55 protein-coding genes and 4 pseudogenes (1 of these 59 running past the window's edge) are annotated in these 57671 nt (G+C 40.7%); 36 read left to right on the top strand and 23 right to left on the bottom strand.

The genetic code is table 11. The annotated features are described in order from the left end of the window. Positions 1–24: 24 nt before the first annotated feature. On the top strand, positions 25–1194 hold the full coding sequence (locus R5R67_RS10910) for a KGG domain-containing protein (RefSeq protein ID WP_000024217.1): 1170 nt from the start codon (positions 25–27) through the stop codon (positions 1192–1194). Positions 1195–1254: 60 nt separating this feature from the next. On the opposite strand, the gene R5R67_RS10915 is transcribed toward R5R67_RS10910, so the two are convergent. Further along, positions 1255–1491, bottom strand: a complete 237-nt coding sequence (locus tag R5R67_RS10915) for a hypothetical protein (protein WP_000795915.1) — start codon at positions 1489–1491, stop codon at positions 1255–1257. 282 nt (positions 1492–1773) lie between these two features. Here R5R67_RS10915 and R5R67_RS10920 point away from each other — a divergent pair, with 282 nt between their 5' ends. Then, a complete protein-coding gene (locus R5R67_RS10920) occupies positions 1774–2385 on the top strand; it encodes a LexA family protein (RefSeq protein WP_001124839.1) in 612 nt (203 codons plus the stop codon). A 71-nt stretch (positions 2386–2456) separates the two neighbouring features. Here the strand turns inward: R5R67_RS10920 and R5R67_RS10925 are convergent, their stop codons facing one another. Next, positions 2457–3068 (bottom strand): LysE family translocator, encoded by a 612-nt coding sequence (locus R5R67_RS10925; protein ID WP_000885225.1) that lies wholly within the window; start codon positions 3066–3068, stop codon positions 2457–2459. A 156-nt stretch (positions 3069–3224) separates the two neighbouring features. Between R5R67_RS10925 and R5R67_RS10930 the strand changes: the two genes are divergently transcribed. Further along, positions 3225–3680 carry an Lrp/AsnC family transcriptional regulator gene (locus R5R67_RS10930; RefSeq protein ID WP_000376214.1) on the top strand — a complete coding sequence of 152 codons (456 nt, stop codon included), beginning with the start codon at positions 3225–3227 and terminating at the stop codon, positions 3678–3680. 65 nt (positions 3681–3745) lie between these two features. Here R5R67_RS10930 and R5R67_RS10935 read toward each other — a convergent pair whose 3' ends face one another. Then, positions 3746–5362 (bottom strand): purine-cytosine permease family protein, encoded by a 1617-nt coding sequence (locus tag R5R67_RS10935; RefSeq protein WP_000116423.1) that lies wholly within the window; start codon positions 5360–5362, stop codon positions 3746–3748. 195 nt (positions 5363–5557) lie between these two features. Here R5R67_RS10935 and R5R67_RS10940 point away from each other — a divergent pair, with 195 nt between their 5' ends. The 3 genes from R5R67_RS10940 (at position 5558) to R5R67_RS10950 (ending at position 10406) form a co-directional block, all read left to right on the top strand. Then, on the top strand, positions 5558–9022 hold the full coding sequence (locus tag R5R67_RS10940) for an ATP-binding protein (RefSeq protein WP_000115394.1): 3465 nt from the start codon (positions 5558–5560) through the stop codon (positions 9020–9022). Further along, entirely contained in the window at positions 9019–9978 is a 960-nt protein-coding gene (locus tag R5R67_RS10945) for a response regulator transcription factor (protein ID WP_000107132.1), read from the top strand. Before R5R67_RS10940 ends, R5R67_RS10945 begins: the two co-directional genes overlap by 4 nt. 143 nt (positions 9979–10121) lie before the next feature. Beyond that, positions 10122–10406: a GNAT family N-acetyltransferase gene (locus R5R67_RS10950; RefSeq protein WP_001025680.1), complete on the top strand. Its 285-nt coding sequence runs from the start codon at positions 10122–10124 to the stop codon at positions 10404–10406. 106 nt (positions 10407–10512) lie between these two features. On the opposite strand, the gene R5R67_RS10955 is transcribed toward R5R67_RS10950, so the two are convergent. Then, a complete protein-coding gene (locus tag R5R67_RS10955) occupies positions 10513–10626 on the bottom strand; it encodes a hypothetical protein (RefSeq protein WP_014206469.1) in 114 nt (37 codons plus the stop codon). 64 nt (positions 10627–10690) lie between these two features. Here R5R67_RS10955 and R5R67_RS10960 point away from each other — a divergent pair, with 64 nt between their 5' ends. The 5 genes from R5R67_RS10960 (at position 10691) to R5R67_RS10980 (ending at position 14579) form a co-directional block, all read left to right on the top strand. After that, the gene (locus R5R67_RS10960) at positions 10691–11350 is read left to right on the top strand and encodes an amino acid ABC transporter permease (protein ID WP_001104474.1); all 660 of its coding nucleotides are present in this window, start codon (positions 10691–10693) and stop codon (positions 11348–11350) included. Continuing rightward, positions 11340–12005 carry an amino acid ABC transporter permease gene (locus R5R67_RS10965; RefSeq protein WP_000418074.1) on the top strand — a complete coding sequence of 222 codons (666 nt, stop codon included), beginning with the start codon at positions 11340–11342 and terminating at the stop codon, positions 12003–12005. Before R5R67_RS10960 ends, R5R67_RS10965 begins: the two co-directional genes overlap by 11 nt. 2 nt (positions 12006–12007) lie before the next feature. After that, on the top strand, positions 12008–12739 hold the full coding sequence (locus R5R67_RS10970; RefSeq protein ID WP_001130354.1) for an amino acid ABC transporter ATP-binding protein: 732 nt from the start codon (positions 12008–12010) through the stop codon (positions 12737–12739). A 30-nt stretch (positions 12740–12769) separates the two neighbouring features. Further along, a complete protein-coding gene (locus R5R67_RS10975; RefSeq protein WP_000476799.1) occupies positions 12770–13630 on the top strand; it encodes a transporter substrate-binding domain-containing protein in 861 nt (286 codons plus the stop codon). Between the two features lie 82 nt (positions 13631–13712). Next, positions 13713–14579, top strand: a complete 867-nt coding sequence (locus R5R67_RS10980) for a cysteine ABC transporter substrate-binding protein (RefSeq protein ID WP_000209980.1) — start codon at positions 13713–13715, stop codon at positions 14577–14579. 48 nt (positions 14580–14627) lie between these two features. On the opposite strand, the gene R5R67_RS10985 is transcribed toward R5R67_RS10980, so the two are convergent. Next, the gene (locus tag R5R67_RS10985) at positions 14628–15557 is read right to left on the bottom strand and encodes a LysR family transcriptional regulator (protein ID WP_002040900.1); all 930 of its coding nucleotides are present in this window, start codon (positions 15555–15557) and stop codon (positions 14628–14630) included. Between the two features lie 91 nt (positions 15558–15648). Between R5R67_RS10985 and R5R67_RS10990 the strand changes: the two genes are divergently transcribed. Continuing rightward, on the top strand, positions 15649–16287 hold the full coding sequence (locus R5R67_RS10990; RefSeq protein WP_000267770.1) for a LysE family translocator: 639 nt from the start codon (positions 15649–15651) through the stop codon (positions 16285–16287). An 88-nt stretch (positions 16288–16375) separates the two neighbouring features. After that, a pseudogene (locus R5R67_RS10995) lies at positions 16376–16496 on the top strand (hypothetical protein). A gap of 253 nt (positions 16497–16749) precedes the next feature. On the opposite strand, the gene R5R67_RS11000 reads toward R5R67_RS10995, so the two are convergent. From R5R67_RS11000 to R5R67_RS11020, 5 genes are all read right to left on the bottom strand, one after another. After that, on the bottom strand, positions 16750–18711 hold the full coding sequence (locus R5R67_RS11000) for a family 2A encapsulin nanocompartment cargo protein cysteine desulfurase (protein ID WP_000211573.1): 1962 nt from the start codon (positions 18709–18711) through the stop codon (positions 16750–16752). Further along, positions 18686–19618, bottom strand: coding sequence for a family 2A encapsulin nanocompartment shell protein (locus R5R67_RS11005; RefSeq protein ID WP_001107594.1), 933 nt, complete (start codon positions 19616–19618; stop codon positions 18686–18688). The genes R5R67_RS11000 and R5R67_RS11005 overlap by 26 nt, the downstream gene beginning before the upstream one ends. 240 nt (positions 19619–19858) lie before the next feature. Further along, positions 19859–20800 carry a serine O-acetyltransferase EpsC gene (gene epsC / locus R5R67_RS11010; RefSeq protein ID WP_085943499.1) on the bottom strand — a complete coding sequence of 314 codons (942 nt, stop codon included), beginning with the start codon at positions 20798–20800 and terminating at the stop codon, positions 19859–19861. Positions 20801–20818: 18 nt separating this feature from the next. Then, complete coding sequence (locus R5R67_RS11015) at positions 20819–21328, bottom strand: rhodanese-like domain-containing protein (protein ID WP_000992243.1); 510 nt, start codon at positions 21326–21328, stop codon at positions 20819–20821. Between the two features lie 238 nt (positions 21329–21566). Then, on the bottom strand, positions 21567–22304 hold the full coding sequence (locus R5R67_RS11020; RefSeq protein WP_001027449.1) for an SDR family oxidoreductase: 738 nt from the start codon (positions 22302–22304) through the stop codon (positions 21567–21569). 125 nt (positions 22305–22429) lie between these two features. Here R5R67_RS11020 and R5R67_RS11025 point away from each other — a divergent pair. Beyond that, a pseudogene (locus R5R67_RS11025) lies at positions 22430–23349 on the top strand (LysR family transcriptional regulator). A gap of 37 nt (positions 23350–23386) precedes the next feature. On the opposite strand, the gene yghU reads toward R5R67_RS11025, so the two are convergent. The 3 genes from yghU to R5R67_RS11040 all read right to left on the bottom strand — a co-directional run bounded on the left by yghU (position 23387) and on the right by R5R67_RS11040 (position 25932). Beyond that, positions 23387–24247, bottom strand: coding sequence for a glutathione-dependent disulfide-bond oxidoreductase (gene yghU / locus R5R67_RS11030; RefSeq protein ID WP_000071894.1), 861 nt, complete (start codon positions 24245–24247; stop codon positions 23387–23389). Between the two features lie 33 nt (positions 24248–24280). Further along, positions 24281–24907 carry a glutathione transferase gene (yfcF, locus tag R5R67_RS11035; RefSeq protein ID WP_001058363.1) on the bottom strand — a complete coding sequence of 209 codons (627 nt, stop codon included), beginning with the start codon at positions 24905–24907 and terminating at the stop codon, positions 24281–24283. 119 nt (positions 24908–25026) lie between these two features. Next, positions 25027–25932: a LysR family transcriptional regulator gene (locus R5R67_RS11040; RefSeq protein ID WP_000949917.1), complete on the bottom strand. Its 906-nt coding sequence runs from the start codon at positions 25930–25932 to the stop codon at positions 25027–25029. Positions 25933–26042: 110 nt separating this feature from the next. Here R5R67_RS11040 and R5R67_RS11045 point away from each other — a divergent pair, with 110 nt between their 5' ends. Together R5R67_RS11045 and R5R67_RS11050 are read left to right on the top strand one after the other, a co-directional pair. Further along, positions 26043–26474, top strand: a complete 432-nt coding sequence (locus R5R67_RS11045; protein ID WP_000102771.1) for a CidA/LrgA family protein — start codon at positions 26043–26045, stop codon at positions 26472–26474. Between the two features lie 13 nt (positions 26475–26487). Further along, positions 26488–27177 (top strand): LrgB family protein, encoded by a 690-nt coding sequence (locus tag R5R67_RS11050; protein WP_001028714.1) that lies wholly within the window; start codon positions 26488–26490, stop codon positions 27175–27177. Here R5R67_RS11050 and R5R67_RS11055 read toward each other — a convergent pair. After that, positions 27137–28675, bottom strand: a complete 1539-nt coding sequence (locus R5R67_RS11055) for a PLP-dependent aminotransferase family protein (RefSeq protein ID WP_025467459.1) — start codon at positions 28673–28675, stop codon at positions 27137–27139. The two genes, R5R67_RS11050 and R5R67_RS11055, sit on opposite strands and share 41 nt — an antisense overlap. Positions 28676–28790: 115 nt before the next feature. Here R5R67_RS11055 and R5R67_RS11060 point away from each other — a divergent pair, with 115 nt between their 5' ends. After that, positions 28791–29426, top strand: coding sequence for an FMN-binding negative transcriptional regulator (locus R5R67_RS11060; RefSeq protein ID WP_000275746.1), 636 nt, complete (start codon positions 28791–28793; stop codon positions 29424–29426). Positions 29427–29468: 42 nt separating this feature from the next. Next, the gene (locus tag R5R67_RS11065) at positions 29469–30062 is read left to right on the top strand and encodes a GNAT family N-acetyltransferase (protein ID WP_000060344.1); all 594 of its coding nucleotides are present in this window, start codon (positions 29469–29471) and stop codon (positions 30060–30062) included. Between the two features lie 7 nt (positions 30063–30069). On the opposite strand, the gene R5R67_RS11070 is transcribed toward R5R67_RS11065, so the two are convergent. Next, complete coding sequence (locus R5R67_RS11070; RefSeq protein WP_000941187.1) at positions 30070–31257, bottom strand: MFS transporter; 1188 nt, start codon at positions 31255–31257, stop codon at positions 30070–30072. A gap of 9 nt (positions 31258–31266) precedes the next feature. Then, positions 31267–31941, bottom strand: coding sequence for a cupin domain-containing protein (locus R5R67_RS11075; RefSeq protein WP_000905128.1), 675 nt, complete (start codon positions 31939–31941; stop codon positions 31267–31269). A gap of 184 nt (positions 31942–32125) precedes the next feature. Here R5R67_RS11075 and gcvA point away from each other — a divergent pair, with 184 nt between their 5' ends. The 10 genes and pseudogenes from gcvA to madM all read left to right on the top strand — a co-directional run bounded on the left by gcvA (position 32126) and on the right by madM (position 40455). Beyond that, the gene (gene gcvA, locus R5R67_RS11080) at positions 32126–33040 is read left to right on the top strand and encodes a transcriptional regulator GcvA (RefSeq protein ID WP_001088001.1); all 915 of its coding nucleotides are present in this window, start codon (positions 32126–32128) and stop codon (positions 33038–33040) included. A gap of 109 nt (positions 33041–33149) precedes the next feature. Continuing rightward, positions 33150–34829, top strand: coding sequence for a malonate decarboxylase subunit alpha (mdcA, locus tag R5R67_RS11085; RefSeq protein ID WP_000399245.1), 1680 nt, complete (start codon positions 33150–33152; stop codon positions 34827–34829). Beyond that, positions 34829–35714: pseudogene (locus R5R67_RS11090) on the top strand (triphosphoribosyl-dephospho-CoA synthase). The gene mdcA and the pseudogene R5R67_RS11090 overlap by 1 nt, the downstream one beginning before the upstream one ends. Before the next feature lie 2 nt (positions 35715–35716). After that, a complete protein-coding gene (locus R5R67_RS11095) occupies positions 35717–36016 on the top strand; it encodes a malonate decarboxylase subunit delta (RefSeq protein WP_000448951.1) in 300 nt (99 codons plus the stop codon). Beyond that, a complete protein-coding gene (locus R5R67_RS11100) occupies positions 36009–36860 on the top strand; it encodes a biotin-independent malonate decarboxylase subunit beta (RefSeq protein ID WP_000129620.1) in 852 nt (283 codons plus the stop codon). The genes R5R67_RS11095 and R5R67_RS11100 overlap by 8 nt, the downstream gene beginning before the upstream one ends. Next, positions 36857–37684 (top strand): biotin-independent malonate decarboxylase subunit gamma, encoded by an 828-nt coding sequence (gene mdcE, locus R5R67_RS11105; RefSeq protein WP_001017587.1) that lies wholly within the window; start codon positions 36857–36859, stop codon positions 37682–37684. Before R5R67_RS11100 ends, mdcE begins: the two co-directional genes overlap by 4 nt. Continuing rightward, the gene (locus tag R5R67_RS11110) at positions 37675–38283 is read left to right on the top strand and encodes a malonate decarboxylase holo-ACP synthase (protein ID WP_000245149.1); all 609 of its coding nucleotides are present in this window, start codon (positions 37675–37677) and stop codon (positions 38281–38283) included. The genes mdcE and R5R67_RS11110 overlap by 10 nt, the downstream gene beginning before the upstream one ends. A gap of 11 nt (positions 38284–38294) precedes the next feature. Beyond that, on the top strand, positions 38295–39233 hold the full coding sequence (gene mdcH, locus R5R67_RS11115; RefSeq protein ID WP_002040913.1) for a malonate decarboxylase subunit epsilon: 939 nt from the start codon (positions 38295–38297) through the stop codon (positions 39231–39233). A gap of 48 nt (positions 39234–39281) precedes the next feature. Beyond that, a complete protein-coding gene (madL, locus tag R5R67_RS11120) occupies positions 39282–39698 on the top strand; it encodes a malonate transporter subunit MadL (RefSeq protein WP_000587904.1) in 417 nt (138 codons plus the stop codon). Further along, the gene (gene madM, locus R5R67_RS11125; protein WP_000229914.1) at positions 39691–40455 is read left to right on the top strand and encodes a malonate transporter subunit MadM; all 765 of its coding nucleotides are present in this window, start codon (positions 39691–39693) and stop codon (positions 40453–40455) included. Before madL ends, madM begins: the two co-directional genes overlap by 8 nt. A gap of 49 nt (positions 40456–40504) precedes the next feature. On the opposite strand, the gene R5R67_RS11130 is transcribed toward madM, so the two are convergent. The 5 genes from R5R67_RS11130 to R5R67_RS11150 form a co-directional block, all read right to left on the bottom strand. Next, positions 40505–41422, bottom strand: coding sequence for a LysR family transcriptional regulator (locus R5R67_RS11130; RefSeq protein WP_000401804.1), 918 nt, complete (start codon positions 41420–41422; stop codon positions 40505–40507). A gap of 97 nt (positions 41423–41519) precedes the next feature. Continuing rightward, positions 41520–42938 (bottom strand): PLP-dependent aminotransferase family protein, encoded by a 1419-nt coding sequence (locus R5R67_RS11135; protein WP_000278264.1) that lies wholly within the window; start codon positions 42936–42938, stop codon positions 41520–41522. A gap of 98 nt (positions 42939–43036) precedes the next feature. Beyond that, on the bottom strand, positions 43037–43171 hold the full coding sequence (locus R5R67_RS11140; protein WP_000749814.1) for a hypothetical protein: 135 nt from the start codon (positions 43169–43171) through the stop codon (positions 43037–43039). A gap of 14 nt (positions 43172–43185) precedes the next feature. After that, on the bottom strand, positions 43186–44190 hold the full coding sequence (gene cydB, locus R5R67_RS11145; RefSeq protein ID WP_000566431.1) for a cytochrome d ubiquinol oxidase subunit II: 1005 nt from the start codon (positions 44188–44190) through the stop codon (positions 43186–43188). Beyond that, on the bottom strand, positions 44183–45628 hold the full coding sequence (locus R5R67_RS11150) for a cytochrome ubiquinol oxidase subunit I (RefSeq protein WP_000052002.1): 1446 nt from the start codon (positions 45626–45628) through the stop codon (positions 44183–44185). Before R5R67_RS11150 ends, cydB begins: the two co-directional genes overlap by 8 nt. Positions 45629–46281: 653 nt before the next feature. On the opposite strand from R5R67_RS11150, the gene R5R67_RS11155 reads away from it, so the two are divergent. From R5R67_RS11155 to R5R67_RS11170, 4 genes and pseudogenes are all read left to right on the top strand, one after another. Beyond that, complete coding sequence (locus R5R67_RS11155) at positions 46282–47100, top strand: hypothetical protein (RefSeq protein WP_000471034.1); 819 nt, start codon at positions 46282–46284, stop codon at positions 47098–47100. Between the two features lie 118 nt (positions 47101–47218). Further along, a pseudogene (locus R5R67_RS11160) lies at positions 47219–48514 on the top strand (acyl-CoA dehydrogenase family protein). 178 nt (positions 48515–48692) lie between these two features. Continuing rightward, the gene (locus tag R5R67_RS11165) at positions 48693–50084 is read left to right on the top strand and encodes an LLM class flavin-dependent oxidoreductase (protein WP_002040903.1); all 1392 of its coding nucleotides are present in this window, start codon (positions 48693–48695) and stop codon (positions 50082–50084) included. Positions 50085–50278: 194 nt separating this feature from the next. Then, a complete protein-coding gene (locus tag R5R67_RS11170) occupies positions 50279–51745 on the top strand; it encodes an MFS transporter (protein ID WP_000107061.1) in 1467 nt (488 codons plus the stop codon). Positions 51746–51806: 61 nt separating this feature from the next. On the opposite strand, the gene R5R67_RS11175 is transcribed toward R5R67_RS11170, so the two are convergent. Beyond that, a complete protein-coding gene (locus tag R5R67_RS11175) occupies positions 51807–52991 on the bottom strand; it encodes a hypothetical protein (protein WP_000472482.1) in 1185 nt (394 codons plus the stop codon). A 441-nt stretch (positions 52992–53432) separates the two neighbouring features. Here R5R67_RS11175 and tauA point away from each other — a divergent pair, with 441 nt between their 5' ends. Genes tauA through tauD form a run of 4 tightly spaced genes read left to right on the top strand, consistent with a single transcriptional unit; the run spans position 53433 to position 57033 of the window. Continuing rightward, positions 53433–54473, top strand: a complete 1041-nt coding sequence (gene tauA / locus R5R67_RS11180) for a taurine ABC transporter substrate-binding protein (RefSeq protein WP_000651493.1) — start codon at positions 53433–53435, stop codon at positions 54471–54473. A 9-nt stretch (positions 54474–54482) separates the two neighbouring features. Continuing rightward, the gene (locus R5R67_RS11185; RefSeq protein WP_000114473.1) at positions 54483–55277 is read left to right on the top strand and encodes a taurine ABC transporter ATP-binding protein; all 795 of its coding nucleotides are present in this window, start codon (positions 54483–54485) and stop codon (positions 55275–55277) included. Further along, entirely contained in the window at positions 55274–56143 is an 870-nt protein-coding gene (gene tauC, locus R5R67_RS11190; protein ID WP_001092656.1) for a taurine ABC transporter permease TauC, read from the top strand. The genes R5R67_RS11185 and tauC overlap by 4 nt, the downstream gene beginning before the upstream one ends. Positions 56144–56151: 8 nt before the next feature. Further along, a complete protein-coding gene (gene tauD / locus R5R67_RS11195) occupies positions 56152–57033 on the top strand; it encodes a taurine dioxygenase (protein WP_001099249.1) in 882 nt (293 codons plus the stop codon). A 67-nt stretch (positions 57034–57100) separates the two neighbouring features. Here tauD and R5R67_RS11200 read toward each other — a convergent pair whose 3' ends face one another. Next, on the bottom strand, positions 57101–57671 hold the 3' portion of the coding sequence (locus tag R5R67_RS11200; protein ID WP_318754845.1) for an aspartate/glutamate racemase family protein. It continues 164 nt past the right edge of the window; 571 of the gene's 735 nt are visible here — the last part of the coding sequence; the start codon falls outside the window, past its right edge; it ends in the stop codon at positions 57101–57103.

Genomic DNA, 57671 nt, shown 5'->3' on the forward strand with positions numbered 1-57671 from the left:
ATTTTAATATAGGAAGATATAACTATGGCTAATACTAGATATGAAGATGATAACAATAGTTCAGGTACTTCAAATCGTGGATTTGCAAGTATGGATCCTGAAAGAGTCAGAGAAATAGCCAGTAAAGGTGGGCGAGCTGCACATGCCAGTGGCAATGCGCATGAATTTACTTCAGAAGAAGCTCGTGAAGCTGGCCGTGCTGCACATGCCAGTGGGAACGCACATGAATTTACCTCAGAAGAGGCTCGTGAAGCTGGTGCTTTAAGTCATAAAAACGATGATCGTAATGGTCGTGGTCGCAGCCGTTATGATGACGACGAAGATGATGACCGTGGCCGTTCAAGTGGTCGAGGCCGTGGCCGCAGTCGTTATGATGATGACGACGAAGATGATGATCGCGGTCGCTCAGGCGGTCGTGGTCGTGGTCGCGGTCGTGATGATGACGACGAAGATGATGATCGCGGTCGTTCAGGTGGCCGAGGCCGTGGCCGCAGTCGTGATGACGACGATGAAGATGATGATCGCGGTCGTTCAGGTGGCCGAGGTCGTGGTCGCAGCCGCCGTGATGATGACGATGAAGATGATGATCGCGGTCGTTCGGGCGGTCGAGGTCGTGGCCGCAGCCGCCGTGATGACGACGATGAAGATGATGATCGCGGTCGCTCAGGTGGCCGAGGCCGTGGTCGCAGCCGTTATGATGATGACGATGAAGATGATGATCGCGGTCGCTCGGGTGGCCGAGGCCGTGGCCGCAGCCGTCGTGATGATGATGACGAAGATGATGATCGCGGACGTTCGGGCGGTCGAGGTCGTGGTCGCAGCCGTCGTGACGATGACGACGAAGATGATGATCGTGGCCGTTCAGGTGGCCGAGGCCGTGGTCGCAGCCGTTATGATGACGACGATGAAGATGATGATCGTGGCCGTTCAGGTGGCCGAGGCCGTGGTCGCAGTCGTTATGATGACGACGAGGAAGATGATGACCGTGGCCGTTCAGGTGGCCGAGGCCGTGGTCGCAGCCGTCGTGATGATGATGACGAAGATGATGATCGCGGTCGTTCAGGTGGCCGAGGCCGTGGTCGCAGCCGTCGTGATGACGATGACGACGATGATGACCGCCGTGGCCGTTCAGATGGTCGTGGCCAGAACTCTCGTAATCAAAAACGCGATGCTTATGGACGCTTTACGTCTTAAGCAAACAGTTTTTGAGAATAAAGGAGGCATTATGCCTCCTTTATTTTTATTATTTTAAACTTATGAGTGGGTAAGGGGATGTAAGCCTTTTACAATATCTGTGAATTCTGAGCCATTTAACCAAAATGATTTCTTTAAAAATAGTGTCGTCATAATACTTTCGGCTGCTTCACTTTCCGGATTTTCACAGAAAATTCCATAGCTTTCGCCTAATACCGCATCATTTTCAATAAGACGGATATAGTAGGCATGTTGTTCATCTGCATAACCTAAAACTGCATCACGTTGATTTTTCATTTCGCATGTCTCCATACCAAAAACTGAATCTAACTCATATTTAAGTGTTCAGAATTTCATTGATAAAAATCAAAACAGTCAGTAATAAGAACTATTTCACAATAGGTTTTGATTCTCTTCAACTTACCATTTCCGTTTTAACATCCCTGTTAAAAGCAAAATGGATTAAAATCTGATCATGAAATTTATTGTTATGCAAAAAAAATATTTCGTCAACTTGAAAATGTAACTTTTTCAAGTTACATTGTTTGTGTAGGATTTGAACGGTGAAATGGAGGCGATATGCCAAAGAAGAAAGAATTCGAGCATGGCGGTGCACGGGAAAACGCCGGCCGTAAAGCACAGTTCAATGAACCCACCAAAGTGATTCGTGTTCCTGAATCTCAAGTCAACTTTATCAAAAATTGGTTACTGAATAATGTCAAAACCGATAACCAGACAGATTTCACTTCAAAACTAAAGATACAGCAGGTCCATCCGAACAACGATAAAATTTACCATATTCCTTTGGCGACAGAACGTGTTGCTGCGGGTTTCCCATCACCAGCGCAAGATGATATTGAGCAAGCACTCGATTTAAATGAATATTTAATTAGAAATGAAAATGCCACCTTTATTGTCAAAGCCAATTCGTTGTCCATGTTAGATGCCGGAATTGATATTGATGATCCGCTTATTGTGGACCGTAGTATTCCTGCTAAATCGGGCGATATTGTGATTGCACTTATCGATAATGATTTCACTGTTAAGCGCTTAATGATTGATACCCAATTTCAGCCCCCTAAAGTGTGGCTAAAAGCAGAAAATCCTGATTATCAAAATATTTATATTGAAGAGGGGCAAGAACTGGTGATTTGGGGAGTCGTGACCTATAACCTTAAACGTATGAGATAAATTTTTTCCCGTATTTATTATTTAAGTTACTGACCAGAAATGATGGTCAGTAACTTTTCGTTGAATGGCTTTTAAATTTGCCCAATCAATAAGCACGTCGCGATAACGACCATCAAGCCACCCGAAAAACGGCCAACTAATTGGGCTGCCTGTGGTCTGGTTTTCAAAATAGCCTCTGAACCATAACCCACCATTAAGTAAATAATCGCGCAGCTAATTATGTGGACAACACCAAAGGCAAGAATTTGTGTCGTTACTGACCATGAAGCAGTGGTGTCAATAAATTGAGGAAGCAGGGCTAAAAAGAGCAAAAAAACTTTCGGGTTTAAGCCACTTACGTAAACGCCTTTGGTTGCCCAGCTCAACCATGACTGAGCCTTTTCAGAACCAGACTCGTTCGGAGTTGGAGGGGTAAGTAATAAGTTTATTCCCATCCATAGCAAATAAGCAGAACCTGCAATTGTTAGGATCATGAGTGCAGTTGGATTATTTGCTACAAGCAGGCCAACACCAGCCGCTACCAATAAAATCGTAATAAAGTGCCCAAATAGCATACCTGCGACAGCCGGTACGACGACTTTGCCCTTAATTCCTGCCGAAATGGCATAGGCCCAGTCTGCCCCTGGCGTAATAATAAAAAGAATGGAGACACTCCAAAATGCAATAAAAATGTTAAAAGCCATAAGCTTATCTCGGCAAACTATTTTCCAAAGGTTTCGCTCGTGGTTTAGAAAAAATCCCTATTTATGCGAGCTTGTTGAAAATAATATGCTCATGTATTTAGAATGTGCTTTTAAATGTTTGCTCATATCACATACATTTGGGGTAAATTTTTCTAAATGGATCGCACGGATAAAAAGATTCTTGCTGAATTGCAATTAAATGGCCGATTATCTATCACTGAGTTGGCAGAAAAAGTTGGTTTGAGCATTTCACCTTGTCACAGACGAGTGAAGGCTTTAGAAGAGTCGGGAGCTATCAAAGGCTATCGGGCAGAACTTGACCCAAACTTAGTCGGTTTTGAGTTCTCAGCAATTGTTTTTATTACGCTTAAAGAAGGCGATAAACAGGCGGTTGAGAAGTTTGAAAATGCCGTGATTGAGATTCCGCAAATTATTCAGGCGCAGCGTTTGTTTGGTGAACCTGACTATTTACTCCATGTTGTTGCTAAAGATTTACCAGCTTTTCAGCGTTTATATGACGAAAAATTATCGGCTATTCCAAGTGTGCAACGGCTCATCTCAACCATTGTGATGAAAGATGTGGTGCCTGAGCGTTTATTTCCAATTAGCTAAATCATCAGATATAAAAAAAGAAGCTTTAAAGCTTCTTTTTTTAATTGGTAAAAGGGGGTAGGCATCTAGGCATCGAGTGTTTTACACAAAGAACAAATTGTACCGTTATGTTTGTGAGAGAACATAATATCTGGACGCTCATAGCCTTGCTCACATACGCGGCAGTGATAAACAGTTGCTACTGGTGTACCTTCAGCATCGTAACGTGGTTCTTTAACGCCGTCATCGTGTGACTTGATGTAGTATTTTCCTTTGGTTAATAGGCCCATGATTGGTGTTAATACGAAGGCAAGTACAAGTGCAATAATTGGAGAGTAAGGCGCTAGGAAACTACCCAATAATCCGAAGAATGCTGCAATCGATAAACCTGCTGATACAAGGAAAGCAACCATACCGACAGGGTTTACGTTGTAGAGCATGTCACGACGGTATTCCGGTTCTTTTGGTGAAAGTTTTAAAACATATTTGTTGATTGAAATGTCTGTTGCGACAACCACAACCCATGCAATCGCAAAGTTTGAATAGAATCCTAAGATTTTACCCAGTACCGCAAACATGTTGCCTTCCATTAAAGCAAGTGCAATTGCCAAGTTCACCATCACAAACACAATACGACCAGGATAATGTTTGCTAATACGAGTGTAGGCACTTGTCCATGCAAGGGAACCAGAGTAAGCATTGGTCACATTAATTTTAATTTGAGAAATAACCACCAAAATAACCGCAAGTGTTAAAGCCGCCCAGCCCGGAAGCATGTCATGAAACGCCGCATTAAACTGTTGAACAGGTTCGGTACTGTTTACGCCCGGTATTTTAGTGAGTAAATAGAAACCTAAAAATGCCCCAATAATTTGTTTAATCGCCCCTAAAATCACCCAGCCTGGCCCCGCTGAAATAACCGCTGCCCACCATGCTTTGCTATTTTCTTTTGTTTTTGCAGGCATGAAGCGTAGGTAGTCAATTTGCTCACCGATTTGCATAATTAGGGATAAGCATATACCTGCACCAAGCATAATCGCTGCCATATCTACAGGTGCAAAACCTTCATGACCTGTAAACGTTGCAAACTGGCTAACTAAGGTAGGTTCTTGGTAAATCAGATAAGCCACAGGACCAATCATTAGAACGAGCCAAAGTGGGGTAGTCCAGACTTGTAATTTACTTAAAGCTTTCATGCCGTAAATCACCAGCGGAATAACCATAACGGTTGAGATGAGGTAGCCAGCCCAAAGCGGAATGCCTAAACCGAGCAATAATCCTTGCGCCATGATTGAACCTTCAAGGGCAAAGAAAATAAATGTGAAACTGGCGAAAATGATACTGGTAAGAACCGAACCGATGTAACCGAAACCTGCACCGCGGGTAATCAAGTCAAGGTCGATGTTATAGCGAGCTGCGTAGTAGGCTAAAGGAATGCCGGTTAAGAAGATAATAATCGCTGCAAATAAAATGGAGAAAACAGCATTGGTTGTTCCATAAGACATACCAATACTGGCACCAATAGAAAAGTCAGCAAGATAGGCAATACCACCAAGTGCAGTAATAGCAACAACTTTGGGACTCCAGCGCCGAAAGCTGTGTGGAGCATAACGTAAAGTATAATCTTCTAAGGTTTCATTCACTGCTTTTTGTGAATCTGCACCTTGCACAGTGTCCAGATTTGGATGTTCAGATACACTCATAACATCAATCTCCCAATCATTTTCGGTCAATCAACACAAATATTGATCATTGTTTTTTGATGGTTTTGAGTGTGTGATTTTTGGGAAAAATTGAAAATACGTTATTTTGCGTATATGTGCGTATTAGAAAAAATCGCCATGATAAATGACTTTTGGCATAAGGATTGCTGGGTTTAATGCAGCCACATGCCAAACATGAGTGTTATGCCAGATTCTTCACGCCCCCAACAAGCGCCACAACGTGTGATCAAAACACGCCGTGAATATAATATTTGGGTGGCAGATGAAAGTATCGAAGATTATGCGCTCCGCTACGCACCCACCTCGGTACGTAAGTGGTCACCTTGGACGGTAACCAATACTGCAATTTCTACAGTTAGCTTTTTGGCTATGGAAGCCATTGGGGCAACCATGCTTTGGCAGTATGGCTTTAGCAATGCATTATGGGCAGCAATTGTCGTATGTACCATTATATTTTTAACCAGTTGGCCGATTAGTTACTACGCCGCAAAATATAATGTAGATGTTGATTTGCTTACTCGTGGTGCAGGTTTTGGCTACATTGGCTCGACCATTACATCTCTGATTTATGCCAGCTTTACCTTTATTTTGCTTGCGTTTGAAGCCGCAATTATGGCGATGGCACTTGAGCTGGCCTTAGGCATTCCGCAAGTTATTGGTTACTTAATTTCTGCCTTAGTGATTTTGCCTTTAGTGGTCAAAGGCATTGGTTTTATTAACAAAGTTCAGGCAGTCACTCAGCCAATCTGGCTCTTATTGCTGTTATTACCGTGGTTTTTTGTACTTTGGAAACAACCACAAATTTTAAGTAGTAGCTTGCATTTTGTTGGGGCGGTTTCAAACTCAACCGATTTTAACCTGTATTACTTTGGTGCGGCGTGCACTCTTATTTTTTCATTTGTGATCCAAATTGGTGAGCAAGCTGACTATTTACGTTTCTTACCACAAAAAGAAAAGAACAGAACTGCATGGCGTTTTGCCGTTTTTTTAGGTGGTCCATCTTGGATAATTTTTGGATTTTTAAAAGTTTTGATGGGCATGCTGCTGATGGTGTTGGCTTTTCAGCTGTTTATTCCTGTCTCTGAACTAGACAATCCGACTTATTTATATTGGGTTGCTTATCAGCAGTTTATTCCAAATCCTCAGCTAGCGTTAATATTGACTCTAGCACTGGTTTGCTTGGCGCAAATTAAAATTAATATGACCAATGCCTACGCTGGTTCATTGGCATGGTCTAACTTCTTTGCGCGCTTAACTCATAGCCATCCGGGACGAATTGTCTGGCTTCTTTTTAACGTTTTTATTGCCATTGTTTTGATGGAAATGGGAATTAGCCATGCGGTTGAACGTATTTTGGGACTATATAGCAATATCGCTTTGGCATGGATTGGTGCCGTCGTTGCCGATTTAATTATCTGTAAGCCTTTAGGTCTAAGTCCGAAGGGAATTGAATTTCGCCGTGCTTATTTATACGACATTAACCCCGTAGGTGTAGGTGCTTTACTGATTGCTTCAGTGCTATCGATGCTGAGTTATTTGGGCTTTTTTGGACTCATGGCGAAAGGTTTGGCGAGTTTTGTTGCGCTAGGAACTGCGTTGTTATGTGTACCTGTTATTGCTTACTTAACCAAAGGCAAATATTACATTGCACGCCAGCCTGAAAAAATTCAGGCGACTTCGGTTGCTAACTGCGTGGTATGTGAACGGGACTATGAGCTTGCTGATATGGCGGGTTGCCCAGCCTATAACGGTACGATTTGCTCTCTATGCTGTTCACTAGAAGCACGCTGCCACGATTTATGTAAACCTGATGCACGTTGGTCGGTACAGCTTAAAAAAGCCATTTGGCGCTATTTACCAGAACGTTGGGCTAGTCGTTTAAATAGCAGGGTCAGTTTGTATCTATTGTTGACTCTAGGATTGTCTATTGTTTTGGCAGTGAGTTTAAGTCTGGTTTATATCCAAGAAAAAACCTATTTAGAAACCATTAATGCGGCAGCCGTTCCACAGCTCTTTACACTGTTTGTGAAAATTTACACCATTTTATTTTTATTAATGAGTGTTGCTGCATGGTGGTTAGTACTAAACGATGAAAGCCGTCGTAATGCCGAAATCGAAACGCATCAGCAAACAGCATTATTGATTGATGAAATTGCTGCCCATGAAGTCACTTCAAAAGACTTACAAGATGCCAGAATAGCAGCAGAGCGGGCCAATGATGCAAAAAGCCGTTATGTCATTGGCATTAGCCACGAACTACGGACACCTCTAAATAGTATTTTGGGCTATAGCCAATTACTTCAAAAACAAGAACAACTCTCTGAACAAGGCAAAATGGCGCTCGGGGTGATTAGCCGTAGTGGGCAGCATTTGACTTCACTCATTGACGGTTTACTAGATTTAGCACGCATTGAAACAGGCAAGATTTCTTTAAATGTAGTGGATGTGCATTTCCCCAATTTTATTGAACAAATTATTCAAATGTTTCAACCACAGTTTGAACAGAAGAATTTACAGTTTGTTTATGAAATTGGAGATAACTTACCGCACTATGTCCGTACCGACAAAAAACGCTTAGAACAAGTGCTCATCAATTTGTTGGGCAATGCTTTAAAGTTTACAACGAGTGGCACAATTACTTTAAAAGTCGAGTACCGTTTTCAAACGGCTTATTTTGAAATTAGAGATACGGGCTGTGGTATTGCCGAGGCCGATTTAGAGCGAATCTTTAATCCGTTTGAACGGGGCAGCAATGTAGTGCAAGGCGGATTTACCGGAACAGGACTCGGGCTGCCGATTGTAAAATTATTGGTCGATTTACTTGGCGGACAGCTATCTGTGACTAGTCAGCTCAATCAGGGTTCACAATTTAAGATTAAGTTTTACTTACCTTCAAAAGAAGTGGTTCATCCGATTTCTAATGTTTACTCCAACCAGATTACGGGTTATCAAGGCGAGCGTAAACGAATTTTGGTTGTCGATAATGAAGCGGTAGACCGAGGTTTAGTTGCTAATTTTCTCAAACCTTTGGGATTTATGATTGAAGAAGCCGAGTCGGGCATTGACTGTTTAAGACGAGTACCTATTTTTCAACCTAACCTGATTTTGATGGATTTAAATATGCCTTTGATGGGCGGCTGGGAAACTGCGCGATTATTACGTCAGAATAATATTACCAATGTGCCGATCTTAATTATTTCAGCGAATGCAGGCGAGCGCGAAGTCAATCCACAAGACGCCGTCTTAAGTGAAGACTTTATGTTAAAACCAATCGATCTCAATTTGTTGCTGAGTAAAATTGGAGATAAGTTGGGCTTGGTGTGGATTGATTCTAAATCAGATGCAAACCTTGAAAATAATGAAGTTCAAACACTGGATGTAAAGGTGTTTAAGCAAGAGCAAGTTGCTGTTCATACATCAATTACACAACCTGAAAATAATGATCTGCTCGATTTACAGCAAAGCTTGCAGCAATTAAATGATTTAATTGGACAGGGTTATATTCGAGGAATTCAACAGACTTTAACGCAATGCCGTCAAAATTTTCCGGAGCATGATGAGTTATGGGAACAGCTTGAACAGGCTATTCAAAAGTTTGATTTAAAACACGCGCAACGATTGATTCAGGATAAGCAATGAGTACGCAACATGTTTCTTTTCAGCAAGCTTCGCCAAACGAGCAGGCTGTTATTCTGATTGTAGATGATGTGCCGGAAAATTTAGGCTTGCTACATGAAAGTCTGGATCAGGCAGGTTATCGCGTGCTTGTCACAACCGATGGGTTAAGTGCAATTGAAATTGCACACCGATGCTTACCGGATATGATTTTGCTTGATGGCAATATGCCGCATATGGACGGTTTTGAAAGTTGCATACAGCTTAAAGCGAGTCCAATTACGCAGTTTATTCCCGTTATTTTTATGACAGGTTTGTCTGAGACAGAGCATATTGTGCGTGGTTTTCAGGTCGGCGGGGTGGACTACGTAACTAAGCCACTGAATATTGAAGAAGTATTAGCAAGAGTAAAAACACATTTGGCACATGCCAAACTATTGCAACAACAGAAACAGGTGATTGATGCAACGGAAACAGCCATTCTTGCGCTAGATGTTCACGGTAAAATTGTGTGGAAAACCCAAAAGGCTAGTGATCTACTAAATCAATATTTACCCGAATTAGAAGGTTTTGAAGCAGGTTTAAAAGCTTGGTTTTCAGACTTAGAGCATGAAAAAGACTCCAAAAAATTAACCAGCTGTTTTTATTCAACACCATCTCAGCAATTACAGCTTTTATTGCTTACGCCGTGGGAAACTGAACCAAGTGTGGCAAAAAATTATCTTATCCAGATAAAAACTTCTACGCCAGCTTTGGAAATGGCTGATATTTTGAAATATTGCCCGCAGTTGACTCAACGTGAGGCAGAAGTCATGCACTGGTTGTTGTTAGGAAAAACCAATAAAGACATTGCAGAAATTTTGGAGCTGAGTCCACGGACAGTGAATAAACATTTAGAGCATGTTTTTGAAAAACTTTGCGTTGAAAACCGAACTGCTGCGGTGGCGCATATTAATAGTCTGGTGCAAGAGTTTCATTAATTTAAGTGAAGATTGTATTTAAAAAGCATACAGACTCACTGCTAAAAATAGGCTATTTTTTTACAGTTAAATTTGTTCTTATAGATAAAGATTATACAAAGTCATTTTTAAATAAATACGATTTGTAATATGAGGAATTCATTGTGAATATTCAACAAAAAGATGATACAAAACACGGCAGCTTTAGCTTACTTGATGGTGAAACCGTTGCAGGCGAAATGACTTATACATGGGCAGGCGAAAGCATGCTAATTATTGATGCCACAGATGTAAACGAAAATTATCGTGGACAAGGCGTAGGCCGCCAATTACTTGATGCTTTGGTTGCCTTTGTTCGTGAAAAAGACGTAAAAGTAATTCCGCTTTGCCCATATGCTAAATCGGTTTTTGATAAAGACCCAAGTATTGGTGATGTACTTAGAAAATAAGCAATAGATTAAAAATCATTTAATAAAAATCGGGCCTTGGTGTCCGATTTTTTATTGGCTTTATTATTCATCTTTGTTTTAGTGAATATGTTTTAAGCAGTTGTATTCAACTGATTTGAAGGTTTTCGATTGCCAAATCGAATTTATCAAACTTATAGAAAAGCTTATCTAATAAAAATAGTTTTAGACCAATTGGGAAAAAAATAAACTCGTTGCACAAATATTTAATAGCTGATGAAAGCTAAATATTTATAACGTTTTAATATTATTTGTTGGAATTTTCCTTGAACTGGCAGTATATCCATAGTGTGTTGCCGCAATTTTTCTCTGCAACTTTGACCACGCTGAAAATCTCAATTATCAGCATTATTTTGGCGATTATTGTAGGGCTGATTTGCAGCATTTTAATCACATATCGCGTGCGGGTGCTAAATAGAATTGCCCAGTTCTATATTGAGTTATCTCGAAATACCCCCTTATTAATTCAACTGTTCTTTTTGTATTACGGATTGCCAAAACTCGGTATCAAAATCGATGGTTTCACTTGCGGTGTGATCGGATTGACCTTTTTAGGTGGAAGCTATATGGCCGAAGCATTCCGAGCAGGTTTGCAGTCGGTGGCCAAAGGGCAGATTGACTCAGCAAAAAGTATTGGTCTACAACCGACTCAAATTTTTAGATATGTCATTTTCCCTCAAGCGCTTGCCATTTCAATTCCGGCAATAGGGGCAAATTGCCTATTTCTAATTAAAGAAAGTTCTGTGGTGAGCGCCATTGCTGTCGTTGAGCTGCTTTTTGTCACTAAAGACTTAATTGGCATGGACTATAAAACTACGGAAGCTTTGTTTTTACTCATCATGGCTTATCTGATTATTTTATTGCCCGTGTCTATTTTAACCAGTTATCTGGAGCACAGAAGTCGGAAGGTGAGCCATGGAACTTGATTATCTATTTCAAGCGAGTCACCTCGAACGTTTAATGTGGGGACTTTGGGCAACTGCAAAAATTGCATTTATTTCAGTGTTTTTCTCTGCAATTTTTGGCACAGTTTTCGGCGTCATTATGACTTCTAAAAACATAGTCGTTAAATCGCTGTGCCGCCTGTATCTAGAAGCCATTCGAATCATTCCAATTTTAGTTTTGCTGTTTGTGTTTTATTTCGGCTTTGCGACATGGTTTAACTGGCAGTTTTCAGCAATGTGGGTGTGTGTTGTTGTGTTTGTTTTATGGGGTACGGCAGAAATGGGCGATTTGGTTCGTGCAGCCATTACTTCAATTGATCAGCATCAACGCGATTCGGCCTATGCGCTCGGACTAACTCATGTTCAAGCCTTGGTCTATGTCATTTTTCCGCAAAGTCTAAAACGAGTAACACCAGGCGCGATTAACTTATTTACCCGAATGGTGAAAACCAGCTCTTTGGCAGTCCTGATTGGTGTGGTTGAAGTCATTAAAGTTGGCCAGCAAATTATTGAAAATTCGCTGTTGACCGTGCCGAGTGCTTCTCTTTGGATTTATGGCTTTATTTTTATTTTGTATTTTCTGATTTGCTATCCCTTATCTCGTTTGGCGGCACATTTAGAAAAGGTCTGGGAGTAATTATGCCTTTGTTATCGATACAACAATTACAGAAATCATTTGCACAAAGTCATATTTTACAGGGCATTGATCTGGATGTAGAACAAGGAGAGGTGGTTGTTATTTTAGGTCCATCGGGCTGCGGTAAAAGTACCTTACTGCGTTGTATTAATGGCTTAGAACCAATTCAGGGTGGCGAAATTCTTTTAACTGGCTCAGGTGTTTTGGGCAAAGATGTGGACTGGACTAATGCTCGTCAAAAAATTGGCATGGTTTTTCAAAACTATGAGCTGTTTGGGCATATGAACGTCATTGACAACATTTTGCTTGGGCCACTTAAAGTACAAAAACGCCACCGTGATGAAGCTGAACAAGTAGCAGATGTGTTGTTAAAGCGAGTGGGGCTATATGAGCGAAAACTTGATTATCCACGACAACTTTCTGGCGGACAAAAACAGCGTATAGCTATTGTCCGTTCACTGGTCATGCAACCTCAAGTGATTTTACTTGATGAAATTACTGCTGCGCTTGATCCAGAAATGGTTAGGGAAGTACTCGATGTAGTACTGAAATTGGCGAATGAAGGAATGACCATGTTGATTGTGACACATGAGATGTCCTTTGCGCGTAAGGTTGCCGACCGCATTATTTTTATGGATAAGGGCAAGATTATTGAACAGGCTTCACCAGAAGAATTTTTTGAACAGCCAAAAACAGAACGAGCGAAAGCTTTCTTAAATATTTTGTCGTACTAAATTTTTATTATTTGAATCATGAGGAAGTGAATGTTTAAACGTAATTCAATAAAAATATTAAGCAGTCTTGCTGTTGCTGGGGTTTTAGTAACTGCATGTAGTAAAACGCCATCAACTGAACAGGCAAGTAATGCTCAAGAAGACCATTCTTTAGAACAAGTCAAAAAAAATGGGGTTCTACGCGTTGCCGTTTTTGCTGATGATCCGCCGTTTGGTTATGTAGATAGTGCAGGTGATAATCAGGGCTTTGATGTGGCTTTAGCAAAACGAGTGACCAAAGACTTGCTCGGTGATGAAAAGAAAGTTGAGTTTATTGTGACTGAAGCTTCAAATCGGGTGGAGTTTTTAAAATCAAATCGTGCCGATGTGGTGTTCGCGACATTTACAGTAACCCCTGAACGAAAAGAGGTTGTCGATTTTGCCGAGCCTTATTTAAAAGGGGCTTTTGGGATTGTCTCGCCTAAAGCCAAGCCGATTACTAACATTGCTCAATTAGAAGGTAAAACCTTAATCGTAAATAAAGGCACAAGTTCGGATACTTACTTTACCAAGCATTATCCGAAAGTGAATTTACTCAAGTTTGAAAGAAACTCGGATGCCTTCAAAGCTTTAACCGACGGTCGTGGTGACGCAATTTCACAAGATAGTACGTATGCTTTGGCATGGGCCGCGAAGAACCCAAGTTATGTTGCGGGTATTCAGTCTATTGGTGATCAAGAGTTTATTGCACCGGCAGTTAAAAAGGGCAATACCCAACTATTGAATTGGCTCAATACTGAAATCAAGCAGCTCAGAACAAGCGGTGAAATTAAGAAAATTTATGATGAAACCTTGAAACCAATTTACGGTGACTCGGTTAATCCGAATGTGTTTTTAGACGTAGGCCAATAATTTTCGATATCGCTAGAGCAGTGCCTAAAAGTAGGCGCTGTGATTCTAAATAAGACTTTTACAAGAACGATAGGGTGAAATAATGACAACATTAACATTTCAAAACGTGAAGCATATTTTGGCTGCATCTTTACTGAGTTTGGGTTTGGTTGCATGTGATAAAGGAACTCAGTCTACTGAAAAATCGGCCGATACCACACAAACTACGTCAAGTATTGAACAGATCAAAAAGAATGGTGTGGTACGAATTGGCGTATTTAGTGATAAACCGCCGTTTGGATATTTAGATGCTCAAGGTAAAAACCAAGGCTTTGATGTAGAGATTGCCAAGCATGTCGCTAAAGATCTACTCGGTGATGAAAACAAAGTTGAGTTCGTTTTAACTGAAGCAGCTAACCGTGTCGAATATTTAAAAGCCAATAAAGTAGATATTATTTTTGCAAACTTTACTGTTACCCCAGAACGTAAAGAGGTGGTCGATTTTGCTAAGCCTTACCTAAAAGTGGCGCTCGGTGTGGTTTCTCCTAAAAGCCATCCAATTACCGATGTGGCTCAACTTAAAGATAAAACCTTGCTGGTAAACAAAGGTACAACGGCTGATTCATTCTTCACCAAGACTCATCCTGAGATTAAACTACAAAAGTATGAGCAAAACACTGAAACTTTTGATGCTTTAAAAGATGGTCGTGGTGCTGCGCTTGCACATGATAACTTGCTGGTTTTAGCTTGGGCCAAAGAAAATCCAAATTACACTGTTGGCATTACTAATTTAGGTGAGCAGGACTTAATTGCACCAGCAGTGAAAAAAGGCGATAAAGAGTTACTGGACTGGTTGAACCAAGACTTAGAGAAACTGGCAAAAGAAGGTGTGATTCATCAGGCTTATGAAAAAACGTTAAAACCAGTTTATGGCGATACGATTAATCCAAAAGATCTATTGGTTGAGTAATTCTAACAAAGAGGACTCTAGATAGGATTTGCTCGAGCTAGGAGTCGACTAGATTTTTAAAGTCGGCTCTGCTGCTAATTTATCTGCCAAATATTGAATCAATACACTCAATTTAGGTGGGACATGCCGTGTCGGTGGGTAAAGTAACCACAGCCCACCACTGTAATAGGTTTTAAAATCCCAGTCTGGTAAAACCTGAACTAAGGTGCCTTGTTGTAGAGCATGGCGTGCAACGAAGTACGGCAAGCTCGCAATACCTAAATGCTGTAATGCAGCACTCAAACGCACACCCGTATGATTTGCTGCATAACGACCACGTACGGCAACACTTATCGATTTATTTCCTTGCTGAAATTTCCATTTTGAGTCACTGGCTTGTTCACCTAAGTAAATACATTCATGCTGCTTTAAATCATGAGGGTGGCTCGGTATGCCATGCTTGGCCAAATACTCAGGCGTAGCGCAAACCAAGTGATCAATATCAATGAGTTTTCGACCCATAAGGCCGCCCGGTGGTTGCTCTGTAATTCGAAGTGCTAAATCGACTCCATCATCAATGAGATCTACATAGTGATCTTCTAAAAGCATTTGAATATCAATTTTCGGGTAGCGTTCTAAAAATTCGGGTAAATGCGGATGAATCATAAAATGTCCCACCGCTTTCGGAACACTCATACGAATAATACCTTCTGGCTCAACATGAAATTGACCCGAACTTTCCATGACTGCTTGTGCCGCATTCACCATATCTAAACAGCGTTGATAGACCTGTTGTCCACTTTCACTTAAACGAAGTTTCCGTGTGGTCCGATAGAGTAAGCGGGTGCCTAAAGCACGCTCTAAACGAGCAATCGCACGACTAACAGCAGAAGGTGTTGTACCAAGCTGGCGTGCAGTTTCAGAAAAGCTTTCCGACTCGACAACCTTAACGAAAGTCGCCATTTCATTTAACAGAACCAGACTTTGATTTGTGCTCATGAGGCAAAAGTTATTTGGATTTTGATTGGATTATCGCGTCTAAAAAATCGCAATACAATCTTTTAAGTGATTTTCAGGAAACTAAATTGTTATGTGGCAGTTGTATGGACATGAGTTTTTAACGCTAGCTCTTATTCACTTTATGGCGGTGATTTTACCAGGACCAGATTTTGTGATTACGGTAAGACAAAGTGTACGTTATGGTTATTTGATTGGATGTCTGACTGCAATTGGTATTGGTGTCGGAATTTCAGTACATGTGTTTTATACACTTGTTGGTATTGGCTTTTTGATTCAGCAAAGCGAATGGCTCATGTCACTGATCAGAACAGCGGGGGCAGCTTACTTAGTGTATTTAGGATGGCAGTGTTTACGTAGCCAGCCGAATACTAATATTGAAATTAATGGCCAAGCAGGTAGTGACACGCCAAGTTTATTTAAAGCTTTTACGATGGGTTTTCTTACCAATGCGTTAAATCCAAAAGCCACTATCTTTTTTCTGGCAATTTTTACGACGGTTGTAAGTACGACCACACCAATGAAAGTTCAGGTTTTTTATGGAGTGTGGATGTGTATGGTCAATGCCATTTGGTTTATGGTGGTGAGTGTACTGTTTGCACAGCCTATCGTACGTAAAAGATTTTTGGAGTTTGGGGTTTATTTTGAGAGGGTGATGGGAGTGTTATTAATTGGAATTGCATTGAGATTGATTTGGGGATTGTTTGATTAAGTTGGTTTTATTTTTAAGTGGATGGGGTAGCGAGACGGAGTCTTACCGTTTATACGTCACAATAAAGTAGCTAATTCTGTTACTTTTTTTGGAAAAAGTAACCAAAAAACTTTGTCATCTACAGAACCTGTTCACTGTTTTCATCTATCAGGAAATGTTGCAAAAACATTATTTTTATAAATTATGGGCAGGCTGTAGATGACTCTTAGCACGAGCCGAAGGCTAAGCTAGGAATCAAATTTCAAATCATAAGACTCCGCCGTGATAAGCACTTTAAATTTTTTAGATTATTAATGACTTTTAGCTCGAGCCGAAGGCTAACTTAGAAATCGAATTTCAAATCATAAGACTCCGCTGTGATAACCACTTTGACTTGTTCTCCTATATGTCTTTAGAGCTAAAGTAGCTTCAATAAAGAAACCATAAAAAAAGACTGCCCGTAAGCAGTCTTTTTTAATAAATTTAATTGCTACGCCTATTACGCGTCAGTTGATGTAACACCGACACCAATAAATCAATTTCTTCCGTTGTATTATAAAAAGCCAAAGACGGACGCACGGTCTGTTCTACACCAAAACGACGTAAAATTGGCTGTGCACAGTGGTGCCCAGAACGTACAGCAATACCATGTTGATTTAAAGCTTTACCGACTTGTTCAGTTGAATAGCCTTGTAAAGTAAAGGACATCACACTGGCTTTGTGATGCGCCGTTCCGATCAGGCGTAAACCAGACACACTACTCAGCGCATTTTGACCATATTCGAGTAGATCATGTTCATAGCGAGCAATGTTATGAATGCCTAGACTTTCTACATATTCAAGTGCAGCACCTAAACCAACAGCATCGGCAATGTTTCCAGTTCCAGCTTCAAACTTGTTTGGTGCAGGTTGGTAAACTACTTGTTCGAAGGTGACATCCTGAATCATGTTACCGCCGCCTTCCCATACAGGCATATTTTCTAGCAACTCTGGTTTTGCATAGACCGCACCAATGCCCGTCGGCCCAAATACTTTATGTCCAGAGAACACAAAAAAGTCTGCATCGAGAGCTTGTACATTGGTAGGGATGTGCGAAACAGATTGCGCGCCATCAACTAAAACGCGTACACCTTTGGCATGGGCAATTTTAATGACTTCAGCAACAGGTGTGACTGTACCTAAAGCATTCGAAACTTGAGTAATTGACAGCAGTTTAGTGCGTTCATTAATCAGTTTTGGTAACTCTTCTAAAATAATCTGGCCCGTGTCATCCACAGGAATGACTCTTAATTTCGCTCCAGTTTTTTTAGTGAGTTGATACCAAGGCACAATATTGGCATGGTGTTCTAAGTGAGAAACAATAATTTCATCACCTTCACCAATATTTTGCTCACCCCATGTTTTTGCAATCAGGTTAATGCCTTCGGTTGTTCCTCGAACAAAGATAATTTCTTTAGAAGAGGGGGCACCAATAAATCGGGCAACTACATTTCTTGCATGTTCATAGGCATCAGTTGCACGAGCCGCTAACTCATGGGCAGCACGGTGAATATTTGAGTTTTCATGCTGATAAAAATAAGCAATCCGGTCAATCACACGCTGCGGTTTTTGTGTGGTCGCTGCATTATCAAACCAGACCAAAGGTCGACCGTTGATGCGTTCCTGTAAAATTGGAAAATCGCGACGTATGGCATGTACATCGAGTGGTTGCGCACTGCTTGCCACAAAGATTGGTTGTGATGGTTGATAATGGCTATAACTTTGTCCACTTTGAGGCAAGTCTAAAAAATAAAATGCAGAGCTTGCTGAACTTTGGGTAGGCGTGTTCGTTGCAAAACGATCTTCCGTCAGTAAGGACTTTAGCTGGTCACCATGTGGCAATTGAAAAGACTGCGCAACCGAATAATTGTCTTCAACACCTTTAACAGATGGTTCTGTTGCATTGGGGGCAGAAAAATCATTTAAAAAATAATAAGGTGATTCACCAGCACCCGTTGGTAAGTTTGGTTCAATGCGTGGCACATTTGGTTCACTATGAGCAGCTTGTGGCAAATGTGGTTCAAATGGTGGGCGTGGTAAATTAGCTCCACCAACCACAGGCGCAGACGCTACAATTCGGCGTTCAGGGTAGTCGGGCAAATTTGGAATATGCTCAGGATATTCCGGATTGAGACTTTTCTGAAAGGCGATATTGGGCGCACGACCACTGAGTGCAGAAAATGGTTCACCCGGTTGTGGTGGGTGCGGTGGTGCTCCGACAGGTAAATCCAAGTTAAGCCCCGATGGAGAAGTCGAACTGCTTGAGCTTGGCACTGCTGAAAAAAACTCATTAGCAAGTCGAGCAATGGTGGACTCATCAGGGAAGTTGGCTGGTGGGTTAACACCAGTCACTTCAGGCCCCGTTGGACTACCTTGCAGATTACTTGTAGTTAACTGGGTAGTCATGATATTTGTCCACCTCCACATCATCTAACACTGCCAAAGCATCGTCTGTTAATACTGCAAGTGAGCAATATAACGAGATTAGATACGACGCAATCGCGTTACGGTTGATTCCCATAAAACGTACTGAAAGCCCCGGTGACTGTTCACCCGCAAGACCCGGTTGGAACAAACCAACAATCCCTTGACGCTTTTCACCAACACGAAGCAGCAAGATTTTAGTTTTGCCATCTTCTACAGGAATTTTATTTGATGGAATAAGTGGAATTCCGCGCCATGTAATGAACTGCGAACCAAACAGACTAACCGTTGGAGGCGGTACACCACGGCGTGTACATTCACGGCCAAATGCTGCAATCGCATCAGGGTGTGCTAGGAAAAATCCCGGTTCTTTCCAAACTTTACGTAGCAAATCATCAAGATCATCAGGAGTAGGTGGGCCATTTAAAGTCGAAATACGTTGGTCATCTGTCACACTTGCCAGTAAACCGTATTCCGGGTTATTGATAAGCTCACTTTCTTGACGTTCTTTAATGGTTTCAATGGTTAAGCGAAGCTGTTCTTTAATTTGGTCATGTGGGCTGCTGTAAAGGTCGGCAACACGTGTATGCACATCTAAAACAGTAGATACACCATTTAAAAAGTATTCGCGTGGCTCAGGGTCATAATCAACAAAAGTCTGAGGTAAAGTTGCTTCATCACGTTGTGTACAAGCCACCTGTATATCATCGGTATTATTGACACGGTTTAGGCGATAAATACCTGCTTCAACAGGAATCCACTGAAGTAAGTGAGTCAGCCAGCGGGGAGTAATTGTAGAAAGCTGGGGAGCTGTTTTGGTTGCATTGGCCAGTTGACGGGCTGCATGGTCCCCAAGTGCAAGTTGGGCTTTATCTGTATTTTTCGCCATGAATCATTTTTCCTTTTTACATTGGCTTTTTGAAAATAAAAATTCTAGGATGCATATAAACTAGAATTAGTTCTGGTTTTAAAATTAAAATCGCGTTATAAATTTTTTAAATACTGAGCTTATTAATGAGTTATCTATTTTCTAAATAAAAATATATTTAAACTAGAAATAAGCATTTTATTAATCTGCACGTTCTTTGTTTATTTATCTCCTTATCTATTTATTTCACATCTATAGTTTTTAACCGACAATATGATTTTTTTGATAAGACTCATTCGGTGACTGTAAAATCTGGCTACCTGCAGCAACACTATGGGTTAGCCAAACATTCCCCCCAATAATTGACCCTCGACCAATGGTAATACGGCCTAAAATAGTGGCGCCTGCATAAATCACGACATCATCTTCAACAATCGGATGGCGTATATAATCTTTTTTCAAACCACCATCATCATTGGTTTCAAAGCGTTTTGCTCCAAGGGTCACGGCCTGATAAATACGAACGCGTTCCCCAATCACACAAGTCTCGCCAATCACCACACCCGTACCATGATCAATGAAAAATCCTTTACCGATTTGCGCACCCGGATGAATATCAATACCTGTTGCAGAGTGAGCCAACTCCGAAATAATGCGAGACAATAAAGGCACTTGAGCATAGAGCTGATGGGCAATTCGGTGATAGATAATCGCAAATATGCCCGGATAGCAGAGTAATACTTCATCTACACTATGTGCTGCCGGATCACCTTCATAAGCCGCTCGCACATCGCCGTCTAAAAGGCGCCGTATAGAGGGCAAAGTGTTGGCAAAATCCTGCACAATAGTTTGAGCAAGTTCTTGTGGCTGCTGCACTGGGCTTGAATGACTCAAATGTCGTTTCGCTTCATAATTTAAAGCCAGTTGTACTTGAGCATGTAAAGCTGTTAGTACCCGATTTAAAGTAAAGGCAATATAAGAATCTTCAGTTTCCTGACGTAAGTCGGCAGGGCCTAAACGCATTGGAAATAAAATCCCGCACAGGTCATCTAAAATGGCCTTTAAAGCTTCTTTAGATGGAAGTTCACGGCCCCCAAATTCTTTGGTCCTGTGTTGCTGCTGACGCCAGTCATGCCTTGCTTGTTGTAAACCTTGTACAACCGCATTAATGTTCCATTGAGTCACAAGCTTTCCTTGATTCACTGAAAATTGATTGAAGTATTAGTCTTGTTGCCAAGGAAGTTGGTGGATGCGCCAGCCATTTTTCTGATTACGCTGTTGCTGTTCATTTAGATCACCTTCAAAGCCTTCAAGAACGTTATAAATGTGTTCAAAACCTGCATTAAATGCGGCTTCGGCAGCTTGTGCTGAACGGTTGCCACTACGGCATAACAAAAGAATGGTTTTGTCTTTACCAACTTTTGATTCAAGTTCTTTTAAAAAGCGTGGATTACGATTAAATGACGTGCCTGTTGCCCAAGCGACATGAATACTTTCAGGGACATAACCCACAAATTTACGTTCTTCATTAGTACGCACATCAACTAAAACAGCTTCTCCTTGTTGTACAAGCTGCCATGCATCAACAGGTGATAAACTGCCACTAAAATTTAATTCGTGTTCTTGTGCATATTGCTGCGCTTTAGCAAGAATATCTTCGGCCGAAAAGGATGTATTTGAACCATTTGAGATAAAACTTTGCGGAGTTTCAGTATTTAATTTAGCGTTCATTAAATATATCCTTATCTTTGATTCAGATTGTTAAGGTTCAATTTACGCGGTTTTAAATATAAGCAAAAATAAGGAATATCTATTTATATATATTATTTTGATAAATAAGAGCGGTGAATATTTTATATAAAAAAGTATTAGTTAATCTTATAAAGTTATTAAAATAAAATAGATTTAAGAAATTTTATTATTTAGTAAAAAACCGTACAGATTAAAATAATCCGCACGGTTTTTAAAATTAAGCAAATCCACCATTTACACGAATGACTTGAGAGTTTACCCAGCACCCATCTGGACCAGCCAGCATGGCAACTACGCCAGCAATTTCGTCAGGTGTCCCGATCCGTTCCAATGGAGCAAGTTTTGCAATAGCCGCTACTTGCTCGTCAGTTTTTCCATTGTAAAAAAGGTCAGTGCCTGTCGGGCCGGGCGCAACGGCGTTTACAGTGATATTGCGTCCACGTAACTCATTTGCTAACACATGTACCAAACCTTCGACACCTGCTTTTGACGCAATATAAGGACTATAAGCCGGAAAAGATTTGGCAATTACACTGGTTGAAAGCGCAATAATCCGGCCACCATCTGGCACCGTTTCGGCCGCATGCGCCAATATTAAAAACGCGCCACGTAAATTGGTATGAATCACTTTATCGAAATCTGGCAGGCTTTCAGGTGTAATTTTTGCCATAGGCATAATACCGGCACTATGAACTACCACATCTAACTGACCGTTAATCGCTTTAGCTTCTTGAAACAAACGACTCACCTCATGTTCATTTGCGACGTCCGCTTGAATAGCTGAGGCTTGACCACCTTGCTCAATAATATGTTCTACAGTGGCTTGGGCATGCGCTTTATTGCCAGCATAATTAATAATCACATAAAAACCATCTTGAGCTAAACGTTCTGCAACAGCACGGCCAATACCACGTGATGCACCAGTAACCAGAGCTGTTTTTCTTGAAATATTCATTTTTAGATTGCCTGTTTGAGTAGGTATGGCTTATTTTAATAATATAGAAATATGGGATAAATCCTTAGAATTGGATAAGATAATTCCATATACATTAATAATAGACAGGGTTAAAAGCGAGCACCATGGACAAATTTGATACCTTGCAACTTTTTACCCGTATCGTAGAGCTGGGTAGTTTTAGTCAGGCAGCCGATCAGCTAAATATCCCACGCGCTACAGCAAGTAATGCCATTAAGGAGTTAGAGAATAACTTACAGTGCCGTTTACTAGAGCGGACGACTCGGCATGTAAGGCCTCACTAGATGGACAGGCATTTTATGAGCGTTGTACACAAATATTATCGGAACTCGATGATGCCGAATCATCTTTACGTAATGTAATTGCTCAGCCCCGTGGTTTATTACGTGTCGATTTATCAGGCGCACATGCAACTAAAATTGTTTTACCGAATATAGATCAATTTCATCAGTTATACCCTGACATTGAACTGGTAATCAGTACGGGTGACCGCTTGGTTGATCTGTTCAGGGAAGGCATAGACTGCGTGGTGAGAGCGGGGCGTTTAGATGATTCCACTTTAATTGCTAGACATTTGGTCGATATGCCACAGGTCATTTGTGCAAGTCCTGACTATTTAAATAAACATGGAACGCCAGAGCAACCAGAAGATTTGTTATCACATTATTGTGTTAATTTCTTTTCGACATCAGGCGGACGGAATTATCCATTTGAATTGATGGTGAATGGCAAAAAACAAGATTATTTTTTGAAAAGCTGGATCGCGGTAAATGACGCTGAAAACTATGTATTATCTGCCTTACAAGGGGCTGGCTTAATTCAAGTACCGCGCTACCATGTGGCAAATGAATTAAAAAATGGGCAACTGGTTGAGGTTTTATCTGAATGGGAAAGCCCGAAGATGTCAGTTTCTGCTTTATATCCGCAGCATCGGCAGCTCTCGCCACGCGTACGAGTTTTTGTCGCTTGGCTGAGTGAGTTATATACGAGTTATTTTGCCAACTTTGAATACCCGCAAAAATGAAATATCTTGCGGGTAAGTCAAAAACTAAATGATATTTTTAAGACTGATTCTGCAATTTATCTTGAGTCTTGGTCTCAAAATCACTCGCATCATGGCGTTCATGCAACTGCGTAGTTAAATCACCAAAGGTACGATTGACCATACGGCCACGTTGTACCGCAGGGCGCGCTAAAATCGCATCTGCCCAACGTTGAACATTTTTATATTGATCGACACCTAAAAACTCCGCGCCGTTATACACCCAGTTTTTAACAAGACCGCCATACCAAGGGAACGCTGCAATATCAGCAATGCTATATTCAGAACCAGCCAAATATTCGTTTTTTGCCAGATGCTGATCTAATACATCAAGTAAGCGTTTTGTTTCCATTGCAAAGCGGTTAATCGCATATTCAATTTTAACAGGGGCATAAGCATAAAAATGTCCAAAACCACCACCTAAGTAAGGTGCACTGCCCATTTGCCAGAATAACCAATTGAGGCATTCAGTACGTGCAGCAATATCAGTCGGAATAAACGCTTTAAACTTTTCAGCCAAGTAAAGCAAAATTGAGCCAGATTCAAATACTCTTAATGGCGGGTTTTGGCTATGGTCAACCAATGCTGGAATTTTAGAGTTGGGATTAATGTCTACAAAGCCACTACCAAATTGCTGTCCTTCACCGATTTTAATCAGCCATGCATCATATTCAGCATCTTTATGTCCTAACGCTAAAAGCTCTTCTAGCAAAATAGTAACTTTTTGACCATTAGGCGTTGCTAAAGAGTAGAGTTGGAGCGGATGTTTTCCTACTGGAAGTGTATGCTCGTAACGCGCACCTGAGGTAGGTTGGTTTAAATCGGTTTTTTCTCCAGTCCATTGCCAAACTTGTGGAGGAATATAGTTTGAATTACTCATTTTTTATCTCATGTTTGGTGTAAATATAAGGATTTATTTATGTCGCAAGGCAAGCCATTTTTGTACGGTCGGACGTTGCCATTGCTGTAATGCATAATTTTTTAGGCGCTCTGGTACAGCATCACCATTTTGAATAAGACGTTGCAACATTAATGCAATTTCAGCATCCACAATGCTCCATGAACCAAAAAGAAATTCGGCATCAGACGCAAGAAGTTTTTCTGCAACAAAGAAAAGTTTTTCTGCTGCTTTTTGGCCTTGTTCGGAAAGTGGAGTGGACTTGGGCTGAATAAAAATAACATCGGTTGGACGCTCAGTTCTTAGTGCCACTAAGTCCGATCTGAGCCATGCCTGTATTTGTCTTGCTCTTGCGCGAGCTTGAATATCTTTTGGATAAATAGCTGTGTCTGGATAAAGCTCTTCAAGATATTCCAAAATGGCAGAAGATTCTGATAAGGCAAAATCGTTATGCTCAAGTACAGGCACTTTAGCTGTTAATGACTTTTCTACAAAAGATGTTTCAAACTGGCCTTGCTGACCTAAGTCGATGGTTGCTATTTCAAATGGAATTTGTTTTTCGTGTAGTCCTACAAAAACTGTAAATGCATAGGGACTTAGAAATTGTGAATCTGTATACAGCTTAAAATGCTCGTTATTCATTGTTATTGTCCGTGTGATAAACAGATGGGTCTAGTCTAAGTGAGCTAAGCCAAGATTGGGTAGCTTTTTTGTGGAAAAGCTTTATCGGTTTTTGAACTAAGCTATTTCGGTGGTCAACGTTAGGGTTTAATGTGCTGAAAATGTTGACGAACAATGCTAAGCCAAGCTTGTACTGCTGGTGAAACAGGAAGATTCTTTTTCCAAGCCATGACTAAATGCCACTGAATATTTGGTTTTTCGAGTGGCACTGCTGCAAATAAAGTCGGGTCAAGCATGTCGGTATAATATTGAGGGAGAAGCGCAATTCCCATACGTTGTAAAACCATGTCTGCCAAGAGGTGCCATTGACTGGTACGGCAAGCAATGGTTGGGTAAAAACCATGCTGCTTACAAGCATCGAGAATAATACTGTTTAAAGAGAAATTTTCAGGAAACATTAAAAATGATTGGTGTTGTAGCTCTTCTAGATTTATTTTTTTGCGGGTTGCCCAAGTTGCATCACGACGTAAAAGTACCATTAAAGGGTAGTTACATAATTCGATGCTATTAAAAGTTTGTTCATCAAAAGGCTGCAATAAAACCCCAACGTCTAGCTCATTATTGAGTAAAGCCTGTTCAATACCGCGTGAACCCACTTCCATAAAAGCTAATTCAATATCTGGCCATTGGCGATGAAAGTCAAATAGGGCAGTCGTTAGGAGCTGTGAACCTAAAGGTGGAACGCCAAGTTTTAAAGTACCTGTTTTTAATTGTTGGTAGTTTTCTATCTCAAGAAAGATGTTTTGCTCTGCCTGAAGAAGTTCGACCGCATGTTGATAAATACGCTCTCCAATTTCGGTTAATTCAATTTGTCTTTTTCGTCCATGATCGGGTTTAACCAAAAGCTGTACCTGAAGTTGCTCTTCGAGTTGTTGTAATATTTTACTAATGGTGGGCTGAGTCAGATATAACTCTTCAGCAGTACGGGTAAAACTTTTAGTTTTAACCAGAGTAACAAAGCACTGTAATGATTTTAGAGAAAGCATAATAAAGAATAAGTTATTCCATTTTGGAATAATATTAACATGAATAATTCATATTTAGCAGGTTTAACCAAGCTAGCATAATAGTGTAGTTAACCATTTAATTTCGAAAAATGAGTACTGAATCTGCTTCTGGAACACCCACACAACCATCATTGTTCGTGTTAGTTAAACAAATTTTGATTTTGGCTGGTTTTTGGTGGATCGGATATCTCTTACACCAAAAACTCGGTGTGCCTGTCTCGGCAGGTATTTTAGGTATGTTTTTATTGCTTTTATGCCTGTTCTTTAAAATTATCAAAATGGATCAGGTGGCAATGGGAGCAACTGTGGTTTTAGGTGAGCTATTACTGTTTTTTGTGCCTGTAGTCGTTGCCGTTGTCCAGTATAAAACCCTGTTTATGACCGAAGGATGGCAAATCGTCTTAAGCATTGCGGTTGGAACCATTTTAGTCATGTTAAGCACTTCACTGACTATTCATTATTACAATCGTTTGAAGGCTTACTTACAGGCTAGAAAACGTCTTCAACATAAGCATATCTAAAGAGCATAATGACATGAATATCTGGTCAATTCTTTGTCTCATCTGGACTTTGGTCGCTTATGTTGTGGCAAAGCGAATCTATCAAAAACATCCAAAACTTTGGTTATCACCCGCAATTAGTGTGCCTGTACTTACCATCATTTTGATGACGATTTTTGGAATTTCATACCAAACTTATTCAGAAGATACCCAGTGGATTGTTAATTTATTAGGTCCTGCAACGGTAGCTTTCGCTATACCGATTTATCGTTATCGGGAAACGATTCGTAAAAACCTCGGAGTTCTTACGATTGCGATTATTGTGGGCATGAGTGTAGGCGTGATGACTGCTTATAAAATGGCGCAGTGGTTCCACTTTAGTCCTGAAGTCACTAACAGTTTGATGGCACGTTCTATTTCAACACCTTTTGCCATGATTTTAGCTGAAGATATTCATGGTTCGGCGGCATTGGTTTCCCTATTTACTGTTATTACCGGTTTGGTCGGTATGATTTGTGGCGATGCAATTTTGGCAATTACTAAAATCCGTTCTAATGTGGCAAATGGTGCCGCCTTGGGTAACGCAGCGCATGGTTTTGGTACAGTCAGAGCACAGCAGCGCAATAGTGAAGAAGGGGTGATTGCCAGTTTAACCATGGTTATTGCTGGTATTTTAATGGTACTCATTGGACCATTTGCGATTCATCTATGGTTGCTGTTGTAAGGTTTACCAACATTGACTTGGCGTGCTGTTGAATAATCTTTGATAATTTTTTGATAGCTTGTTGCATCAGTTCGGGTTCAAAATCGCCTAAGCCGACAATTAAACCCGAACGTCGCCGCTCTTTTGAAAATGTCGGTGAAATTGCTTTGATGGCAATACCTGCATCGACTGCCGAGCTTGCAACGTCAATATCATTAATATGTTGAGCAAGCCATAACACCATATGCATGCCTTGATCGCCCGGCTGTAACCAAGCCAGTTCTTGAGGTATGTATTTTTCAATCAGACCAATAATGTATTCTCGAACTTCTGCATAGACATTTCGAGTCCGTCGAATATGCCGCTCTAAATAACCCTCTTGAATAAACGCAGCCAAAACGTGTTGGTCAGCAGCAGGCGGGTGCCGATCAATTAAGACTCTAAGCCCACAAAAAGGAGCTACCAGTTCTTTAGGCAACACTGCATAGCCAAGCCTAAGCGATGGAAATAAGACTTTGCTGAAAGTCCCAAGATAAATGACTTGGTCAGGTGCCATGCCTTGCAAAGATGGGAAGGGCTGACCGTTATAACGAAGTTCACTGTCATAGTCATCTTCAATGATCCATGCATTTTGCTGTTTTGCCCAAGCTAATAAAGCTGTACGTCTTGCTAGACTCATTGGCATGCCCAGTGGATATTGGTGAGAGGGTGTCACAAAAGCAGCACGTGCATGTTTAGAAAGTTTAATTCCGGTTTCAACCTCAATGCCTTCTTCATCAACAGGAACACGTACCATACGAATGTTTTGTACAGTATGCTCAAAAATGGCTGTTGTCCCACGATAAGCTGGATCTTCAACCCAAACTTCATCTTTCGCCTCAAATAAAATTTGGCTGCAAACATAAAGTGATTGTTGAATGCCGGGCGTAATCACAATTTGTTCAGGTTCGCAGTGGACAGAACGTGACCGTCGTACATAGTCTGCTATAGCAATTCTTAGTGATAATACACCTTGAGGCTCGCCATAACCCGAAGGAGCACCTGCACCCCGTGATCTATATTTATTACCAAATTTACGCCAGATATCACTTGGTTGAGTACGTCCAGCGGGGACAGATACCGCAAAAGGAACATGGGGAAGTGGCTTAAATTCATCAAGCACTTTGGCATATGAACGTGCCGATTTGGTCAAAAAGATCGAGTTAGGTTTATTTTCTTTCGATGAATGTTGTATTGCAGATGTTTTAACCAAAGCATGAGACACATAAGTGCCAGTTCGTGGTTGAGAGTCAAACACACCTTCAGCTAAAAGCTGATCATAAGCTTCAATAATGGTTCCGCGAGCGACACCTAGGGTTAAAGCCAGTTCACGAGAAGAAGGCAATGGATCACCGGGTTGTAAATCACCACTTTGTACAGCTTCACGTAAAGCTTGAGTCAGTTGAGCACTTATCTTTCCTTTGCTTTTATCAATCTTTGCAATAGACGGAAGTTCCACAACTTTTGCCATTCTTGCCATAATTCTGGTCTACTTAAAAAAATACAAAGTGGTTCTTTTTAATAAACCACATAAACCAGAAAATTTACAACACAAAATATAAATAGCCCTGATATTTACAGCGAGGTTTTTAGCCATGTATATCCCTGATGATTTTGCAGAAAACCGTTTGGATGTATTGCATTCTCTTATTGCAGACTATCCATTTGGGGTGCTTTTTACGCATGGAAGTAATGGCTTAGATGCAAATCATCTTCCATTCGAGTTGCAAGCAAATGAAGGGAAATTTGGCATGCTACATGCCCATGTGTCACGAAATAATTCTGTTTGGCAGGACATTAAAAATGGAGATGAGGTATTGGTCGTTTTTCAAGCAGGCGATGCTTATATTTCACCAAACTGGTATCCATCTAAACATGAACAGCACAGACAAGTACCCACATGGAACTATAGGGTTGTGCATGCTTATGGCAAAGTGACGATTCGAGATGACGAACGTTACGTTCGCGGTGTTGTGGCTCGTTTAACCCGTACTCATGAAGCATCTCAACCTGAACCATGGAAAATGTCCGATGCACCAAAGGATTATCTTGAACCGATGTTAAAAGCCATTGTAGGTATCGAGGTTGAAATTACCAAGCTGCAAGGAAAATCAAAACTTGGGCAAAACAAAGAACGCCGAGACATTTTAGGCGCAGCAGATGGCCTATTGAAATCTGGTCATCAAACTATAGCGAATGCCATGTACAGTGTGGCTGAGTTAAATAAATAATTTTGAAAATATAAAAGCTTAATATCAATTGAGGAGATAAAGATGTCTTTGACTACACCTGTTGAATTAGTGGGTGAGCACGTTATTTTAAAGCCGCTAGATGTAACTCAAGCTGAAGCGCTCAAAGAGGCCGTTTGCGATGGGGAACTCTATAATCTTTGGTATACCCGTGTGCCAAGACCTGAACAGATGACTGCTGAAATTGAAAGACGTCTTGATTTGCAAAAATCCGGCTCTATGTTGCCATTTTATATTGAAGACCGAAAAACGGGACGAGCGCTGGGCATGACAACACTCATGCATATTGAAGAAGCGCATCGCCGTGTAGAAATTGGTTCGACATGGTACCGCAAATCTGCACAGCGTACGCCTGTAAATACTGAATGTAAAAAGCTATTGTTGGCTCATGCATTTGAGACTTTAAACTGTATTGCGGTTGAGTTACGCACATCTTCTTTAAATGTTCAAAGCCAAGCCGCGATTGTACGCTTAGGTGCAAAGCTCGATGGTGTGCTAAGAAGCCATCAAATTGTGAAAGATGATATTTTGCGGGACACTCATGTTTATAGCATTTTAAAACATGAGTGGCCTGCGGTCCGTCAAAATCTAGAATGGCTATTGAGCAAACCGCGTTAAAAAGAATTTAAACAAACTGCTTTTCTCTTTTTTGGCTTAGCCAAAAGAGAGAAGCTGCGGCAATCACCAGCCATGGTATTAAAGCTATATTCATTGCTTTCCAGCCAAATAAATCCAGTAAAGCACCTGCACTAAACGAACAAATCAAACCGACAACAAAAACGGTCATATCGTTAATGGCTTGGGCCTTGGCTTTTTCAGCTACGGAATAGGTTCCTGTGAGTAAAGAAGTACTGCCAATAAATAAAAAGTTCCAACCCACGCCTAATAAAATTAAAGAAATAGCAAAAGATGCGAACTGAATACCTGAGAGAGCAAACCCAATGTAGCAAGTAAATAATAAAAGACCTGCAAACATGATTTTAAGCACACCAAATCGAGCGATTAAATGTCCAGTAAAGAATGAGGGTAAAAACATACCAAGTACATGTAGTTGAATGACTGTCGTAATTGACCCAAGTTCATGGTGTGAATGACGCATAGCAATTGGTGTGGCAGTCATACCTAAAATCATAATGCCATAACCTGTGACGGCACCAAACAGAGCAACTAAATAGGTCGGTTGAAAGACAATCTGTTGCCACGGACGACCAGCAGTAAAGTCAGACTTTTGCTCAACTGTATCAGCTATATGTAAGCTAGATAAAATGCCCATTGCCACAAGTGAGATGATACTAATAATTAAAAATGAACCGATATATTCTAAATGCTGGAATAAGGGTCCACCAAAACGGGCTAAAGTCGGACCAATCAGTGCTGCAACAATTCCACCTGCCATCACCCAAGAAATAGCGCGTGAGCGGAACGCATCATTTGCCACTTCACTGGCAGCAAAACGGTAAAACTGAGCAAAGGATTGATAGGCCCCGACACATAGCGTACCCAAAGCCAGAAGCATGAGTGAGCTATAAAAAATACCAATTGATGCAATAATGCCGCCGAGCACACCTAAGAAAGCGCCAAATAGAAAACCGTTACGTCGTCCTACACTTGCCATGAGCATTGATGCAGGGAACATCATCAAGGCCGTACCTAAAAACATAGAGGCGATGGGCAGCGTTGCAAGTGTTGGGGTATTTGCAATATTTGCCCCAGCCAAGCCACCAATGGTCATGACCATGACAGAAACGGTTTGGAAAAGTGATTGGGAACTCGCCAAAATTAATACTTGGCGGTGCATAGTATTTTGCAGCATAAAGAGCCTTTAATTATATTCAGCAATGGCTGAGGCTAGGTGTCCGGTTTTTACATAAAGAGAAGCGCCAGACAAACCAGCTTGAAAATGTGCATGTGTTTTCGGTGGTAGGCGTATCCATGTGCCAGTTTCATAAACTATTTCTTTATCAACTAATTGACCTTGGGTAATCAAAATTTCGATTCCACCCTCAGCTTTTTCAGTAAAAAGTTGCTGCGGCTTGAGTTTTTCTAAATAAGTGTGTTCATAACTTGCATCAACCAATGTGCAAATTAAACGCGAATCTATTTCTTGCCATTGTGCTGGGTCATTGGTATTGATTCGTAAGGTTTGAGTTTCTGACGTAGGAATTTGCATAAGTTTGACAAAAATCAATGTACCTTCTTCACTCGATGGTTGGTGTACTGACTGATGGGGACTCCGTAAATACCATCCAGCGGAGTAGTGCAGATTTTGATTTTCAGTAAATACGCCTGAAAGTACGAGGATTTCTTCACCATGATGATGTCGATGTTCAGGGAAGGTCGTATGGGGCGCATATTTCACCAAACTGGTCGCACGGGCTACTTCATCACCAATACGATCAAGCATGACCCGATCAACTTCCCCACGGGGAGATTTCACCCAGTGATAGTCTTCAGGTTTGATAATCACAGCCTGTGAAAAATCGGCATGGATCAACATGAATACTCTCCTCCTAAAGGCAATTCTCTTTATTCAATAACAAAATAAATAAAGTGAGTGAGCAAGCCTACTCAAGATGTAAAAATTTAATCGTTATGAATAGATTACAGAGCATTTTAGAAATAAAGATTTATAAGTCCAAATGAGATAATCTACTTACCCAATAAAGAAAATCTTTAGCGTTATGAATTCACCAGTTTATCTCAATGCACTTCGTGCTTTTGAAGCCAGTGCACGACACAAAAGTTTTTCTGCTGCGGCAAAAGAGTTAAATGTTACTCCGGCCGCAGTGGGGCAATTGGTACGCACACTTGAAGATTGGTTAGGTTTTCCTTTATTTCATCGGCAAACTAACGGTAAAAATCGGCTGGTTGCTACCGAACTGGCTGAGTCGGTTTTACCGGATATTCGGGCGGGTTTTGATAAGTTGACTTTGGCTTTGGAAAAATTAAAACAAGATTCTCTATCAGGTGTGCTTAATATTGCGGTAAGTCCAGCATTTGCTGAAAAATGGCTATTACCAAGAATTGATCATTTTCAAAAACAATATCCAGATATTGATATTCGTTTAGACATTAACTTGAAAACCGTAGATTTTTTAGAACAAAAAGTCGATGTGGGGGTGAGATATGGGCAAGGCCAATGGCAAGGTTTAGAAGCCGTTAAACTTATGGATGAAGAGGTTTATCCCGTATGTTCGCCCGCATTTTTAAATGAACATTCATCGCTTTTAACGCCGAGCGATCTAAAAAATATCACTTTAATTCATGACCTTTCGATGGAAAAACATCAACAATTTCCGGGGTGGCAATCTTGGCTAAAAAGTGTAGGTTTGAATGACATTAATATTAGCCGTGGTATGCAAATCAACAGTTCATCTGCAGTTTTACAGGCTGCAATGGAAGGACATGGTGTTGCGTTAGCGCGTAGTGTTATGGTGCAAAAAGATATACAAACCGGACGTTTGATACGATTATTTCCTCAAATTAACTTCTCATCGCCCTTTTCTTATTATTTGGTGTACCGACCACAATACGCAAATTTACCTAAAGTCAAAATCTGCCTAGATTGGTTTTTTGAAGAAATTCATCGAATATAAAATTAATCATTAACCTGAAGTTAATAACTAACGATATAGGTTGATTGATCGAAATTCCATAAAGCGTTTTTATAGATTCAGAATAAAACTGCGATCTATAGGTAAGTACATGGAAGGATCAGTTCAGAATAAAGAACGGTTATGGACAAAGCGGCGTCATGCCAAACAACTAAAACTAGAGATGGCAAACCAATATACCGATGGTGTGGTAATCCCAACTCAGGACATTATTAAAGTTTTAGAAACCCTGATTACACCGGGTGACAAAGTTGTACTGGAAGGAAATAACCAAAAGCAGGCAGATTTCCTTTCGCGCTCTTTAGCACAAACCAATCCAGATATTTTGCATGATTTGCATATGATCATGCCGAGCGTTGGGCGCTCGGAACATCTTGATCTGTTTGAAAAAGGCATTGCGCGTAAACTCGATTTTTCTTTTGCTGGCCCACAAAGTTTGCGTATTAGTCAGTTAATTGAAGATGGTTTACTAGAGATTGGTGCGATTCATACCTATATCGAACTATATTCACGTTTGGTAGTCGACCTCATTCCAAATGTGGTGCTCTCAGCGGGCTTTATGGCAGACCGTCAAGGCAATATCTATACAGGCCCAAGTACTGAAGACTCTCCAGCACTTATTGAACCTGCTGCTTTTAGTGACGGTATCGTGATTGTTCAGGTCAATGAACTGGTCGATGACGTCTCAGAGTTACCCCGTGTCGATATTCCTGCTTCTTGGGTGGATTATGTGGTGGTGGCGGATCAGCCATTTTATATCGAACCGTTATTTACTCGAGACCCGAAACATATCAAGCCAGTGCATGTGCTCATGGCGATGATGGCAATTCGCGGAATTTATGAAAAGCATAATGTGCAATCATTAAACCATGGTATTGGTTTTAACACTGCGGCAATTGAACTGATTTTACCGACCTATGGTGAATCTTTAGGTTTAAAAGGAAAAATTTGCCGAAATTGGACACTAAATCCGCATCCAACCTTAATTCCAGCGATTGAAACAGGTTGGGTTGAAAGCGTGCATTGTTTTGGTACCGAACTCGGTATGGAAAAATATGTTGCAGCTCGTCCCGACGTGTTCTTTACAGGTCGTGATGGTGCGCTACGTTCCAACCGCATGATGTGTCAGCTCGCAGGTCAGTACGCCGTTGATTTGTTTATTGGCGCAACTTTGCAAGTTGATGGTATGGGCCATTCTTCAACTGTCACCAAAGGTCGTTTGGCTGGTTTCGGTGGTGCACCAAACATGGGGCATGATCCACGTGGACGTCGTCACGATACGCCAGCATGGCTGGATATGCGTTTGCAAGGTGCCAATGAAACAGAAACCTATTTGGCACGTGGTAAAAAGTTAGTTGTTCAAATGGTGGAAACCTTCCAAGAGGGTGGCAAGCCAACTTTTGTAGAACGTCTTGATGCGATTGATGTGGCTAAAAACGCAGGTTTGCCTTTAGCCCCGATCATGATTTATGGCGATGATGTGACCCATTTACTGACCGAAGAAGGCATTGCTTATCTATATAAAGCAAACAGCCAAGAAGAGCGCCAAGCCATGATTGCTGCGGTGGCAGGTGTGACCAGTATTGGTTTAACTCAAGACCCAAAAACGACAGCGCGCTTGAGACGTGAAGGTCTGGTGGTATTCCCTGAAGATTTAGGTATTCGCCGTACCGATGCCACACGTGAACTTTTAGCTGCAAAAAATATTGCCGACTTGGTGACATGGTCTGATGGTTTATATCAACCCCCTGCAAAATTTAGGAGTTGGTAATGATGGCACAAGTTCAATATCAAACATTTAGCGATAGTCAGCTTTTAGCAGATATGGCGGTCGAGGCTTTAATTGATGAAGTTAACCTGACGCCTAAACCAGCCTTGGTAGATCGCCGTGGCAGTGGTGCACATGATGACCTGACTTTGGAATTAATGGAGCGCTCTGCGAAAAGTTTAGGACCCATGTTTGAAGCGATGGCTCAAGCTGCGAAGCATCACGGAAAAGTTTGTCTGGCCTTACGCGAAGACATTGGAGAAATTGGCCGCCAAGGTGAAAAGACCATGATGTTGGCGACAAATGGTGTCAACACACATCGCGGTGCAATTTGGGCATTAGGGTTAATGGTTACCGCAGCAGCATTAGCGCACACGAATCAACAGTACTTTTCTGCTGTTGAGCTATGCCAGTTAGCAGGCCAGATTGCTCAGTTTGAAGATCGCTTTATTCCAAAGCAGGCTTTGAGTCATGGTCAGCAAGTACAAAAGAAATTAGGCATCTTAGGTGCCAAGGAACAGGCACAACAAGGCTTTCCAACTATTGTGAATTTTGGGTTAAAGCAACTTTATCAAAGTCGTAGTAAACCCATGAAAGAAGAGTTTGCTCGCTTAGATGCCTTACTTGCCATGATGACTGACCTGACCGATACCTGTGTGCTTTATCGCTCTGGCACATCTGGTTTAAAGCGTATGCAACAAGGTGCTCAGCAAATACTGGATTTGGGCGGTAGTTCAAGCTTAGAAGGTCGACGTGCTTTGCATCTTTTAGAGATTGACCTGCTTCGGATGAAGGCGTCTGCTGGTGGAGCCGCAGACTTATTAGCAGCAACACTATTTATAGATCGTGTTGAGCAGACATCTGTCAAAAAATAAAGAAGGATTTTGATTATGGAAACACTTCATTTTGAATTTGTGGCGACAGAGCCACCTGTAAAAAAAGCGTTGGTAGGATGTGTTGGCTCGGGCGATTTAGAAATTTTGATGGAACCTGGTGAAAAGGGAAAAGCCTCTATTCATGTCGTTACCTCTGTAGATGGCAGTGCAGCACGTTGGCACAACCTTTTTGAACGGATTTTTACTGCTCAAATACCGCCAGCGGTCAATATTGATATTCATGACTTTGGTGCAACTCCCGGTGTCGTTCGCTTACGTCTGGAACAAGCATTGGAGGAGATTGCTCATGACTGATATCGAGAGCTTGTTAAATAAACAAGATTTTATTGAGCTGAGTGCAAGAGAGCGTGCTAAAGCATTATTAGATGAAGGGACTTTTCGAGAGTTACTCGACCCATTTGCCCGTGTTATGTCGCCTTGGCTCGTTAAACAGAATATTGTGCCGCAAGCCGATGATGGCGTGGTGATTGCAAAAGGATCTATTCAAGAACGCCCAGTGGTTTTAATTTCTATTGAAGGCTTATTTCAAGGTGGCAGTTTAGGTGAGGTGGGCGGTGCCAAAATTGCGGGTGCCTTAGAACTTGCGGTTGAAGACAATCTAAAAGGCATTCCAACAGCTGCAATTTTATTGTTGGAAACGGGTGGCGTTCGCTTACAAGAAGCAAATCTGGGTTTGGCTGCAATTGCTGAAATTCAGGCTGCAATTGTGAACTTACGGCAGTATCAACCCGTAATTGCTGTGGTCGCAGGCAGTGTAGGGTGCTTCGGCGGTATGTCAATTGCAGCTGGACTATGTAGCTATATTGTAATGACACAAGAAGGACGTTTAGGTCTAAATGGCCCACAAGTGATAGAACAAGAAGCTGGTGTACAAGAATATAACGCCAAAGATCGTCCATTTATATGGAGTATTACGGGTGGTAATCAGCGCTTCACTAGTGGTTTGGCAGATGCTTATGTAGACGATGATCGCCAGAAAATTCGTCAGCGAGTCATCGATTATTTAACTCAAGGCGTACCTCATCAGCATCGTAGTTCAAATTACTCATTCTATTTAGAAAAGCTACAACAAGTTGATACTGCTGAGCAGATTACCCCAGCACAAGTTCAAGCTTTGTATCAAGGAGAGCAAGCATGAATATCGCCGTTGATACATTAAAAGCATCTACTCGCGGTGCACATTGGTTTAAAGCACTCACGCAGGGCTTTAAAACAGTTGAAGGTTTTCCAGCTTCGATTTGGGTGGCTGATGGTCAGCTTGACCAGCAAGCGGTACGTGTGATTGCCGTTGTTCAAGACAGCAATAATCTGTTCCCTCGGGCAAAACAAGGGGAAGTTGGATTATTAGAAGGCTGGAGTTTAGCAAAAGCAGTTAATGAAGTAATTCAAGCTGATATTCATTCGGAAACTAAACGCGCTATTTTATGTTTAGTTGATGTTCCAAGTCAGGCCTATGGGCGCCGCGAAGAATTATTAGGTATTCATCAAGCTTTAGCGGGTGCAGTAGATAGCTATGCTAGAGCCAGATTGGCAGGTCATCCTATTGTGAGTTTATTGGTTGGTAAGTCGATGTCTGGTGCTTTCTTGGCGCATGGATACCAAGCCAATCGTATTATTGCCTTAAAAGATTCAGGTGTTATGGTGCATGCAATGGGTAAGGAATCTGCTGCACGCGTTACCTTGCGGTCAGTTGATGAGTTAGAGCAATTGGGGTCAAGCATTCCTCCAATGGCTTATGACATTGAAAGTTATGCCACGCTTGGTTTGTTATCGGAACTGTTATCTGTTGAAAACCCTGAACAACCGACAAACGATGATCTTTTGTTAGCGAAACAGGCAATTGCTCAAGCGTTTAAAGAAATTAATGCTGAGCAATCGAGAGGACTGGAACAAAGACTGCATGGCCAAAACCGTCAAATGTCTAAAAAGGTCCGTGAATTATTGCGTGAGCAATGGTCATGAAACTTAAGCTCGAAGCCCATGATTTGTTGTGGGGTATGACGGTCGATTGCTTGGCTGATGATGCTCCGCATTGGGTGAGAGAGGTATTGCAACGTGGTGATCCTGTTGTGGTTCGACGGGCAATTACTCCTGTAGATCAGGTGGCTGTGGGTGTAAGAGGACAACTTCGCTATCAACGATATGCAGCTCAAATGCCAAGATCTTTAATTAGCAGGCAGCTTAAGCCAGAAGCGCTGACTCGCGTAGATACGCAACAGTTTGAGCACTTGGCAGAACGTTTACAGAGCATTTCCAGCATTATGAAAAACTTTTCAGAATGTTGGGGATATACAGGAAGTTTCGGCTTTGAACTAGCAACGGGAATTGAAACAGTAAATCAGCAAAGTGACATAGATTTGTTGATTCGAGCTGAACAGCCTTTTGCCAAAAAGCAGGCGGTTGAGCTACTCGAAAATTTTCAGCAAGCAGGGCTGAATGTGGATATACAGCTTCAACTTCCACAAGGCGGTTTGGCATTAAAAGAATGGGCAAGGAATAGCAGAAAAGTTCTATTAAAACGTCCTGATGGTGCTGTTTTATTAGAAAACCCATGGAATTAGGGAATGATATCATGGCTTCAATTTGGGTATATCCGGGACAAGGTGTGCAACGAAGCAATATGCTGCACGACTTACCTCAAAACGCTCTGGTTAAAGAATACCTTGAGCGTGCATCGGATGCACTCAAAGCAGATGTTTTGATGCTAGATAGTCCAGCTGCATTGCAGTCGACACGTGCAGTACAGCTTTGTTTACTGATTTCAGGTGTGGTGAGTTCAGCTTTATTAACAGCGGAAAACTTAACACCTGATTATGTAGCGGGTCTATCAATTGGCGCATGGTCGGCTGCGGTTATAGCAGGAGTTTTAGCCTTTGAGGATGCCGTTCGTTTGGTTGCCTATCGAGGTGAACTCATGCAAAACGCCTATCCAACTGGCTATGGTATGACGGCCCTGATTGGTACAGACTGTGCAGCTGTTGAAACATGGGTCAAACAAATTTATGAAATAACGCCAGAGGTGTTTGTCGCAAATATTAATGCACATAACCAGATTGTTATTTCAGGAAGCTTTGAAGCCATGACTCAAGTTGCTGTTTTAGCAAAGCAACAAGGCGTGGTGGCAAAAAAATTAGATGTATCGGTGCCATCGCACTGTGAATTATTAAGTCAGCAAGCAAAGCAACTTGCAGCGTCTATGGAGGGAGTGACTTTAAAGCAGCCTAAAATACGTTATTTAAGTGGTACAACGGCTCGTACGCTTAGCAGGCCAGAACAGATTGGTGATGACTTGGCTTTTAATATGAGTCGAACTGTAGATTGGGAAAGTACCATCCAAGCTGCATGGGAGCGAGGTGTGAGGTTACAGATCGAAGCTTTGCCGGGAACGGTGCTTACTACACTTGCACGTCGAACATTTAAAGAAGGAACTGTATTGTCATTTCAGGGAACACGTTTAGACAGCATTCAGATGGCAATGCAAAAAGAACAGGCAAATAGTTTTTCTTTTTGAGTCAGATTTTACAAAAGCATAAATGATCCAAGGATATGAGGGATTGTCATGATTATATATGGAGTTGGTTTACTCGCACTTTGCACCTTGGTTGGTGTAATTGCTGGTGATCTATTAGGCGTTTTATTGGGTGTAAAGTCCAATGTTGGTGGCGTGGGTATCGCCATGATTTTACTCATTTGTATACGGTTATGGATGGAAAAACGTGGAATGATGACAGTTGAAACTGAAAAAGGAGTTTCATTCTGGGGCACCATGTATATCCCGGTTGTTGTTGCTATGGCAGCCCAACAAAATGTAGTGGCAGCATTATCGAGTGGCCATATGGCACTCTTTGCGGCTGTAGTCTCAGTTGCAGTTTGTACGCTTACTATTGCTGGTCTAAGTCGATTTAACAAAGCCAGCCCTTTACCTAAAGAAGAGGACACAGCCTTAAACCGAATCGGAGGTAAAGTTCATGGTTGAATTATTATTAAAAGACTTAACACATTTAGGTTTAATTACAGCTTTTGCTTTAATTGCCTTAATTATGTGGCTGTCGACCAAGCTCTCTAAATATTTAACCAATGGACGTGTGCATGCTTCAGCAATTGCGATTGTAATTGGTTTGATTTTGGCATGGTTTGGCGGAAAAATGACAGGTGGTGAAAAAGGCTTGACTGACCTTGCACTTTTTACAGGTGTAGGACTCATGGGCGGTGCAATGCTTCGTGACTTTACTATTGTAGCCACAGCATTTGAAGTACAAGCGACTGAGGCCAAAAAAGCTGGATTTATTGGTGCCTTCTCTTTATTTCTCGGGACCATTTTGCCATTTATTGTCGGTTGTATGTTTGCGTGGATTTTTGGCTATCGCGATGCGGTAAGTATTACCACAATTGGCGCAGGTGCAGTGACTTACATTGTTGGGCCAGTTACGGGTGCGGCCATTGGTGCGAGTTCTGAGGTCATGGCGTTATCAATTGCAACTGGCTTGGTGAAAGCAATCTGTGTAATGGTTTCAACACCACTCACTGCGAAATTTATGGGATTAGACAATCCACGTTCTGCGATGATTTTTGGTGGTTTGGCAGGAACGGTAAGTGGCGTGTCAGCTGGTTTAGCTGCTACAGACCGCCGTTTAGTGCCTTACGGTGCACTTACAGCAACTTTTCACACGGGCCTTGGTTGCTTAATGGGTCCAACTATTCTGTTCTTTGCGGTTAAAGCTTTGGTGGGTTAATACGTATTTTATAATCAGGCAAAAGAGCTGTTGTTATTCGCAGCAGCTTCTATCTTTTAAAGTTAGATGCAAACATACGACATTCAGCAATCAGAGCAAGTAAGTTTGGGTCGCGTTCTTTACTTTTTAAAAAGACCAGACCAATTTCTTGTTGCATGTGGTATTGCTGTTTTAAGGGAATAAGTTTTACCGAACTTTCATAAACCGCAGAAATACGACCAGGTAATAGTGCGAAACCGACACCTGAGCTGACCATACTAATGAGGGTAAAAATATCATTGACCTGTAAAGCAACTTTAGGTGAAAAACCGGCTTTTTTAAAAATGATGTCGCTGTCGTTATGAGTGGCAAAACCCTTGGTTAAAGTTAAAAAAGTTTCTTCTTTTAAAAGGCTTAAATCAATGTCTTTAAAATCGGCATATTTTGAATCTTTATTAACTGCCAAAAAAATATCGTCTGAAAACATTGGCAAAATTTCAAAGTCATCATCTTGAGTGGTTTCATTTAAAGCTACAATGATTGCATCCAGCTCAGTGGCTTTCAGCTTTTTTACCAAATCCTGATTTGAACTCAGCAACAGTTGAATATCAAGCTCACTACGTCTGAGTTTAAGACCGCTAATCACATTTGGAATCGTATTTACAGTCAAAGAATAAAGTGAACCTAAATGTAAAACTTTGGCTGCAAAACCAGCGGCTTCTCTGGTTTTATTTACGGTGATAAAAATGTCTTGTACGATTTTTTGCGCCCGTTCTTCAAATACATAAGCACTTTTTAAAGGAATGAGGTTACGGCCTTCATTTTTAAAAAGAGGACAACGTAAAGCGCTTTCTAAAGAGTGTAGTGCTTTATGAACACTGACATTACTCAGTTGCATTTCTGCCGCGGTTTTAGACAAGTTGCCACAGCGCATAAAGGCCAAAAAAATCTGTATTTTTTTAAGAGTCAGTTCTTCATCTATTTCCATATTAACATCCAGATATTCTTACTCTTAAAATCGCGCTTTAAGATGAAACTATCATAAATTAAATACTTTAAAATTGTGCTTAGGTCGAAGCATCACTTTACAGGCTTGCTTCGACCCTTTGTTGAATAGTTTTGATGACTTGATCTAAAGCAGCTTGAATTTTTTCGTTCCACTCAAAAGAACAATTGATTCTCAAATAATGCTGCTGTGCAGGTAAAACACTAAAGAGTGGGCTTGGCGCAACACCAATATCTTGTTGGATGAGTTCTTCATAAATTTGCATGCTATCGAGTTTATGAGGCAATTTAACCCATAGAAAATAACCGCTTGGGTAATAATAAATCTCACAGGTCGCGGGCAGATGTTGCTTCAAATAGTGGTAAAACTGCTTTTTATAACGTTCAAGTGAAAGTCTAAGCGTGCGTAAGTGTTTTTCATAATGATGATGAGACAGAAATTCAACCAGCGCATTTTGAATGAGTGCATTCACTGAAATAGTACTCATAAGCTGCAAGTGTTGAATATGGTCCGAAAATTTACCCGCATAGACCCAACCGACCCGAAAGCCTGCGCCTAAAGTTTTAGAAAAAGACGAGCAGTGTAGCACCAGATTTTGTTGGTCAAAGTACTTCATCGAAAGTGGTTTTTGCCCGCCATAATAAAGCTCTTCATAGACATCATCTTCAATTAAGTAAATTTGGTGTTCATGAAGCAGTTTGGCAATTTTATATTTAATCTCATCACTGACCGTAAACCCAATCGGATTATGGCTATTTAACATGAGCCAACATACTTTAATTGGATATGTATGAATAACCTGCTCAAAAGCCTCTAGGTCAAAACCATGTTGTGGATGTTCGGGAATGGTAATGACCTTAAGCCCTAAACGTTCAGCAGCCTGCCAAGCACCGTAAAACACGGTTTGTTGCAATAGAATATAGTCACCCGGTTTGGCTACTGCTTGTAAAGAAAGATTGAGTGCATCTAATCCTCCAGATGTAATGACAATGTCATCTGGATCGGTCTGTATGCCTTGCATACAGTAGCGCTGAGCAATTAGTTTTCTTAACGCTAAATTACCGGGAGGTAGGCTTGCTGTCTGGTCATAGCTTTGCCTTTGCCGTGCAAGTTGCCCCATAATTTGAATAAGTTTGGGAGCAGCTAAAAGTTGACTATCAGGAAAAGCTGAACCAAAAGGCACAACAGACTCATGTTGAATCGATTTAAGATATTTAAAAACTAAAGAATTAATTTCAATTTTAGAATTAAGTGAAACGATCGAATATTGTTCCAGTGGCTTTAGTGCAATTTGCTCGGCAACAAAATAGCCAGACTTTTCCTTTGAATAGATCAGACCTTGTGATTCAAGCTCCTGATAAGCATTCATCACAGTCATTAAACTAAAACCAGAACGTTGGACCTGATCTCTTAATGAAGGTAATTTCTCATGTGCATTTAAAGTGCCGCTTTCAATAAGTTGGCGAATGCTATGGGCGAGTTGTTCTGATTTATACATGTATGGGCTGCACGAAATAACAAAATAAAAGATGCACTGAACCAATAATAAATGCCGCTTGCAGAATCTACAAACGGCATTTGTTTATAAGGATGGGTTTACTTTAAGTAAGGGGCAGCATAAATCAATATCACTTTAAACAAACCCGCAATCACAGCTAAGGCTAAAAAACCGCCAAGCCATAACAGAATAAACCATTGGGTTTGACTGAGTTTAACTGACGACTTTTTCATAACACCCCCGTACCTTAATGATAACCTTCATCACCTACACGAACTTTGTCACGGAATACCCAGTAAGACACAATGGTGTAAGTAATAATGATTGGAATCAGAATAAGCGCACCCACTAAAGCAAACATTTGACTGGAATGAGGCGCTGCCGCTTGCCAAATCGTAACTGATGGTGGAATGATATTTGGCCACAAACTAATTACAAAACCAGTAAAGGCAAGGAAGACCAATGCCAAGGTATATATAAATGGTTTGTGATCTTGCTGTTTTTTACATGCCGATAAAATCAGGCCAACAAACAATAAGACCAAAATAGGCACTGGACTAAAATAAAACAGATTTGGTAAAGAGAACCAACGATCTGCAATTTCGGGGTGTGTTAACGGCGTATATAAGCTGACGGCACCAAAGATAATGAGCAGCGCAATAATTAACTTTGGCATCAGCTCATACATACGTTGCTGCAAGCCTTTTTCAGTTTTTAAAATGAGCCAACCACAGCCTAAAGTGGCATACATGGCAACTACACCAATACCTGTGAAAATGGAAAATGCAGTAAGCCAGTCAAAAGGGCCACCGGCAAAAATACCGTTTTCGGTTTTAATCCCTTGAATATAGGCCCCTAAAATAATCCCTTGGAGGAAGCTCGTTAAAACCGAACCCCAAATAAAAGCTAAGTCCCAAAGGTGTTTGGTCCGATGAGCTTTAAAACGGAATTCAAAAGCAACTCCACGGAAAATCAAGGCAATGACCATGAAAATAATAGGCAGGTAGAGCGCAGATAAAACCGTTGAATAGACCAGCGGGAAGGCTGCATACAGGCCAGCACCCCCAAGTACCATCCAGGTTTCATTACCATCCCAGACAGGAGCGACGGTATTCATCATCACGTCACGTTCTTGGCTATTCTTAATGAAGGGGAACATAATCCCGATTCCTAAGTCAAAGCCATCCATGACCACGTAAATTAAAACACCTAAACCGATAATACCGACCCATATTAAAGAAAGATCAATCATGACGGTTCTCCCCAGAGTTTTGTTTGCTGTCAATATTTTCATCAACTGCACTAAGTGGACGCATCGGTGTTTTAAAGTGTCCTACGCCGCCTGCTTCCATATTTGGCGTGTCGATAAATACAGGGCCTTTATTAATGAGTTTTAAGGTGTAGTAAATTCCACTACCAAAAACGATTGTATACACCACCACAAAAATAAAGAGACTTAGACCCACCTGATCTGCTGAAACAGTATGCGATAAACCATCTTTGGTCCGCATAATGCCATAGACCACCCAAGGTTGACGGCCTACTTCGGTAGTAATCCACCCAGCCAGCATTGCCACATAACCTGCAGGTCCCATCACTACAGCAAATTTATGAAACCATGATGTTTCATAGAGTTTTCCTCTTTTACGTAACCAAAGAGCAATGAGTGATAAGGTGACCATAAGGACGCCAAGACCCACCATGACACGGAAACTCCAGAAAATAATGGTCGAGTTTGGACGGTCTTCAGGTGCGAATTCTTTTAAGCCAGTCACTTGTCCATCTAAACTGTGAGTCAAAATTAAGCTACCCAAATATGGAACGCCCACTTCAAAGTGATTTCGTTCTTCTTTCATATCCGGAATGGCAAATAACAGTAGTGGCATAGGCTCGTTATGATTGGTTTCCCAGTGGCCTTCCATAGCAGCAAGTTTGGCAGGTTGATGCTCACGAGTATTTAAACCGTGGTTATCGCCGATCACCACTTGTAAACAAGAAGTCACAAGCACCATCCATAAACCCATCGAGAATGATTTTTTCACCAATTCATCACGACGGCCTTTTACCAAGTGCCAAGCAGATGTTCCCACTACCAATAAAGATGAAACCAAGAAGGCAGCAGCACCCATATGCGCAAAGCGGTAAGGGAAGGACGGGTTGAAGACAATAGCTAGCCAGTCTTTTGGCACAATAATGCCATTTTCGATGGCAAAACCCTGCGGTGTTTGCATCCAGCTATTGGACGATAAAATCCAGAACATCGAAATACATGTTCCGATGGCAACCATAAGCGTTGCAAAGAAATGGGCTCTAGGACCAACACGGCCCCAACCAAATAGCATGATTCCTAAGAAACCCGCTTCTAAGAAGAAGGCACTCAAGACTTCATAGGTAAGTAAAGGACCAGTAATGCTTCCTGCTACTCGTGAAAACTCACTCCAGTTGGTACCAAACTGATAGCTCATCACGACACCGGAAACAACTCCCATACCAAACGCAACGGCAAAGATCTTAATCCAGTATTTAAATAGATCTTTATAAATAGGGTTTTGCGTTCTTAACCATTTCCATTCCAAAACTGCCAAAAAACAGGCAAGTCCAATAGAGGTGGCCGGAAAAATAATATGGAAGGATACTGTAAAAGCAAATTGTATTCGTGCTAATTCTAAAGCGGTTAGACCGAGGCTCATAAACTTTCCCCCTGTGAACTAGCTGATGATGATTAAATGATTTAAATACTTAATTTCAGGCAAAAAAGTACTTTGGCAATTAGGCTTACTTCTGTGATAAATGTTCTTAGCAAGTAAAGTGCCAACAGGGTAAAGCAACATAATTGCTTGATATTTCAAGAGAATAGAACGATTGATTGTTCTCAATCTGTTAACAAAGTTTAGGCTTGATGTTGCATTTGTAAAAATACATGTTGCATTGAAACATTGATGAAATATCTGGCGATATGCAATAGATCGTTTCATGAAAACTACCTACCTTAAGAAGTTTTCTTAATCATGCACTCACTGTATTTGTATATGTAGATACAGAAATTTTTTATAAAACTATAACAGTTAAACCGTGTTTTGATGGCGTGCTATAGTTTTTTTTCAATCATCTGTAGCTATATATCCAGTCCTCTAAAGTTCAAAATAAAAATGAACAGGATTTACCGCCAACCTAAATCAACTTTCAAGACATAATGTGAACGCTGTTTTAGATTTTATATAAGTACATGATAGTGTTCTTCTTTTCTATTCCATTGTTGTTTTGTGTAGGGTCTGGTTGTTGCGTGTTTCTTAAAGACCTAAGTGTAAGTGTAGCGCTTCTAAAATAGCTTGGATGTTAAAAAATGTTTATCACTTCTCAACTGAACATTATTCATAAAATTATTAAAAATCAGTCTATTTCCACCTTGGTAATAGATCAGTTGGAACAGACTTATGTGAACCTTGAAGCAACCTTACTTAGAGCGAAAGTACTCAGGGATTTTTCTAAAACTCAAACCGTGTATTTAATTCAGTCTCACATTGAGCCACAGCAAAGCAGTTTGGCTTATCTATTCTCGCCATTTATTTTTGCAAACTTAAACAAAGCAGCCATTTATACAACACCGGCGACTCCATCTGTGCTAACTATCCTTAATAAATACTATCAAGCTGACAAGAAGGTCGTATTTAAGGTAGACGAAGTTTTAGAAAGCCTAAAAATATATCTAGATTTAGAACTAATAGAGATAGGAGAAGCTGAATTTATTTATTTAAATTTAATTAAAGCATTATGTCGAAGTGATATCTCTACAGTTTTTTTAATCACCCATTTAGAGCTTGATTTAGAGGCTTTAAAGCAACTTGAACAGTTCTTAAAAATAAAAATTCATTGGGTAAAAGTCGTAAAAGATGAGGGTCTAAAAGGCTTAGATCAGCTAGATATGCGTAAATTATTATTTAAAAATAAAGATGAAGTGTATGTTCAATTATGCGCTCTGTTTGCTCAAATGAATGCAGCACTGGTCGGCCTATGCGATATCTTTACTGCCAATCAAATGACACACTTAATTGATGACATGTTTTACTCAGAGCATATTTTCGAAAAACTTTCTGTCTATTCAGAATATATGCAAACCTTATTGCAAAGTCAGCATAGTCTTCACAAAAAACAAATTGCTTAGCAATGCCATGCTTTTGATTGGTGTTATATCAAGATTGAATACTGTTATAAAAAAATAATCGTTTTCATGTGAAATAAATATTTTATGGTAAAAGCAAAGCAATATTGGTTTTACTTACATGACAAATTTAAATTTTGAGCATCATCTCGGTTCACTAACGCATGCAGCACTAAGTCAGGCTTCAATCATTTCGCGGGTATGGGGTGAAGGACCTTCTGAACGGTATGATGAATTGGCAAGTAACTTCAGACCGACTTTTGCCCGTATTAAAGAAGGGGCTTTAATCCGTGAGCAGCAGCATATTTTGCCCTATGAACAACTTCAATGGCTTAAGGATATTGGTTTTACACGGTTAAGACTTCCAAAAACTCATGGGGGCTTTGATGCAACTATTCCTGAACTATTTGCATTGCTCATTGAACTTGCAGAGGCCGACTCAAACTTACCGCAAGCTTTGCGTGTGCATTTTGGTTTTACTGAAGATGTGTTGGTAAGTAAAGACAAAACGTTTCAACAGCGTTGGCTTAACCGAATTGCCAATGGCGAAACAGTGGGTAGTGCATGGTCTGAAGGCGGGAAAGAGTCAATCGATCAGTTTGAAACTCACTTATATCGAGATAGTGACGGAAAAATTCGCGTTAAAGGCAAAAAATACTACACCACAGGGAGCCTATATGCAGACTGGGTGGATGTTGGGGTAACAGATTTAAAAGGAGAGTCTGGCTCAGTTGTTGTTCGCCGTGAAGATGAAGGTGTCGAAATTGTCGATGACTGGAATGGCTTTGGACAGCAGCTTACTGCAAGTGGTACGGCATATTTCCACGATGTATTGGTTGATGAAGCTGAAATTTTACCTGACGATGACCGTTTTAAATATTCGGCGGCTTACTATCAACTGGTTCAACTGGCAATCATTACAGGTCTAGGGCGTGCTGCAACCTATGATGTTTCTCAAGCTGTTGCTAAACGTACCCGAAACTACACGCATGCGAATTCCCAGTTTGTAAAATAGGACCCGCAAATTTTACAAGTAGTAGGACAAATTCGTGGTGCGGCTTATAGTGCAGGAGCGATTGTTGAAAAAGTTGCACAAAGCTTACAGCGTGCTTACTTGGCTGCATTTCAAAATAATGAGCAGCTTGAAGAAGAACAAAATGCACTTGCCGAGCTTGAAAGTGCGCAGTCTCAAACGGTCATTACCGATCTAATTTTAAATGCTTCCACGATTTTATTTGACGCTTTAGGTGCTTCTGCAACAGACAAAGATTTAGGTCTAGATCGATATTGGCGTAATGTAAGAACTTTATCTTCACATAACCCAAGAGTATTTAAAAATCGAATTGTAGGTGATTTTAGTGTGAACGGAACATTACCACCTTATCAATGGCGAATTGGTGAAGTTGCTAAACAATAAATTATAGTTTTAGATATTAAGCTGCTATTTTGAGTGGCTTAATATTATTTTTATTTCTTAAAATAAATTATAAAAAAACTATTAGAATAAAATCATATTTTGTTTGGGGTATATATTATAAAGAAAATATAAAAATTGCTTTAGTATAAAAATTAAATAAAATGCTGGTTGATATTTTATGACTAAGAGAATTAGTTTTAACGCTTTTGAAATGAATTGTATAGCCCATCAATCTCCTGGATTATGGCGACATCCTCAAGACCGATCTGTTGAATATAAAGATTTAGAATATTGGACAGATTTAGCGCAAATTCTTGAGCGTGGTTTTTTTGACGGTATTTTTATTGCAGATGTGCTTGGTATTTATGATGTTTATCATCAAAGTGCTGAACATGCTTTAACAGGTGCAGTACAAGTTCCAGTCAATGATCCGCTACAGATTGTGCCAGCGATGGCAGCCGTCACAAAGCACTTGGGTTTTGGTGTCACGACTTCTATTTCCTTTGAACATCCTTATCCTTTTGCTAGACGTATTAGCACGCTAGACCATTTAACCAAAGGGCGAGTTGGTTGGAATATCGTGACGTCTTATTTGGAAAGCGGTTCGAAAAACTTGGGCCTAAAAACTCAGGTTAACCATGACAATCGTTATGATATTGCTGATGAATACTTAGAAGTCCTTTACAAGCTTTGGGAAGGCTCTTGGGAAGAAGGTTCGGTACTTCGTGACCGTGAAAGCGGTATCTTTGCTGACCATAAAAAAGTGCATCCAATTCAGCATGAAGGTAAATACTTTACTGTACCGGGCATCCATATTTGTGAGCCATCACCGCAGCGAACACCAGTACTTTACCAAGCAGGCGCATCTTCACGCGGGCAGAAGTTTGCCAGTCAAAATGCTGAGTGTGTATTCATCGCAGCGCCATCTAAAATTGCCACTAAAAAAGTAGTACAGGGCATTCGCCAAAAATTGGCTCAAGAAGGCCGCGATCCTTACTCAGTTAAAATTTATGCACTTTTGTCGATTGTCACTGATGAAACCGATGCAAAAGCACAGGCTAAGTTTAAAGAATATCAAAGCTATGGAAGCTACGATGGGGCTTTAACATTATTGTCAGGCTGGTCGGGTGTGGATTTTTCGCAATACCAGCCAACGGACAAAGTTGAATATATTCAAACCAACGCGATTCAATCTTTATTAGATTCTTATGTAAATGCAGATCCAGAACGTGTCTGGACCATTGAAGAAATTGCAAACTGGAACAGCTTAGGTGGTAATGGACCTGTACTTGTAGGTTCGGCAGAAACCATTTCGGATGCTCTACAGCAATGGGTTGAAGATACCGATGTCGATGGCTTTAACCTTGCCTACATTTTGGCGCATCAAACCTTTGCCGATGTAGTTGAGTTTATTGTGCCAGAGTTGCAAAAACGTGGGGTATATCAAACCTCATATGCACAAGGAACATTAAGAGAAAAATTATTTGGTGCTGGGCCATATTTGCCTGAAAATCACCGAGGTGCAAAATATCGTAATCTAAAAGAGTTAAAACTTGCTGAGGCGAGTTAAATATTTTGGAAAGTCTTTAAATAAAAGCTGGTTAAATACCAGCTTTTATTTTGTCTTTTTATATCGATTTTAATTCTGAGTTAATAATGAAAAGATAATTCTATAAATTAGATTAAAACATCAGATTAATTTGTTTTTGTATTATGTGAATAATCATTATTTTGTTTCTGTGATTAAAATACAGGAATTATTAAGTGAGCACACAAGAACTCGATCATAACCACCGTTATGAAATTAAATCTCCCGATGATGTTTCACAATTAATTTCCAAATTTGCAGGGAAGGGTAAATCGAATAAAGTTATTTGGTTGGCTTTGATTGGTGTGTTTATTGATGCCTATGATTTAACAACGCTCTCTTTCGGTATTGAGCAAGTCATCTCAGAGTTTTCTTTAAGCCCTGTAATGACGGGTGTGGTGGCTTCAGCAATTGTCTGCGGAACCATTGTGGGTAACCTGATTGGTGGTTGGCTGACAGATAAAATTGGCCGTTATCGGGTCTTCATGGCTGACATGGTGCTGTTTGTCATTGCGGCAATTGTCGCTGGTTTTGCACCGAATGTATGGGTTTTGATTTTAGCCAGATTTATTATGGGAATTAGTGTTGGTATTGATTTGCCTGTGGCAATGTCATACTTATCTGAGTTTTCCAAATTTAACGGTAGTAGCAATAAGGCAGCGCGTTTAGCCGCATGGTGCCCAATGTGGTATGCCGCTTCTTCGGTGTGTTTTGGCCTAGTTCTGGCGCTTTATTTTCTTTTACCCCCTGAGCATAGCAACTGGTTATGGAGAGCATCTTTAATTTTTGGAGCAGTGCCAGCGTTACTCATTATTTTTATTCGCGGTAAATATTTAACTGAATCACCAATCTGGCTTGCAAACCAAGGCGATTTAAAGGGGGCAGCTCGAGTTCTACAAGAATCCTATGCAATTAATGCAGTCGCTACAGTTGAAAAAGTAGAAAGAACTGCTGAAAAGAAAAAGCGCGAGGGGTTTGCGGTTTTATTTAATAAAACCTATTTGCCAAGAACTATTGTGGCCATTGTGATTCATATTTCGGTGGCATTTCAGTACACGACCATTGCCTTCTTTTTACCTTCTATTTTAATGCGTTTCTTTCATACCGATGTCTTGACGACCATTACTACAACACTCGGGCTTAATTTATTGTTTGCATTTACGGGCGGGCTGTTAGGTGTATTTGTTGCCAGCAGATTTAAATCTCGTCATGTGTTGCTTACAGGCTTTTTACTCCAGTTTATAGCCCTCATTGCCTTGGCATTAATTGGTGAACCCGGTAATAGCTTTTTACTCTACACCGCAATTGGTATGCTCGGTTTGTGGCTTTTTGCCGAAGGCTTTGGACCAGGGGCACAAATGATGGTTTATCCAACTATGGCTTATCCAGCTTCGATTCGTGGCGTTGGGGTTGGCTTTAACCGTGCGGTAACAGGTGTTGCTCAAGCCATTGCTTTGTTTGTTTTACCGATCTGGATGGCGGGATATAAAACCGATGTTTATCTGATTATTTCTATCTTTGCATTTATTCCTTTAATTGTGATTGGATTACTGATTAAGTTTGAGCCTACTGCCCAAGATGTTGATGTGATTGATGAAGATAAAACAGAACTTCCTCTCAATAATTCACCAGTAATCGACTAGAGTAAAAATAAATATCTAGATAAAAATAAAGGCCAACAGATGTTGGCCTTTATTTTTAGAATTAGAAGTAATAAGCAAAAATCACAAATGCTTTTTTATTCCATTTATCATTGCTTCCACCAGCCGCAAGGCCTTCACTGTCTCCTAGATATGGATCGTGTTTACCCATCAGCAACTCGGCTTGTACCGTCAATTTTTGATAGTTAAACGCAATGCCGGGAATAAAACGGGTGGAGTCTTTAAAGCCATCTTGCTCTTTTCGATAAGAACTATAGTTCAAGTATGGGCGAACAGAGGTAATTGGGCCAAACTGCTGAGGAAATAAATAGCTCAGTTCGGCTGAATAAATCTGACCTTTGGTTGCCGAGTTAAATGAATAATCGAAACCGCCCAAAGTCAGATGATCTTTATATTGGGTGTCGGCATTATCAATGTCTTGATAACCAGCCAAAAGCTGTAAATTCCATTGGTTGTAATTGGTATTGCTAAAAATCGAATAAACTTGGCGATCGCCATCTTGTCCTGAACGTTTATTTTCAATGGTGGAATACCATGCAGAAGCACCCAGTTGGGTAGAGAAATTTTCTTGGCCTAAGACATTTTTAAAGGTATGAGCACCGCGAACAACAATTGAGTTCTTTTCTTTGGTATTAGTGCCTTGCGGTACTGAGTCATCTGCATTGACAGGGTTGATACTAAATCGACTCGAGTCTTTGCTTTTACCTCTATAGGTGCCACCATCTGTAGGATAAAAGGCGAGTTGTGCTTCATTGATTCCATCATTGAAATCATATTTCACCCCAAGGTTGTGTACATCTTCCCAACCAGCACTATTGGCAATGCCTAAATAATAAGTATTTCCCCAAAAGCGGCCCAAGCCAAAAGGAACGGGGTTTAAGCCAGCAATAATTTTACTGTTGTCATTAATTTTATAACCTAACCACGCATCGGTAAGCCAATTGGCATCTCCTAAATGCCCGTAATATTCATAAACCCGATAATCTAGGCGGCCAATCCATTTAGGGGAGTTGTAATCTAGCCATAAGACCGCGTCATTAAAAGAAAATTTACTGGTAGTGGGATCAGAGTCAAAATCATAAATATATTTAGCCCGAACAGTACCACTTACTTTAAGTTCACCTTCTTCAGCATTGCCAAAGGTAAGCGCTGCATGACTTGAGAGGCTGAATGTAAGCAAAGACGTTGTAATTAATGTTTTTGTCAAAATTTGAGAATGCTTAAACAAAAGAATTTTTCTCCTCTTAAAAATAAAAAGTAAATTTGCGTCATGTATAAACCAGAAAAAGATTTGTCCAAATCTCAATATTTGCAGAAGTTTTAAGATAAAAAGATAATAAAATCTGACCGTTATAAAAAATATCGAAAATTAATTAGATGCAAAACTCTGGGTATAAAGACAAAAATAAAAATGATGAAATATGAGTAGGATAAAATAATTAAAAGGGGGATGTCAGGGCCTTCTAATCATATGATTTGGGAATATCGTTTTTAATTATTGATATATAAGTAATTTAATTTTACCGCTAATCTGTAAGTTTGCTTGAAATTTGCTTTTTACCAAAAGATAAAAACTTATGAAGAAAAGTTATTTATAAAAACCAGATAAGCAACTCATATTTTTTTATTTTTCATTATAAGGCCAGCTGCATACTATGAGCTTATATTATTGAAAGATCATGAAATTATGAGCACGAAGACCAAACCGTTGATCATCACGGCAATTGTTATAGTCGCAATTGTTGCATTTATCGTATGGCAAAATAAAAAAGACAATAATACAAGTGCTTCAGTTCGTGACAATAAACCTGTCGTGATTGCTTATCAAACTGGGGTTGACCCAAGCAAAGTGGCGCAGGCGAATGGAGACTATGAAAAACATAGTCAACGTACTATTCAATGGAAAAAATTTGATGCGGGTTCAGATGTTGTAAACGCACTTGCTTCAGGTGATGTCGTACTTGGCAATATTGGTTCAAGCCCACTTGCTGCTGCGGCAAGCCGTGATTTACCGATTGAAGTATTCTTAATTACATCAAAACTTGGCGCATCTGAAGCACTCGTGGTGAGTAATAAATCAGGCATTAAAACTCCTCAAGATTTAATTGGCAAAACCATTGCTGTACCGTTTGTTTCGACAACCCATTACAGCCTTTTGTCTGCACTTAAACATTGGAACATTCCAGAAGACAAAGTAAAAATTATTAACTTGCGTCCACCTGAAATTTCAGCTGCTTGGGAACGTGGTGATATTGATGCTGCCTATGTTTGGGAACCTGTTTTAAGTAAAGCCAAAGCATCTGGTACGGTTTTAACAGACTCAAAACAAGTCGGTGAATGGGGCGCTCCAACTTATGACTTATGGGTTGTGCGTAAAGATTTTGCAGAAAAAAATCCTGACTTTTTAAAAGCTTTTGTCCAAACCACACTTGAGCAACTCGAAAAATATAACCAAGACCCAGCCGCTTACGTTAAAGATGCTGATAACGTGCAAAAAATTGCGCAGCTCACAGGTTCTGATGCAAAAGATATCCCGCTTTTATTAAGTGGAAATATTTACCTTGACCACGCTCAGCAAAAACAAACATTAGAAGGTGAATTTGCGCAAAATATTTTTGATACAGCGAAATTCTTAAAAGGTCAGGGCAAAGTCGATCAACTTAAAGCCGATTATAAAGGCAATGTGAATTCTTCATTTTTGCAGCCTTAAGGAGTTGTCATGAGTGTACTTGAAGCCAAACATATTCATCTGACTTTTCCTAAACAGCAAAAGCCAGTTTTACAAGACATTAACCTAACCATTGAAGAAGGTTCTTTAACCGTGATTTTAGGTGAGTCGGGTTGTGGCAAAACAACTTTGCTTAATATCTTGGCAGGGTTTCAAAAGCCGAGTTCTGGTGATGTGCTTGTAAATCATGAAGTCGTAACTGGACCAGATGTAACTCGTGCTGTTGTATTTCAAGATCACGCCTTACTTCCTTGGTTGAATGTTGCAGATAATGTTGGCTTCGCTTTGCAGTTAAAAGGTTTAAAGCGTGCAGAGATTGAGAAACAAGTGAGTGCAATTTTAAAAATTGTGGGTTTAAGTCACGTTGAAAAAGCCAATATCTGGGAACTTTCCGGTGGTATGAAACAACGTGTTGGTATTGCCAGAGCTTTGATCAGTCACGCGCCGTTTATTTTATTAGATGAACCTTTTGCCGCATTAGATGCTTTTACGCGTGAAAACATGCAGCAGTTAGTGCTCGATTTATGGATTCAACAAAATAAAAGCTTCTTTTTGATTACTCATGACATTGAAGAAGCATTATTACTCAGCAATCAGCTGGTACTAATGACAGCGCATCCAGGCAAAATTGTAAAAACTCTACACCTCGATTTTGCCCAACGGTACCGTCAGGGCGAGTCTATTCGCTCAATTAAATCGGATCCTCAATTTATTCAGCTCAGAGAACAGTTATTTGAAAGTTTAAGGGCACAAAAACAAAGCGGTAAGGAGGCGTTACCTACATGAACACTAAAGATAACGTCTATGAATATGACAAAGCAGAGCTTAAACCTGAGTTAAATGTGCAAACAGAAAATGCTTCATTTCTATCGTCATTTTTTGAGAAGCATCGTACTTTGGCGGTCAGCATAATCAGTGTGGGAAGTGTAGTTGCACTCTGGTTTCTTATTACTGCTTTGCATGTTGTACCTGAACTGTTTTTACCGAGTCCACAGGCCGTCTGGCAAAAATTTATATCGGTCAGCCAAGAAGGCTTTATGAAAGCAACTTTGTGGCAACACTTGGCCGCTAGTATCTCGCGTGTGTTTTTGGCTTTGATTGCTGCCGTGGTGATTGGTGTTCCGCTGGGTTTGTGGATGGGACTGAACAAATGGGTTCGCGCTGTTCTAGATCCTTTGGTTGAATTATTACGTCCAATTCCGCCGTTAGCTTATTTGCCGTTACTTGTGATTTGGTTCGGTATTGGTGAAACCACAAAAGTACTTTTGATTTTCTTCTCGATTTTGGCGCCTGTCATTATTAGTAGTGCGCATGGTGTGTTAAGCCATCAGCTTAATCGTGAACGTGCGGCATTGTCATTAGGGGCAAGTCAGTCACAAGTCTTTTGGCATGTCATTTTACCAACGGCTTTGCCTCATATTATTACCGGTATTCGTATTGGTCTTGGGGTGGGCTGGTCAACATTAGTTGCAGCTGAGTTGGTTGCAGCGGACCGTGGTATTGGTTTTATGGTGCAATCGGCAGCACAGTTCTTAATTACCGATACGGTGATTCTGGGCATTATTGTGATTGCGATTGTCGCAGTTAGTTTTGAGCTGTTTTTACGTTGGTTACAAAAACAGTTTTCTCCTTGGTATGGTCAGCAGTTGTAGTAAAGAAGATGAATACAGTAGTAGCAAACTTAAATATAGAAGTGATCAAGCCTACCATTGGCGCAATTATTCACAATATTGATTTGAATGCGTTAAATGAACAGACAACGCAACAAATCCAGCAGGCTTTGCTTGATCATCAGGTCATTTTTTTTCGAAAGCAACAATTAGCGCCACAAGCACAAGCAGACTTGGCCCGTAGTTTTGGCACCTTACATGTGCACCCGATTTATCCTTCAATTGAAGATGTTCCGGAGGTAATGGTGCTCGACAGTTGGAAACAAGATTTGCGTGACAATGAACTTTGGCACACAGATGTGACTTTTAGTAAAACCCCGCCTTTAGGTTGTGTGTTGCAAGCTATTAAAATTCCACCTGTAGGCGGTGACACGTTGTGGTCGAGCAACACAGCAGCTTTTAAAGGGCTTCCGCTTGAGTTGCAGCAAAAATTGCGTGGCTTAACTGCAACGCACGATATACGTAAGTCTTTTCCACTTGAGCGTTTTGCCCATAACGAAGAAGAACGTGAAAAGCTTTTGCAAACTTTTAAGCGTAACCCACCAGTGGTTCACCCAGTGGTGCGTACTCATCCGGTTACAGGTGAGCCTTTGTTGTTCGTAAGCGAGGGTTTTACCACACACATTAATGAGTTACCCGAACAAGAAAGTGAGCAATTACTTAATTTCTTGTTTGAACATGCGACCCAAGAGCAATTTCATTTACGCTGGAAATGGCAAGATGGTGATGTCGCGATTTGGGATAACCGTTGCACACAACATAAAGCATTATTTGATTATGGCGATGCTCATCGAATTATGCACCGCGCAACTATTAATGGCGATGTGCCATTTTATAAAGAAGAACAACAGCCAGAGTTAGCAGAGGCTTAATTCCTTTAATTATTCTTTATTTCAATTCCAACTCTGAGTTTTGAGCTGGAATTGAAATATTAACTCTTTAGCGCATTCCAAATCCTGACAATATGCCTGTGTAGTTCTTTACAGGAGGTGAAGCCCAATCACCAACTTTGCTGGTTTTTAAATTTAACTGGACTAACATTTCAGCTTGTTTAACTGCTGCTGCAACGCCATCAATAACAATCACTCCCAATTCGTTTTGTAGCTTTAGACATAAATCACTCATACCTGCACAGCCCAAAACAATTGCATCGCTTTTGTCTTCCGCTAGGGCTTTTTTGCACTCATCTCGTATGGTTCGATAAGCATCTGAGTCAGGAAGCTCCAACTCTTCAACTGCAATGTCACAAGCTCGAACATTTTTGCAAAATGGCGTAGCCCCGTAGCGATGAGCCAGATGCCAGCTCATATTCACTGTGCGTTGTAATGTCGTGACTACACTAAAACCAGTACTGACATAACTTGCAGTTCGCATAGCTGCTTCGTCAATTCCAATCACAGGTGCTGACGTCATTTCACGGGCAGCATAAAGCGCAGGGTCACCAAAACAGGCAATAACATAAGCATCTACATCTAGAAATTCACCTTGGCGAATTTCCTTTAGCACACCT

Source organism: Acinetobacter sp. OYA S30, from assembly GCF_033599315.1.
GTDB classification, from domain to species: Bacteria; Pseudomonadota; Gammaproteobacteria; order Pseudomonadales; family Moraxellaceae; genus Acinetobacter; species Acinetobacter baumannii.

Excerpts from the sequence above, each read along its gene's own strand:
- R5R67_RS11070 (WP_000941187.1), bottom strand. The coding sequence starts at position 31,257 with ATGCTGCAAAATACTATGCACCGCCAAGTATTAATTTTGGCGAGTTCC.
- R5R67_RS11135 (WP_000278264.1), bottom strand. The coding sequence starts at position 42,938 with ATGTATAAATCAGAACAACTCGCCCATAGCATTCGCCAACTTATTGAA.
- mdcH (WP_002040913.1), top strand. The coding sequence starts at position 38,295 with ATGGCTTCAATTTGGGTATATCCGGGACAAGGTGTGCAACGAAGCAAT.
- yghU (WP_000071894.1), bottom strand. The coding sequence starts at position 24,247 with ATGAGTAATTCAAACTATATTCCTCCACAAGTTTGGCAATGGACTGGA.
- R5R67_RS11110 (WP_000245149.1), top strand. The coding sequence starts at position 37,675 with ATGGTCATGAAACTTAAGCTCGAAGCCCATGATTTGTTGTGGGGTATG.
- R5R67_RS11140 (WP_000749814.1), bottom strand. The coding sequence starts at position 43,171 with ATGAAAAAGTCGTCAGTTAAACTCAGTCAAACCCAATGGTTTATTCTG.
- R5R67_RS10965 (WP_000418074.1), top strand. The coding sequence starts at position 11,340 with ATGGAACTTGATTATCTATTTCAAGCGAGTCACCTCGAACGTTTAATG.
- R5R67_RS11075 (WP_000905128.1), bottom strand. The coding sequence starts at position 31,941 with ATGTTGATCCATGCCGATTTTTCACAGGCTGTGATTATCAAACCTGAA.
- R5R67_RS11015 (WP_000992243.1), bottom strand. The coding sequence starts at position 21,328 with ATGAACGCTAAATTAAATACTGAAACTCCGCAAAGTTTTATCTCAAAT.
- R5R67_RS11020 (WP_001027449.1), bottom strand. The coding sequence starts at position 22,304 with ATGAATATTTCAAGAAAAACAGCTCTGGTTACTGGTGCATCACGTGGT.
- R5R67_RS11045 (WP_000102771.1), top strand. The coding sequence starts at position 26,043 with ATGAGTACTGAATCTGCTTCTGGAACACCCACACAACCATCATTGTTC.
- gcvA (WP_001088001.1), top strand. The coding sequence starts at position 32,126 with ATGAATTCACCAGTTTATCTCAATGCACTTCGTGCTTTTGAAGCCAGT.
- yfcF (WP_001058363.1), bottom strand. The coding sequence starts at position 24,907 with ATGAATAACGAGCATTTTAAGCTGTATACAGATTCACAATTTCTAAGT.
- R5R67_RS11155 (WP_000471034.1), top strand. The coding sequence starts at position 46,282 with ATGTTTATCACTTCTCAACTGAACATTATTCATAAAATTATTAAAAAT.
- R5R67_RS10945 (WP_000107132.1), top strand. The coding sequence starts at position 9,019 with ATGAGTACGCAACATGTTTCTTTTCAGCAAGCTTCGCCAAACGAGCAG.
- R5R67_RS11000 (WP_000211573.1), bottom strand. The coding sequence starts at position 18,711 with ATGACTACCCAGTTAACTACAAGTAATCTGCAAGGTAGTCCAACGGGG.
- R5R67_RS10940 (WP_000115394.1), top strand. The coding sequence starts at position 5,558 with ATGAGTGTTATGCCAGATTCTTCACGCCCCCAACAAGCGCCACAACGT.
- madM (WP_000229914.1), top strand. The coding sequence starts at position 39,691 with ATGGTTGAATTATTATTAAAAGACTTAACACATTTAGGTTTAATTACA.
- R5R67_RS10980 (WP_000209980.1), top strand. The coding sequence starts at position 13,713 with ATGACAACATTAACATTTCAAAACGTGAAGCATATTTTGGCTGCATCT.
- R5R67_RS10970 (WP_001130354.1), top strand. The coding sequence starts at position 12,008 with ATGCCTTTGTTATCGATACAACAATTACAGAAATCATTTGCACAAAGT.
- R5R67_RS11095 (WP_000448951.1), top strand. The coding sequence starts at position 35,717 with ATGGAAACACTTCATTTTGAATTTGTGGCGACAGAGCCACCTGTAAAA.
- R5R67_RS11040 (WP_000949917.1), bottom strand. The coding sequence starts at position 25,932 with ATGCTTTCTCTAAAATCATTACAGTGCTTTGTTACTCTGGTTAAAACT.
- R5R67_RS10930 (WP_000376214.1), top strand. The coding sequence starts at position 3,225 with ATGGATCGCACGGATAAAAAGATTCTTGCTGAATTGCAATTAAATGGC.
- R5R67_RS10920 (WP_001124839.1), top strand. The coding sequence starts at position 1,774 with ATGCCAAAGAAGAAAGAATTCGAGCATGGCGGTGCACGGGAAAACGCC.
- R5R67_RS11165 (WP_002040903.1), top strand. The coding sequence starts at position 48,693 with ATGACTAAGAGAATTAGTTTTAACGCTTTTGAAATGAATTGTATAGCC.
- cydB (WP_000566431.1), bottom strand. The coding sequence starts at position 44,190 with ATGATTGATCTTTCTTTAATATGGGTCGGTATTATCGGTTTAGGTGTT.
- R5R67_RS11055 (WP_025467459.1), bottom strand. The coding sequence starts at position 28,675 with ATGGCAAGAATGGCAAAAGTTGTGGAACTTCCGTCTATTGCAAAGATT.
- mdcE (WP_001017587.1), top strand. The coding sequence starts at position 36,857 with ATGAATATCGCCGTTGATACATTAAAAGCATCTACTCGCGGTGCACAT.
- R5R67_RS11050 (WP_001028714.1), top strand. The coding sequence starts at position 26,488 with ATGAATATCTGGTCAATTCTTTGTCTCATCTGGACTTTGGTCGCTTAT.
- R5R67_RS10925 (WP_000885225.1), bottom strand. The coding sequence starts at position 3,068 with ATGGCTTTTAACATTTTTATTGCATTTTGGAGTGTCTCCATTCTTTTT.
- R5R67_RS11065 (WP_000060344.1), top strand. The coding sequence starts at position 29,469 with ATGTCTTTGACTACACCTGTTGAATTAGTGGGTGAGCACGTTATTTTA.
- R5R67_RS11060 (WP_000275746.1), top strand. The coding sequence starts at position 28,791 with ATGTATATCCCTGATGATTTTGCAGAAAACCGTTTGGATGTATTGCAT.
- R5R67_RS11005 (WP_001107594.1), bottom strand. The coding sequence starts at position 19,618 with ATGGCGAAAAATACAGATAAAGCCCAACTTGCACTTGGGGACCATGCA.
- R5R67_RS11130 (WP_000401804.1), bottom strand. The coding sequence starts at position 41,422 with ATGGAAATAGATGAAGAACTGACTCTTAAAAAAATACAGATTTTTTTG.
- R5R67_RS10990 (WP_000267770.1), top strand. The coding sequence starts at position 15,649 with ATGTGGCAGTTGTATGGACATGAGTTTTTAACGCTAGCTCTTATTCAC.
- mdcA (WP_000399245.1), top strand. The coding sequence starts at position 33,150 with ATGGAAGGATCAGTTCAGAATAAAGAACGGTTATGGACAAAGCGGCGT.
- R5R67_RS11150 (WP_000052002.1), bottom strand. The coding sequence starts at position 45,628 with ATGAGCCTCGGTCTAACCGCTTTAGAATTAGCACGAATACAATTTGCT.
- tauD (WP_001099249.1), top strand. The coding sequence starts at position 56,152 with ATGAATACAGTAGTAGCAAACTTAAATATAGAAGTGATCAAGCCTACC.
- R5R67_RS11100 (WP_000129620.1), top strand. The coding sequence starts at position 36,009 with ATGACTGATATCGAGAGCTTGTTAAATAAACAAGATTTTATTGAGCTG.
- R5R67_RS11185 (WP_000114473.1), top strand. The coding sequence starts at position 54,483 with ATGAGTGTACTTGAAGCCAAACATATTCATCTGACTTTTCCTAAACAG.
- tauC (WP_001092656.1), top strand. The coding sequence starts at position 55,274 with ATGAACACTAAAGATAACGTCTATGAATATGACAAAGCAGAGCTTAAA.
- R5R67_RS10910 (WP_000024217.1), top strand. The coding sequence starts at position 25 with ATGGCTAATACTAGATATGAAGATGATAACAATAGTTCAGGTACTTCA.
- R5R67_RS10985 (WP_002040900.1), bottom strand. The coding sequence starts at position 15,557 with ATGAGCACAAATCAAAGTCTGGTTCTGTTAAATGAAATGGCGACTTTC.
- madL (WP_000587904.1), top strand. The coding sequence starts at position 39,282 with ATGATTATATATGGAGTTGGTTTACTCGCACTTTGCACCTTGGTTGGT.
- R5R67_RS10935 (WP_000116423.1), bottom strand. The coding sequence starts at position 5,362 with ATGAGTGTATCTGAACATCCAAATCTGGACACTGTGCAAGGTGCAGAT.
- R5R67_RS10915 (WP_000795915.1), bottom strand. The coding sequence starts at position 1,491 with ATGAAAAATCAACGTGATGCAGTTTTAGGTTATGCAGATGAACAACAT.
- R5R67_RS10975 (WP_000476799.1), top strand. The coding sequence starts at position 12,770 with ATGTTTAAACGTAATTCAATAAAAATATTAAGCAGTCTTGCTGTTGCT.